This window comes from Brevundimonas sp. ALps5 (assembly GCF_058681645.1).
In genome coordinates this window covers 1916657-1973915 of record NZ_CM178744.1, presented here as the reverse complement: position 1 = coordinate 1973915, position 57259 = coordinate 1916657, and the positions used below count along the sequence as shown (strand labels likewise).

The following is a 57259-nucleotide window of genomic DNA, read 5'->3' as shown; positions in this document are numbered from 1 at the left end:
GAACTGGCCTTCACCTATCTGGGCGAGGGTCTGGAGCGCCGCGTGCGCCCGCTGGCCGAGAGCGTCGGCGCCAAGCTGCTGATCCAGGCCGACGTCACCGACGACGCCTCCATGGACGCCGCCTTCGCCGAGCTGGAGAAGGAGTTCGGCACGATCGACTTCGTCGTCCACTCGGTCGCCTTCGCCAACAAGGACGAGCTCAAGGGCTCCTTCATCGAGAACACCTCGCGCGACAGCTTCCTGCTGGCGATGAACATCTCCTGCTTCAGCTTCGTGGACGTGGCCAAACGCGCGTCGAAGCTGATGCCGAACGGCGGGTCGATGATCACCATGACCTACCTCGGCTCGGAACGGGCCATCCCCAACTACAACACCATGGGCGTCGCCAAGGCCGCGCTGGAAGCCGCGACCCGCTACATCGCCCGCGACCTGGGTCCCAAGGGCATCCGCGTCAACGCCATCTCGGCCGGCGCCATGCGCACCCTGTCGCTGGCCGGCATCTCGGGCGGCCGCGGCATGATCGCCCAAGGCCGCGCCATGTCGGCGATGAAGGAGGACACCTCCATGGAGGGCGTCGCCGGCGCCGCCCTGTGGCTCTGCTCGGACCTCGGCTTCTCGACCACCGGCGAAGTCATCCACGTCGACGCCGGCTTCCACATGATGGGCCTGGCGGGCGACGAGGAGGGCTGAGGCCCTTCCCGCTTCCCCGGTCGCAAGCGAGACGGTAAGCCTCTCGCATGACCTCGCGCCTGCCCGTCTCCGCCTTCACGGCCGCCGCCGTCGGGACCATCATCGGTTTCGGCGGCACGGTGGCCCTCGTGGTTCAGGCCGGGCAGACGATGGGCGCCTCGCCCGTCCAGATCGTTTCCATGGTGACCGCGCTCTGCATCGGTATCGGCCTGCCGGGCCTGTTGCTGAGCTGGCGGCTGAAGATCCCGGTCATCCTCGCCTGGTCGACGCCGGGCGCGGCCCTGCTGGCGGCCTCGGCGCTGGGGCATAGCTGGCCCACGGCGGTCGGCGCCTTCGTCATCGCGGGGCTGATGATGGTCGTCGTCGGCCTGATTCCGGCGCTGGGCCGGCTGGCGGCGAAGATCCCCGCGGCGGTGGCCTCGGCCATGCTGGCGGGGGTGCTGCTGCCCTTCGTCATCAAGCTGTTCCTCGTCTTCCCGACCGATCTGGCGCTGGCGGCGGGTCTGGTCGCGGTCTTCCTGATCGCGCGGCGGCTGGCCCCGACCTGGGCCCTGCCTCTGGTGCTGGTTGGCGCCTTCACGGCCCTCGCGGTCAGAGGCCAGATCGCCCTGCCGCCCGGGACCGGCCTGTTCGGGACCCTGTCGCCGGTCGCGCCCCACTTCGATCTGAAGGCGGCGGTCAGCCTCGCCCTGCCCCTGTTCATGGTGACCCTGGTGTCCCAGAACCTGCCCGGACTGGTGGTGCTGAGGACCGCCGGATACACCCCGCCCGCCGGACCGCTGCTGCTGTCGACCGGCGCCGCGACCGCCCTGCTGGCGCCGTTCGGGGCCTATGGGGTCAATATGGCGGCCATCGTCGCGGCCATCTGCACCGGCCCCGACGCCCATCCCGACCCGCAACGCCGCTGGATCGTCGGCGTAATCTACGGCGGCCTCTATCTGATCGTCGCCCTGTTCGCCGCGCCTTTGGCGGGGCTGTTCATCGCCATGCCGCATGGAACCCTGGCCCTGATCACGGGACTGGCGCTGGTCGGTCCGTTGATGGGCGCCCTGGGCGGCATGCTGGGCGAGCCGACGGATCGCGAGGCGGCGGTCCTGACCTTCGCCGCCACGGCCTCGGGTCTGGCCCTGTTCGGCATCGGCTCGGCCTTCTGGGGGCTGGTCGTGGGCTTCGTCGCCCTGGCGGCGGGTCGCTGGATCAAGCCTCCCAGGCCCTGAGTGCGGCCCGCGCCTTAAATCCAGCGCGATCTGTGGTATAAGGCGGGCTCCCTTCGATCAGGATACCGACCTTGAGCATCACGCTCGACCTCTCGCGCGCCTCCGCCTCTCCGGCTGCCCCGACCACGCCCGCCCTCGTCAACCTGTCCGGTCTGACGCGCGACGGTCTGCGCGAAGCCCTGATCGCGGCGGGCGTCTGCGCGCCCGAAAAGGCGAAGATGCGCAGCGTTCAGGTCTGGCGCTGGATCCACCACCACGGCGTCACCGACTTCGCGGCGATGACCAATATCGACAAGGAGACGCGGGCCCGGCTCGAGGCCGCCTGCACCCTGGCCCGGCCCGAGATCGTCGAGCGCCAGATCTCCAAGGACGGCACCCGCAAATACCTGATCCGCACCGCCCCGGGCATCGAGATCGAGGCGGTCTACATCCCAGACGTCGGCCGCGCCGGCGCCCTGTGCGTGTCCTCGCAGGTCGGCTGCACCCTGAACTGCACCTTCTGCCACACCGGCACCCAGAAGCTGGTCCGCAACCTGACCGCAGCCGAGATCGTGGCCCAGGTCCAGGTCTGCCGCGATGATCTGGAGGAATGGCCCTCACCCAAGGAGGACCGCCGCCTCTCGAACATCGTCTTCATGGGCATGGGCGAGCCGCTCTACAATCTGGACGCGGTGTCGGACGCCATCGACATCATCTCGGACAACGAAGGCATCGGCCTGTCGCGCCGCCGGATCACCGTCTCGACCTCGGGCGTCGTGCCCCAGCTCCAGGCGCTGGGCGAGCGCACCCAGGCCATGCTGGCGATCAGCCTGCACGCCACCAACGACCCGCTGCGCGACGTCCTGGTGCCGCTCAACAAGAAATACGACCTCGAACAGCTGATGGCCGGCATCCGCGCCTATCCGGGCCTGGCCAACACCCGCCGGGTGACGTTCGAATACGTCATGCTGAAGGGCGTCAACGACAGCCCGGCCGAGGCCCGCGCCCTGGTCAAGCTGATCGAGGGCATCCCGGCCAAGGTGAACCTGATCCCGTTCAACCCCTGGCCCGGCACCGACTATGAATGCTCGGACTGGAAGACCATCGAGGTCTTCGCCGCCATCCTGAACAAGGCCGGCTTCGCCAGCCCCATCCGCACCCCCCGCGGCCGCGACATCCTCGCCGCCTGCGGCCAGCTGAAGTCCGAGAGCGAGAAGCGCCGGGCGAGCGCGATCAGGAAGGCCGAACAGGCCGAGGACGCGGCGGCCTGAGGGCCCTCACAGGAACTGCGGCACGCGCGCCTTGAGCAGCCGGACCAGATCCGGGTCCATGAATTCGTAGTCGTCGGGGATGCCCAGGCAAATGACCCGCGCCCGCCTCAGGCTGGCCTTGAACCGCTTCTGAAGCTTGCTGCGGTGGGCCTTCTCCATGACGAAGATGACGTCGGCCCATTCGACCAGTTCGGTCGTGACCACTTCCTCGGCGTCCTGATTGAGGCCCGCCGAGGCGGTCTCCAGCCCCGACCAGTCGGCGAAGACCTGTTCGGCCGTCGGGGACCGCAGTTTGTTCTGCGAGCAGACGAAGAGGACGTTCTGATGCGCCCGCGTCAGCTGCGCCCCCTCAACTCCGGTAGTCCCCGTTGATCTCGATGTAGCCCTTGGTCAGGTCGCAGGTCCAGACGGTCGCCGAGGCTCTGCCGGAGCCCACGTCGACGGTGATGTCGATCTCGGGGTTCTTCATATAGGCCGTCATCTTCGCCTCGTCGTAGTGGGGCGAGGGGGCGCCGTCGATGGCCGCCTGATGCGGGCCGAACCTGATCGCGAGGGTGTCGCGGTTGACCGGCTCCTCGGTCTTGCCCACGGCCATGACGATACGGCCCCAGTTGGCGTCCTGACCGGCGATGGCGGTCTTGACCAGGGGGCTGTCGGCGATCGACTTGGCCAGTTTGCGGGCCGAGGCCGGGCTGGCGGCGCCGTCGACCGTCACCTTGACGAACTTGGTCGCGCCCTCGCCGTCGCGGACCAGCTGATGGGCCAGATCCAGCATGACGCGGTCGAGCGCGGCCGAGAACTCCTTCAGCCGCCGGTCGCCGACCCGGCCGATGCGCGGCGCGGTCGAGGTGCCGGTGGCGAACATCAAACAGGTGTCGTTGGTCGAGGTGTCGCCGTCGACCGTCACCGAGTTGAAGGTGGTGCGGACGTGCAGACCCAGCAGGGCCTGCAGCACGCTGGGGTGGATGTTGGCGTCGGTGACAATGAAGGCCAGCATGGTCGCCATGTCCGGGGCGATCATGCCCGAGCCCTTGGCGATGCCGGCGATGCGGACCTTCTCGCCCTCGATGGTCGCCTCGGCGTAGGAGCCCTTGGGGAAGGTGTCCGTGGTCATGATGCCGCGCGCGGCCTGGGCCCAGGCGTCGGCGTCCAGACGGCTTTCGACCGTCGGCAGCTGGGCGGCGATCTTGTGATCGTCCAGCACCACCCCGATGACCCCGGTCGAGGCCAGCATGACGTCGCGCTGGCGACAGCCGAAGCGTTTGGCGACCTCGGAGGCGGTGCGGCGCGCGGCGTCGGCCCCGGCCTTGCCGGTGAAGGCGTTGGCGCAGCCGGCGTTGACCACCAGGGCCCGCACATCCTTGCCGCCGTCGTCGTTGCCCAGATGCCGCTTGCACCAGTCGACGGGCGCCGAGCCCACCTTGTGCCGGGTGAAGACCCCGGCGCAGGTCGTGCCGCGCGCGAAGCGGAACACCACCAGATCGTCGCGCTCGTGCTTGTAGAAGCCGGCTCGGGCGGTCGCGATCTCGACCCCGCCGATGGGCGGAATGGTCGGGAAGGGCACGGCCAGGGGCGAGACCTTCAGGCCCGGCTTGCCGGGGGCGGGCGCCGTGGGCGCGGGCGTCGCCGCCGGTGTGGTGGCGCGCTTCAGGGCCGAGGCGAGCGGGTCCAGCGCCTTTTCGATGGCATGCTCGATCTTCTGACCGGTGGACGCCTTCGCCGGGGCCTTGGGTGGAACGGGCGGCTTGCTCATGATTTCGGCGCTCCGGGGGTCTGGGGCGTCGACTGCGCGGTCGGAGGCGCCGTCGGGGAAGAAGGATTGGCCGAAGGAGCGGGCGCCGAGGCCGGCTCCTCCGCCCCATTGGACGCGGGTTCGTCGGCCAGCAGGATGTTCACCTTCGCCTTGCCGCGCAACTGCTCCAGCAGCCTGCGCACGCCCTCATAGGTCAGATAGCGCACGATCTGGGGCCGGGCCTGCTCCAGGGTCGGCGGGCTTTCCTTGCGCCGGTCCTCGACCCGCAGCACGGCCCAGCCGCCGTCGGTCTGGAACGGACCCACGGTCGAACCCGCCGGGGCGTCGCGCAGGGCGTTGGCATAGGCCTGGGGCATGACGTCGACCGTCGAATAACCGAGGTCGCCGCCCGAGAACCGGGTCGCCTCGTCGACCGACCGCTCCTGGGCCACCGCCGAGAAGGCCGCGCCCTGGGCCAGGATGCCGATCACCGCATCGGCCTCCGGCTTTGTCCGCGACAGGATCAGCCGCACGCGGATCTCCTCCGACGTCTTCGCCAGCCGCAGCTGCTCCTGATACAGGGTCTGGACGGCCTGATCGTTGATGCGGCCGTTGACCTCGTTCTCGACCAGCATGTCGCCGAGAATCCGCTCCTGGGTCGCCTTCAGCCGGCGCTGGGCCAGGACCGAGTTGTCGAGACCGCGACGTTCGGCCTCGCGCGCCAGCAGCTTTTGATCGATGACCTCGTCCAGCACGCGACGGAACAGGTCCGAGGTGACGTCCAGCGGCTCGCCCTCCCCGACCAGCCCTTGCGCCACCGCCTCCCGTTTGACGTCGGACGCCCAGATGGTCTGGTCCAGCACCTTGGCCACGGCCCGGTCGCCGGGTTCCGGCGGACGATCGGAATCGTCGCCGCGCCCGCAGGCCGCGACCGTCAGCAGGGCCGCGAAGGCGAAGACCGTCAGAGGGTTGCGCGAAAGACGCCGTGCACGAAAAACGGACAAAGGAGGCTGCTCCGTCCCGGACTGGAATGCCCCTCGCGTTGACAGGGGTTAGGCCGGTGCTTAAGTCCCGGCTGCGCCCAAGTCGAGGGGTTTTCGACCGTTCGCGCGGCCCTCGCGCGCGCCTTGTCCGGGCGCACCGGGCCGCCGTCGGATCGGGCCCCTCTCGCGACGTCGCCGCCGCCCGTCCGGAACCTCTCCGGACCCTGTATCAGAGCCTTCAGACGCTCGACGCCTTCGGATCGCTTATGCTCGGCTTCGCCAAGAAAATTTTCGGCTCTTCCAACGACCGCAAGGTCAAGGATTTCCTCGCGCGGGTCGAGAAGATCAACGCCCTGGAACCCAAGTTCGCCGCCCTGAGCGACGACGAACTGCGGATGATGACCCAGACCTTCCAGGATCGTCTGGCCGGTGGCGAAAGCCAGGACAAGATCCTCAACGAGGCCTTCGCCGTCGCGCGTGAAGCCTCCAAGCGGGTCCTGGGTCAGCGCCAGTACGACGTCCAGCTGGCCGGCGGCATGATCCTGAACGAGGGCGGCATCGCCGAGATGCGCACCGGCGAGGGCAAGACCCTCGTCGCCATCGCCCCCGCCTATCTGAACGCGCTGGGCGGCAAGGGCGTCCACGTCATCACCGTCAACGACTATCTGGCCCGCCGCGACGCGGAATGGATGGGCCGGGTCTATCGCTTCCTCGGCATGGAAGTGGGCGTCATCGTCAACGGCCTGTCGTCCGGCCAGCGCCAGGCGGCCTATGCGGCCGACATCACCTACGGCACCAACAACGAGTTCGGCTTCGATTATCTGCGCGACAACCTGGTCTATGACCGGGCCGAGATGGTGCAGCGTCCGCACCACTTCGCCATCGTCGATGAAGTCGACTCCATCCTGATCGACGAGGCGCGCACGCCCCTGATCATCTCGGGTCCGACCGAGGACCGTTCGGACCTCTACAAGATCCTCGATGGCGTGGTGAAGACGCTGATCCAGGACAAGGCCACTTACGACCTCGACGAGAAGCAGAAGCAGGCCCTGCTGACCGAGGAAGGCTCCGAAAAGATCGAGCAGATCCTCGAGGAGGCCGGTCTCTTCGCCGAGGACACCACCGGCCTCTATGACGCCGCCAACGTCAGCCTGGTGCACCACATCAACCAGGCCCTTCGCGCCAACACCCTGTACGCCCGCGACAAGGACTACATCATCAAGGCCGGCGAGATCGTCCTGATCGACGAGTTCACGGGCCGGATGATGACGGGCCGCCGTCTGTCCGAGGGCCTGCACCAGGCCATCGAGGCCAAGGAGGGCGTGCAGATCATGCCCGAGAACCAGACCCTGGCCTCGGTCACGATCCAGAACTACTTCCGCCTCTATGAAAAGCTGTCCGGCATGACCGGCACGGCCGCCACCGAGGCCCAGGAGTTCGGCGACATCTACAAGATGGACGTGCTGGAGGTTCCGACCCACCGTCCGATCCAGCGCATCGACTACGACGACGAGGTCTATCGCACCGAGCGCGAGAAGAACCAGGCCATCGCCCGCCAGATCGCCGAATGCCACGTCAAGGGTCAGCCGATCCTCGTCGGCACCGTCTCGATCGAGAAGTCGGAGCAGTTGTCCGAACTGCTCAACTCCTATGAGTACAAGACCGAGGTCTCCCGTTCGCTGAAACCCGAGTTCGCGGGCAAGGCCAAGGAAGCCGAGAAGCTGGGCGACGCCGCGTACGACATCGTCTGGAAGACCGAGTTCAAGGGCATCCCCCACTCGGTTCTGAACGCCCGTCAGCACGAGCAGGAAGCCTTCATCGTCGCCGACGCAGGCCTGCCGGGCGCGGTGACCATCGCCACCAACATGGCCGGCCGCGGCACCGACATCCAGCTGGGCGGCAACCTCGAGATGCGTCTCGACAAATGGCGCCTCGACCAGCGCAACATGGGCGTCATGGTCTCGCCGGAAGACGAGAAGACCGAAGAGGCCCGCCTCAAGGCCGAGATCGCCGTGCACAAGGCCGCGGCCCTGGAAGCCGGCGGCCTGTTCGTGCTCGGCACCGAGCGCCACGAGAGCCGCCGGATCGACAACCAGCTGCGCGGCCGGACGGGCCGTCAGGGCGACCCCGGCACCTCGAAATTCTTCCTCTGCTGCGAGGACGACCTGCTGCGCATCTTCGCCGGCGACCGTCTGGACTCGATCATGCGCTCCTTCGGCGTCGCCGAGGGTGAGGCGATTTCGCATCCTTGGCTGAACCGCGCCGTCGAGACCGCCCAGAAGCGCGTCGAGACCCGCAACTACGACATCCGCAAGAACCTGCTGAAGTACGACGACGTCGTGAACGACCAGCGCAAGGCGGTGTTCGAACAGCGCCAGGAGTTCATGGACTCCACCGACCTTTCGGAACTGGTCGGCGAGTTCCGCGCCGATGTGATCACCGACCTGGTCGACCGCTACATGCCGCCCAAGGCCTATGCCGAGCAGTGGGACATCGACGGCCTGGACGAGAAGGTCCGCACGACCCTTGGCCTCGAACTGCCGATTCACGACTGGGCCGCCGAGGAAGGCGTGTCCAACGAGGAGGTCGAGGAGCGGCTGCAGGCCGCCGCCGCCGCCCGCGCCGCCGAGCGTCTGGAGCTGGTCGGCGAAGGCCAGACCCGCGGCATCGAGAAGCAGTTCCTGATGCAGCAGATCGACATGTCGTGGCGCGAGCACCTGGTCCATCTAGACCATCTGCGCGGCGTCATCGGCCTGCGCGGCTATGGCCAGCGCGATCCGCTGAACGAGTACAAGACCGAAGCCTTCTCCCTGTTCGAGAACCTGTTGCACGAGCTGCGTCACAATGTGACCCGCTGGCTGATGACCGTGGAGTTCCGCTTCGAGGCTCCGCCGGCGATGGAGATGCCCGAGTTCCGGGAAATCCACCTGAACCCCGGCACCGGCGAGAACGAGATGGGCAACCCCTACGCCCAGAACCCGGAACAGCAGTTCACCGGCGACGACCGTTCGCGCCTGCCGGTCGAGCTTCTGCCGGTCGGCTGGGAGCGCACCTCGCGCAACGCCGACTGCCCCTGCGGCTCGGGCCGCAAGTTCAAGCACTGCCACGGCAGCCTGATCTGACCTGATGGCCGCCCAGCCGTTCGATACGGGCTACTGGAAGTCCACGGGTTCGAACGCCTGGGTGACGCTGCAACCGTTGCTCGACCGGCTGTATCAGCCGATCAGCGAGGCCATTCTGGCCCAGGTTCCCGTGGCGTCGGACGCCCGGGTTCTGGACATCGGCTGCGGCCCCGGCGCGACCACCGTACAGATGGCCCGCCGCCTGACGGACGGCCTGTGTCTGGGCGTCGATGTGTCCGAACCGCTGCTGGCGCTGGCGCGCGAGCGGGCGGAGACGGAGGGCCTGACCAGCGCGGACTTTCTGCTGGCCGACGCCCAGACCGCCGCCTTCGACGCGCCCTTCGACGCCCTGATCTCACGGTTCGGGGTCATGTTCTTCCCCGATCCCCGGGCCGCCTTCGCCAATCTGCGGGACGCGCTGAAGTCCGGCGGCCGTCTGAGCTTCGCCTGCTGGCGGGGACCTGAGGACAACCCGCTGGCCGGTCTTCCCGATACGATCGCCCGCCCCCTGATCCCGGACCTGTCGGCGCCGCCGACCAGCGGTCCGGGGCGGTTCGCTTTCGCCGATCCGGACAAGGTCCGTGACATTCTGGATGGCGCGGGCTGGAGCCATATCGAGATCACCCCCCTGGATGCTCCGACCCCGCTTTCGGTTTCCGAACTGGTCGAGATGGGCCTGAGGCTGGGGCCGGTGGGCGCCGCCATGCCCCGGCTCGATGAACCCCTTCAAAAGCAACTCCATGACGCCATGACCCGGCGTGTGGAGCAGGAGGCCCGCGACGGCGTCGTACCGATGACAGCCGCCTGCTGGCTGGTGAACGCGACCGCATGAGCTTCAAGCCCCTCTTCTCGCGCGCCCTCTCCCTCGATCCCGAGCGGCTGCATTTCGCGGCCCACAGCCACCACCTCTGGCCCGACGCCTCGTTCGAGGGGCAGGTGCAGGCCTGGGAGGAGGCGAACCGGTTCGCGGACCGGAAGTGGGATCTGGTGTTCGGCGAAGTCGTGCCGGAGGCCCAGAAGCACATCGCGGCCGAGCTGAATCTGCCGTCCCCCGACACTGTGGTCTTCGCCCCCAACACCCATGATTTCCTGATCCGCATCCTGTCCGGGTTTGAGCGCAAGCCCGTCCGCATCCTGACCAGCGACGGCGAGTTCCATTCCTTCCGCCGCCAGTCGGAGCGCTGGGAGGAGGCCGGAGAGGCCGTCGTCACCCGCATCCCTCTCCTGCCGTATGAGACCTTCGACGACCGCTTCGTGGAGGCCGCGCGGGCGGGCGGGCACGACCTGATCCTGGTCAGCCAGGTCTTCTTCAAGACCGGCCTCGCCTTCAACCGCATCGCCGATCTGGCGGCCCTGGCCGATCCGGCCGGGCCCTGGGTGGTCATCGACGGTTACCACGGCTTCATGGCGACCCCGACCGATCTGTCAGCCGTGGCCGACCGCGTCTTCTACGTCGCCGGGGGCTATAAATACGCCATGAGCGGCGAGGGCGCGGGCTTCCTGCACGCGCCCGACGGCTATTGCCCCCGACCTGTCATCACCGGCTGGTTCGCCGAGTTCGGCGAGCTGATGGGCCGCCCTGACGAGGTAAAATACCGCGCCGACGCAGGCCGCTTCTGGGGAGCGACCATCGACTGTACGCCCCTCTATCGCTTCAACGGCGTGCGACGGATGCTGGAGGGGGCGGGCCTGACCACCGCCGACATCTCGGCCCATGCCGGGACACTTCAGGCGCGGTTCGCGCAGGCGTTGGCGTCAGGAGAATGCGGCGCGCTCGACGAGGCAGAGGCGCTCAATCCGGTGATCGGCGATGACCCCCGGTCGCGCTTTATCGCCCTGAAGCACCCGCAGGCCCAGACCTGGCGCGCGGCCCTGCTGGCGGCCAATGTGGTCACCGATGTGCGCGACGACACCATCCGCTTCGGCTTCGGCCTGTATCAGGACATCGAGGACGTCGAGCGGCTGATCGCGACCTGCAAGCGGCTTTTCTGACCGCCATCCCTTACCGGGATCAATAGAACTGAGTGTCTTCCTGCGCCGGCGGCCGGTTCTGGCGCGGACTGTTCTGACGCGGCGCGGGGCGCGGCGTCGTCTGGGGCGCCGGACGGCTGGTCGCGGTATTGGACGGCGCGGGTCGCGCGGGCGCGGCCGAGGGCGCCGGGGTCTGGGCCGGAGCGGCGGGCGGCGGAACGGGTGTCGGCGCGGGCTGGCCGTTGACCGGCGGAATCGGCGGCAGGTTCGGATAGGGCAAACCCTGAACCTGTGGCTGAACCGTTGGCGCCGGCGTCATGGGAACCTCGGGCGCGGGGGCAGGCGAGGCCTCGATCGCATCGGGCGCATCCAGATCATCGCGGATGAAGGCCCAGGAGCGGCTGTCGGCGCAGGCGCAGGCCTTGAGGAAACCCTCGCGATCGCGCCAGATCACCAGGGGGAAGGTCGGCTTGACCCCGGCGTCGCGCATCAGGGCATCGAGGCGCGACATGAACTGCCGCCCGGCCTCGACCACGGCGCTGCGGGCCAGATTGCCGTCGGCCAGAGGAATACCCGCCGCCGTCCAGTCCCTCGACGGGGTCGCGGTCCAGCGCTGATAGAGGGCCCAGTCCCGCGTCAGCCACAGCTCGGCCAGGGTGGCGCGCTCGGCGGGGGTGGACTGCGGCGCGCCCTCCTTGTCCGGACGGGCGAAGAGGATGACGCGGACGTCGACGCCCCCCGCCCTCAGCTTGTCGGCCTCCTGCTGCTCGTAGGCCCGGGTCGGGGCGCTGTCGCGATAGCCGATGATGTAGAGGGGCTGGTCGCCGCCGCCGCCCGGCGAAACCCACGAGCTCTCGTCCAGCAGCCGCTGGATCTCGCCCTGGTTCCGCGTGATCGTGACCGGCTGGAAGCGGGCGTAGAAATGATCGTAGGCAAGGTAACCGCCGATGGCCAGGACGAGGCCAATCACGACCGCCAGGCCAGACCAGATCAGAAAGCGACGCATGCGGCAGGGGGCTCCAGCTTGAGCATTCGGCTCAGGGTAACGCTTAACACTGATTTGCGTCGCATCCGAACACCGGGTGGGCGAACTCGTGCAACAGTCGCTGTTGCGGGCTCTCCAGCCCACCCCATATCCCCGCCATGACCAAGCTCTCCATCCTCGACCTCGCCCCGGTGCCGCAGGGCTCCGACGTGTCACAGGCCCTGGCCAACAGCATCGATCTGGCGAAGACCGCCGAGCGGCTGGGCTATCACCGCTACTGGCTGGCCGAGCACCACAACATGGCGGGCATCGCCTCGGCGGCGACCTCGGTGGTGATCGGGGCGGTGGCGGCGGCGACAAAGACGATCCGCGTCGGGGCCGGCGGGGTCATGCTGCCCAACCATGCGCCTCTCGTGATCGCCGAGCAGTTCGGCACCCTGAACGCCCTCTATCCGGGCCGGATCGATCTGGGTCTGGGTCGTGCGCCCGGATCGGATCAGGCCACGGCCCGGGCCCTGCGCCGCACGCTTCAGGGCGACGTCGACGCCTTCCCCCAGGACGTGATGGAGCTGCTGCACTGGTTCAGGCCGGCGGAAGAGCATCAGGCCATTCGCGCCAACCCCGGCGAGGGTCAGGCCGTGCCCGTCTGGATCCTCGGTTCCTCCACCTATGGCGCCCAGCTGGCGGCCCATCTGGGTCTGCCCTACGCCTTCGCCAGCCATTTCGCGCCCGGCGACCTGATGAACGCCATCCGCATCTATCGCGAGACCTTCCGGCCGTCGGAATATCTGTCCGAGCCCTATGTGATGGCCGGCTTCAACGTCTTCGCCGCCCAGACCGACGAGGAGGCGAAGCTGCTGTTCAGCTCGATGCAGCAGGCCTTCGTCAATCTGCGCTCGGGCCGCCCGGGCAAGCTGCCGCCCCCGGTCGAGAACTATGAGGCGGGGCTGGATGCGGGCGCGCGCGGCATGATCGCCAACGCCCTGTCCTGTTCCGCCGTCGGTTCGCCCGAAACCGTGCGGCAGGGACTGGAGGCCTTCATCGCCCGGACCGGCGCCGACGAGCTGATGATCACCAGCCAGATCTGGTCCCACGCCGACCGCGTCCGCTCGCTGGAAATCCTGGCGGGAGTCGGGACGAGCCTGGCGAAGGCGGCGTGATCAGGCCCCGGCGGGCTTGAGCCCCAGCGTTCGGGCGACCTCGGCGAAATGGTCGTCCCAGGTCGGGGCGCGATAGGCGGGAGCCTCGGGCTTCTTCAACGTGGCCCGCTCGAGCGCCGCCAGCCAGCCGAGGCCGTCCAACGGATCGATCAGCTCGGCCTGGGGCACCAGTTCGCGATGCGCCGGAATGTCCGAGGCGATCAGGGGCACGCCCAGGGCGCAGGCCTCGACCGCGGGCAGGTCGAAGCCCTCGACCGAGGACGGCGCCACCACCGCCTGGGCGTTGGACACCAGGGTCGCCAGCGCGCTGTCGGGCAGGTTGGAGGCCTGATGCACCAGCCCGCGCAGATTGGGCGAGCGTTCCAGATGGTCGAGCACCGCCTCATTCTCCCAGCCGTAACGACCGACCAGGACCAGACGCGGCGCCTTGTCGCCCATCATCTCCTCCAACCGCCGCCAGATGGTCAGGAGGAAGGCCAGGTTCTTTCGCGCCTCGATGGTGCCGACGTGAACGAAATAGGGGCGCGGCGTCGGGGTCGCGGCCGGTCTGGCGACCAGACCCGTCTCCAGTCCCAGGTGAATGGCGTCGATCGGCGGCGCCTCTAGCCCCTCCTGATCCGCGAACCGCATCAGCTCATGGGCCGTATAGCGGGAGTTCACCAGAATGCGCGAAGCGTACTTCAGCGCCGTCAGAACCCTGACCCTGTGCTTGTCGCCATCGCCGGGGCGGCAGAACTCCGGATGGGTGATCGGGATCAGATCGTGCAGCAGCACCACCGTGTCCACACCGTGGGCCCTCAGCGAGGCCAGGATGTCAGGGGTGTTCAGGCTGGTGTGACCGACATTGAAATAGTGACGCCCGGCAGGGAGCTCCGACAGGCGGCTGGAGCGGAAGAACTGTTTCCACACGCGCAGCCGCCGACCGGCGTTGCGATCGCCGACATCGGGCGCCGGGGCCGGGCTCAGCACCGAACGGGCGACCGGACCGCCGTCGTTCAGGGCGTCCAGAAGCCGCGACGCCGCCTCCGGCATGGGCTGGGTCACTGCGCCGCTCCAGCGTGAGCGGAGTTGTCGGACGCTGTCGCGGAACCACACCGGATCCACGGCGACCAGACGGTCATGCTTGCTGCGCACCGGGATCATGCGCACGTCGGGCCGGTCCAGCAGCCATTCGGCATAGGCCAGGCACACGCGGTCCACCCCCGTCGGCGAACTGCGCTCGGTCCGGCTGACAAGCCGGCTGGCGTCGAACAGAATGTCTTCCGTCATGGCGTGATCATCGCGCCCACCCGGCGCGCCCCCGACACGTCCCGCTTACGAAACATACCCCGCCTGCATCAGTTCGGCGATATGGACGATGGCCACGGGACGATCATTCTCGACGACGAACAAGGTGGCGATCTTGTTGGCCGACAGAAGGTCGACGACATCGCTCATCCTCTGGTCGGGACTGACGATCTTGGGATTGCGGCTCATGATGTCGGCGGCCGTGATGGCGCTGATGTCGTTGGAAAAGGCGCGGCGGACGTCGCCGTCAGTGATGATCCCCGCCAGGGTTCCATCGGCATTCAGCACGGCGACCGCGCCCTTGCGGCCCGCGGTGATGGCCGAGACCACCTCGGTGAAGTCGGCGTCCAGGTCCACGCTGGCCGGCGGGGCGTGGTTGTCGCCCATCCACTCGCGCACGCTCTGCAGGCTCATGCCCAGCGATCCGCCGGGGTGATGCAGGCCGAAATCGGTGGCGGTGAACTGACGCCGGTCCATCAGCACCATGGCCAGGGCGTCGCCGAGCGCGAGCGTCATCAGGGTCGAGGTGGTCGGGGCCAGGCCGTTGGGACAGGCCTCGGCGACCTGGGGCATGATCAGGGGCACGGCCGACATCCGGGCCAGGAAGCTGGATCCGCGCTGGGTCATGCCGATGACCGGGATGTTGTTGCGCTGGCAGAAGATCAGCGGGTCACGCAACTCGCGGCTCTCGCCGGAGGCCGAGATGGCCAGAAGGGTGCAGTCCTCGCGCAACATGCCCAGGTCGCCGTGGCTCATTTCCGCGGGATGGACGAAGAAGGCGTTGGTCCCGGTCGAGGCCAGGGTCGCGGCGATCTTGCCGCCGATATGGCCCGACTTGCCCATGCCCGTGACGACCACGTAGCCGGGCCGCGACAGAATGACGTCGCAGGCGCGCGCCACCGAGGTGTCGACGGTGCGCTCAAGCGCCTGCAGGGCTTCGATATTGAGCTGGATCACCTCGCGCGCGCGGTCCGTCATGGAAGCGATCTGGTCGGGCGTCGAAGGCGAATGGTCGGCGGTCATACTCTAATCCTTGCAAGGGTCGCCGCGCCGCCGGAACGGTCGCCACGCCTCGCTGCTTTGGGCGCGAATTGCCCCAATATGGGGTTGGGCACAATGCTACGGAAAGGCGTAGCTTGCCCCGATGTTCGGCCAACTGCGCCAGGACGGCCTCCCGGAAGGCTGGCCCGGCGGTGGAATTTCGACAAACCCCCGGATGTTCGCCAACCTTTGCCGTCGTGGCGCGTTATCGCCCCCAAGGGGCTGCCAGACAGATCGAGAACCCATGACGTCCAACGCCGGAAACGCGTCCCGAATCCTTTCTGCCCCGCCGCTGGATATCCAGCGGCTGGCCCTGTTCCTGGACATGGACGGCGTGCTGGCCCCCCTGGCGCCGACGCCGGACGAGGTGGTCGCCGACCCGCGCCGGACCGCGATCCTGCGCCGGCTGGTGAAGGCGCTCGACGGCCGTCTGGCGATCATCAGCGGGCGCACCCTGTCCGAGATCGACCGGATCACCGAGAGCGCCTCGCCCGTAGCGTCCGGGGTGCACGGCCTGACGATCCGTCGCGCTGACGGCGCGGTCGCAACCCGACCGGCGGACCCGGCGGTGCGGTCCGTGGTCGCTGCCTTCCACGCCTTCGCCGCCGAAAGGCCCGGGGTGATCGTCGAGGACAAGGCCGTCTCGGCCGGTCTCCACTATCGCGGGGCGCCCGACGCCGCCGCCGACGCCGAACACCTGGCCCGCCGTCTGGCGGAAGAGACGGGTCTGGCCGTACAGCCGGGCGAACTCGTCTTCGAGGTCAAGACGCCGGGAACCGACAAGGGCACGGCCCTGACCGCCTTCATGGCGGAGCCGCCCTTCGCGGGCGGGACTCCGGTGATGTTCGGCGACGACCTGACCGACGAGCACGCCTTCCGCGCCGCCGAGGCCCTGGGCGGCTTCGGCGTCCTTGTCGGACCGATACGCGAGACCGCCGCCCGCTATCGGCTGGATGGGGTGCCCGAGGTGCTGGATTGGCTGGAGGCCGCGGCCGATCGCCATGCTCCGGCGCGCGAAGAGGTCGAGGCATGACCGACCTGCCGCCGCTCAAGCCCTCCGTCGACCTCGCCCCCATCGGCAACTGCTCAATCAGCGCCCTGATCGATCGCAGGGGCCGATATGTCTGGGCCTGCGCCCCGCGCATCGACGGCGACCCCGTTTTTTCGGCCCTGATGAACGGCGAGACGCCCGACCATGGCTTCTGGTCGGTCGAGCTGGAGGGGCTGAAGCACGTCTCGCAGGACTATATCCGCAACACGCCCGTGTTGCGGACGGTCCTGACCGCCGAGGACGGCGCCTCGGTCGAGATCATCGACTTCGCCCCCCGCCACCCCAAGCATTCGCGCACCTACCGCCCCCTCGCCTTCGGGCGCATCGTCCGCCCGCTCGGCGGATCGCCCCGGATCACGGTCCGGCTCAGGCCCTCGGCCGACTGGGGCGCGCGCCGGGCGGAGACCACCCACGGCTCGAACCATATCCGCTATCTGTGCGCCGACGTCACCCTGAGGCTGACCACCGACTGCCCGGTGTCCCACATCCTCGACGAACGGACCTTCCGTCTCGAACGTCCCCTGACCTTCTTCCTCGGCCCGGACGAGGGCTATGATCAGGAGGTCGGCCCCGGCGTCTCGGCGACCCTGGACCGGACCATCGCCTATTGGAAGAACTGGGTCCGCACCCTCTACATCCCGCTCGACTATCAGGACGCGGTGATCCGCTCGGCCATCACGCTCAAGCTCTGCGCCTTCGAGGAAACGGGCGCGATCGTCGCGGCCATGACCACCTCCGTGCCGGAGTTCCCCGAGAGCGGCCGCAACTGGGACTACCGGTATTGCTGGGTCCGCGACGCCTATTACACGGTGCGGGCGCTGAACCGTCTGGGCGCGGTGGACATCCTCGAGAACTACCTCGTCTATCTGCGTAACCTCGTCGACCAGTCGGCGGGCGGCCATGTCCAGCCGGTCTATGGCGTCGGGCTGGAGGAGGATATCGACGAGCGGATCGTCACCTCCGTCGCGGGCTATCGCGGCATGGAGCCGGTCCGCGTCGGCAACCAGGCGCGCGAGCACCTCCAGCATGACGTCTACGGGCAGATCGTCCTGCCTCTGGTTCAGAGCTTCTACGACACCCGCCTGCTGCGGCCCGGCACGATCGACGACTTCTATGCGCTGGAGAAGGTCGGCGAGCGCGCCTTCGCCATGCACGACCAGGTCGACGCCGGCCTGTGGGAGTTCCGCACCATCGCCCGCGTCCACACCTATTCCTCGGTGATGTGCTGGGCCGCCTGCGACCGTCTGGCCAAGGCCGCGCATCACCTGCATCTGGAGGATCGGGCCAACACCTGGACCCAACGCGCGGCGATCATCCGTGAACGGATCGAACGTGAGACCTACATTCCCGAGGAGGGCCGGTTCGGCGCCAGTTTCGGCGGCGACGAGCTGGACGCCAGCCTGCTCCAGTTGGTCGATCTCGGCTTCCTGGACGCCATGGACCCGCGTCAGGTCGCGACCTTCAACGCCATCGAACGCGACCTGAAGAAGGGTCCCTACCTCTTCCGCTATGTCATTCCCGACGACTTCGGCGAGCCGGAGACGGCGTTCAACTTCTGCACCTTCTGGTTCATCGAGGCCCTGCACCAGAACGGCCGCGACGCGGAGGCGCGCGAAATCTTCGAACAGATGCTGTCGCGACGCACCCATGCTGGCCTGCTCAGCGAGGACATCTCGCTGGGCGACGACGAGCTGTGGGGCAACTATCCGCAGACCTATTCCCTGGTCGGGATCATCAATTGCGCCATCCTGCTCAGCCGGTCGTGGACCGACGTACGTTAGGGATCGAGACGCTAACCCGCGAGTGAACAAGGCGAAATCGCGTCAACCCCCGAACGGTCACAAACAGCCCCGCTTGGCTTCACGATGTTGCGTTGCATCCAAAGCGGAACCGCAGCGTTCCGTCGGCCATGTCACGTCTAATCGTTGTGTCCAACCGGGTCTCGGCTCCCTCCGACCCGGCCGCGGGCTCGGCCGGCGGTCTCGCCATGGCCCTTTCCGCCGCGCTCAGAAAATATGACGGCCTATGGTTCGGCTGGTCCGGGGAAACCGTCGACCAGTTCACAGGCGAACTGAAGATGGAGGATCGGGCCGGCGTCACCGTCGCCCTGGTCGACCTGGAAGCCCAGGACGTCGACGAATATTATAACGGCTACGCCAACAAGACCCTGTGGCCCCTGTTCCACCACAGGGTCGATCTGACGGCCTATGAGCGGACGTATGGCGAGGGTTATGAGCGGGTGAACCGGCGCTTCGCCGAGGTGCTGGCGCCCCTGATCCAGCCCGAGGACGTCATCTGGATCCACGACTACCACCTGATCCCGATCGCGCGGGATCTGCGCCGTCTGGGGATCACCAACCGGATCGGCTTCTTCCTGCATACCCCCTGGCCGGTGCGTCAGCTGCTGGTGACCCTGCCCCACCACCGCAGGCTGGTGGAATCGCTCTTCGCCTATGACCTGATCGGCTTCCAGACCGAGGAGTGGCTGGATCTGTTCCGCGATTACGTCGTGTCCGAGGCGCGCGGCGAACTGGTCGGCGACGGCGGGCTGGAATGTTTCGGCCGCACGGTCCAGGCGGGCGTCTTCCCGATCGGCATCGACGTCGATGGCTTCATCGCCGCCCGTGATTCCGCCCAGGGCAATCGCACCTATGACCGGATGGCGGCCTCGGCGGCCTTCCGGTCGATGATCGTGGGTGTCGACCGGCTCGACTATTCGAAGGGGCTGGAGGAACGGATGCTCGGCTATGAGCAGTTCCTGCACGACAACCCCGCCACCCGCGGCGACGTCTTCCTCGTCCAGGTCACCCCGATCTCACGTGACGATGTCGATACCTATCAGGACATCCGCGCCCGGCTCGACGCCCTGGCCGGGCGGATCAACGGCGAATACGCCGACATGGACTGGCAGCCGATCCGCTATCTGAACCGGGGCTATCGCCGCGACCAGCTGGCCGGCATCTATCGCGCCGCCCGGGTCGGTCTGGTGACTCCCTTGCGCGACGGGATGAACCTGGTGGCCAAGGAATATGTCGCGGCCCAGAACCCCGAGGATCCCGGCGTCCTGATCCTGTCGCGCTTCGCCGGCGCCGCCGAACAGATGGGCGAGGCCCTGCTGGTCAATCCGTTCAGCCGCGAGGAACTGTCGGACGCGATCAAGAAGGCCCTGACCATGCCGATCGAGGAGCGGATCCGCAAATGGACCGCCCTGATGAAGGTGGTGCGCGACACCGACGTCTCGATCTGGCGCGACGACTACGTCCAGTGCCTGACGTCGATCCCGATCGACGGCAACGGCGACGCGCCCTTTCATCAGGAACAGCACGCCGCCTGAAGAAGCCTAGGCGGCGCGATTCGAGGTCATGGCGGCCATATCCCCGTCCCTTGCCATGGCCCGCAGCCGCGCCGGCCGGTTCTCGATTCTGGCGATATAGGCATCCAGCGTCGGGCTTTCCGGCAGATGAGCGCGGGCCCACATCAGGGTCGAGCCGATCATGACGTCGGCGGCCGAGAACCGGTCGCCCATCAGGTAAGGCGCGCTCCACAGCCGATCCAGCAGACGGTCGACCATATCCTCATAGCGGCGCACCGAATACGGATCTGTCGGGATATGGCCGCCGAGCCTCGGGCCCAGAACCGGCTCCATCTCGCCCGCGCCCCAGGCCAGCCAGGTCAGGAACTCGCCGCGGTCGCGATGACCGACGGGCGCACCCATTTCCGCCTCCGGAAACAGGTCGATCAGGTAGAGAGCCACGGCGGCACATTCGGTGATCAGGGCGCCGTCGTGGATCAGGGCCGGAACCTTGCCGTCCGGGTGCGGATTGGCGGGATCGCGGCCGCCCGAACCGTCCATCCGGCGGATGTCGCAGTAGCGGATGTCAGCGTCGGCCCCCAGTTCCTCGATCAGCCAGACGAGGCGCGAGGACCGGGACATCGGGGCGTGGAACAGCGTCAGCATCTGTGTGTCTCCTCCAACTGCGCTGCTTCAGCGCGGTGAAACTTGACTACTGCCACCCTGCTGCCAGCATGCTGTCAGCAGCGAGGGTTCAGAAGCGCCCTCAAGCAGCGAGCCCCGGCGGGGCGAGCGTTAGGGCCCAACAATGAGACGCGCCGACCGCCTGTTCCAGATCGTGCAGATGCTGCGCCGCTCGTCCCAGCCGGTGACGGCGGATACGATCGCGATCGAGCTCGAGACGTCCAAGCGCAGCGTCTATCGCGACATCGCCGCCCTGATGGGGCAGCGGGTGCCGATCCGGGGCGAGGCGGGCATCGGCTATGTGCTGGACAGCGGCTTCGACATGCCGCCCCTGATGCTGACGTCCGACGAGATCGAGGCGGCGGTTCTGGGCGCCCAGTGGGTGGCGTCGCGCGGCGATCCGGCCCTGGCCCGCGCCGCCCGTGACCTGGTCGCCAAGATCGCCGCCAGCGTGCCCGAACGGCTGCGCCCCGTGGTGCTGGAACCTTCGGTCACCTCCGGACCGACCTGGGCGGGGGCCAAGGAGGATCGGCTGGACATGGCCCAAGTCCGCACTTGGATCCGCTCGGGCCGCAAGCTGACGCTGGACTATCGCGACGAGCAGGACCGGGCCTCATTACGCACCGTCTGGCCCTTCCTGATCGGCTATCGCGAGACGGTGCGGCTGCTCATTGCCTGGTGCGAGACGCGTCAGGACTTCCGCACCTTCCGCACCGACCGGGTGGTCGAGGCGACCTTCCTCGACGACCGCTATCCCGAACGCCCGGCCCGCCTGCGCACCCGCTGGCAGGCCAAGATGGACGAGGAGCACCGGCGGTACCTCGAAAGCAAAAGCCCTCTCCCATAGGGAGAGGGCTCCTAAATCCTCCGGATGGGGAAGGGTTTGCTCAATAAATCTCGAACAGACCCGCCGCGCCCTGACCGCCGCCGATGCACATGGTCACCACGCCGTACTTCGCGCCGCGACGCTTGCCCTCGATCAGGACGTGACCGGTCATCCGGGCCCCGGACATGCCGTAGGGGTGGCCGATGGAGATGGCGCCGCCCGAGACGTTCAGGCGATCCATCGGGATGCCCAGGGTGTCCGCGCAGTACAGCACCTGCACGGCGAAGGCCTCGTTCAGCTCCCAGATGCCGATGTCGTCCATGGTCAGGCCGTGACGCTTGAGCAGCTTGGGCACGGCGTAGATCGGGCCGATGCCCATCTCGTCGGGCTCGCAACCGGCGACCACCATACCGCGATAGGCGCCGAGCGGCTGCAGGCCGTGACGGACGGCCTCGCCGGCCTCCATGATCACCGAGGCCGAGGCGCCGTCCGACAGCTGCGACGCATTGCCGGCGGTGATGAACTCGCCCTGCTGGATTTCCTCGCCGCCGCCGAAGACCGGCTTGAGCGACTGCAGCCCTTCCAGGGTGGTGTCGGCGCGGTTGCCCTCGTCCTTGGACAGGGTGACTTCCTTCGACGACGTCTGCCCCGTGGCCTTGTCCATGACCAGCATGGTCGAGGTCATCGGCACGATCTCGGCGTCGAAGCGCCCGGCTTCCTGGGCGGCGGCGGTGCGCTGCTGCGACTGCAGGGCGTATTCGTCCTGGCGGTCGCGGCTGATGCCGTAGCGGCGAGCGACCACCTCGGCGGTCTCCAGCATCGACATATAGATGTGCGGCGAGAGCTTGAGCAGCGCCTCGTCCTTCATCTTGTATAGGTTCATGTGCTGGTTCTGGACCAGCGAGATCGACTCCAGACCGCCGCCGACCGCGACCTTCTGCTGATCGACGACCACCTGTTTGGCCGCCGTGGCGATGCCCATCAGGCCCGAGGCGCATTGGCGGTCGATGGTCATGCCGGGCACGCTGGACGGCAGGCCGGCGGCCAGGGCGATCTGGCGCGCCACATTGGTGCCGGTCGAGCCCTGCTGCAGGGCCGCCCCCATGACCACGTCCTCGACCTCAGCCGGGTCGATGCCGGCGCGGGCCACGGCGTGCTTCACGGCGTGGGCGCCGAGCTGCTGGCCCTGGGTGTCGTTGAATGCGCCGCGATAGGCGCGCCCGATGGGGGTCCGGGCGGTCGAGACGATGACGGCTTCACGCATGATGTTCTCCTGTGCGCTACCGCAGGCGACGCGGTCGCCTGCTGCTTGAGCGCGGGTTCCTCTGGTGTCGCCCCCGGCTTCTGCGGCCGGTTCGGCGATCGATGAAATTCTCTAGCGGCCTGCCGTCACGTCAACGCAAGGCGTGACGCTCAGGAATGGTGTTTCTGCGCCTTGGTCAATTCGATCATGCCCTGGGCGCCGCCCATTTCCGGGACGATTTCGCCGGTGCGGTCCGAGATGGCGTCGAAGCGGGCGGCGACCTGTTCCAGGGCGTCGGGGCCGACGGCGAAGTCGCCCTGGGTGATCGTCACATAGGCGCGTTCGAAGCCGCCGGCGCCGGCGCCGAGGATGACCCGGGTCGGGGCCTCTTCAGACACGAGATACAGCAGGCCCGGCGAGACAAGCTCCGGCCCCAGGGCCTCCAGCGGCAGGGCGGCGCCCAGGTCCTCGGTCATTCGGGTGTGGGCGGTCGGGGCCAGGCAGTTGACCTTGATGTTGTTCTTGGCGCCCTCGATCGACAGGGTCTGCATGAAGCCGACCAAGGCCATCTTGGCCGCGCCGTAGTTGGCCTGGCCGAAATTGCCGTAGAGGCCCGAGGACGAGGTCGTCATCACGATCCGGCCGTAATTGCGCTCGCGCATGCCGTCCCACACCGCCTTGGTGCAGTTGACCGCCCCCATCAGGTGGACGTCGACGACGAAGCGGAAGTCTTCCAGCGTCATCTTGGCGAAGGACTTGTCGCGCAGGACGCCGGCGTTGTTGATCAGGATATCGACCGAGCCCCATTTGGCGACGGCCGCGTCGACCATGGCCTGGACCGCTTCGGCGTCGGTGACCGAAGCGCCGTTGGCCATGGCTTCGCCGCCCGCGGCGATGATCTCTGCCACCACGGACTCCGCCGCCGCCGAGGAACCGCCCGATCCGTCGCGCGCCGCGCCCAGATCGTTGACGACCACCCTGGCCCCGCGCGCGGCCAGCGCCAGGGCGTGCTCGCGGCCCAGACCACCGCCGGCCCCCGTCACGATCGCCACCTTGCCGTCGAACCGGATCGCCATAGTCATTCTCCCGTGAATTTTCCGCCCATCTACGCCGGCGCCGCGACGTAAGCCAAGAGCCTCCTCGATTGGCGCAGCGGGACTCTGTGTTGAAACGGCGCCACACCCGCCACATTCCCGAACGATTGTGGGGAACCATCAAAGGTTGGTTTGGTTTGGGTCCTCGAGCGCCGCGCGGAAGCGTCGGCTTTCGGCAATTCATTGAGAACGAGGGTCCCAGAAACATGAAGTTGAAACTTCTCGCCGGCGTCGCGGTGGCAGGGCTGTTCGCAGCCGGCGCCGCCTCGGCCGAGCCCGACGGCTGGTACGGTGCGATCGACGCCGGCTACCACCACATGGAAGACGGCATCAACGCCGAATCCCAAACCACCGGCAACAACTTCAATTTTGAAGTCAACGACGGCTGGGCCGCGTTCGCCCGTCTGGGCTACCGCTTCAACCCCAACTGGCGGGTTGAACTCGAAGGCGGCTACCGCTCGGGCGACGTCGGCACCGTCCGCGCCGCCTCCGGAACCAACGGCGTGTGCAACATCACGCCCGCGACCGGTCCCTGCTATTCGCCGGAAGGCGATATCGAATCCACCACCCTGATGGCCAATGTCATCTATGACTTCGGCTGGTCGGGTTGGGGCATTCGTCCCTTCGTCGGCATCGGCGCCGGCGTGAACCACGTCAACACCGACGTCGTCGGTCGCCTGCGCAACAACCGTGCCGTCGGCTTCTCGGCCGATGACAGCTCGACCAAGTTCGCCGCGCAAGCCATCGCCGGTCTGGCCTGGGCCATCTCGGACCGCGCCAACATCGACCTGACCTACCGCTACCTGACCGGCGACGCCGAGTTCGCCTCGACCACCTCGGTCGCGGCCTACAACCAGGGCACCTTCGCGGGCGACTACGACAACAGCCACACCGTGACCCTGGGTCTGCGGTACGCCTTCGGCGCCGAGCCGGCCCCGCCGCCGCCTCCCCCGCCGCCCCCGCCGCCCCCGCCGGTCGTGGCTCCGCCGCCTCCGCCCCCGCCGCCCCCGCCGCCGGTCCAACGTCCGACCCCGCGCCAGTTCGTCGTCTACTTCGACTGGGATCGTTCGGACCTGACCCCGCAAGCCCGCGACGTGATCACCGCCGCCGCCAGCTACGCCAAGTCGGGTAACCCGACCCGTATCCTGGTCGTCGGTCACGCCGACACCTCGGGTTCGGCCGCCTACAACATCGGCCTGTCGAACCGCCGCGCCCGCACCACGGCTGACGCCCTGGTCGCTCAAGGCGTCGCCGGCGGCGTGATCTCGCTGGACGGCAAGGGCGAAACCCAGCTGGCCCGCGCCACCGCCGACGGTGTCCGCGAGCCGCTGAACCGCCGCGCCACCATCGACATCAACTTCTAAGTCCCGAGGGGCCTGCTCCCGCAGGCCCCGACGGTCTTCGGATGTCGAAGACTTCGAAACGCCGGCCCCGCGACAGCGTGGCCGGCGTTTCTGCGTTCGGCGCTAGCCCAGGGTGACCCGGATGACGGCGCAGACGCGGTCGATCTCCGCATCGGTCAGGCCGCTGCCCGACGGCAGGCACAGGCCCCGGTCATAGATCCGCTCGGCGACCGCCCCGCCGATCATCGGCGTATCGGAGAAGACCGGCTGCAGATGCATGGGCTTCCAGGCCGGGCGGCTTTCGATAATGGCCGCCTCCAGGGCCTTCATCAGGTCGCGTGGCCGGGCCTTCGCCGTCGCGGGATCCAGCTGGATCACCGTCAGCCAGCGGCTGTGCCGGCGGCCCGGCGCCTCGGGCGCGAAGCCCAGACCCGGCAGATCGCCCAGAGCCGCGACATAGCGATCGAAGATGGCCCGACGCCGCGCCACCCGCGCCTCCAGCGAGCCCAGCTGGGCCACCCCCACCGCCGCTGACAGGCTGGACAGGCGATAGTTGAAGCCCACCTCGGTGTGTTCGTAGTGGACCGCCGGCTGGCGCGCCGCCGTGGCCAGATAGCGGGCCCGGGCGATCAGGGCCGCATCGTCGGAAGCCAGCATCCCGCCGCCGCCCGTGGTGATGATCTTGTTGCCGTTGAAGGAATAGGCCGCGGCCAGCGCCCCCTGCCCGGCGGGCCTCCCGTTCAGGGTCGCCCCCACGGCCTCGGCGGAATCCAGAATGACCGGCACGCCCCGGGCGTCGGCGACGCCGCGGATGGCGTCGATGTCGCAGCACTGGCCATAGAGGTCGGCGGGGACGATGGCGCGCACGGTCAGACCTTGCGCCTCGGCGCGGACGAAGGCGTCGTCCAGCAGACGCGGGTCCAGGTTCCAGCTGTCGGCCTCGACATCGACGAAGATCGGCGTGGCGCCCGCATGCAGGATCGGGGCGACGCCGCCGATGAAGGTCAGGCTGGGGGCGATCACCGCATCGCCGGGTTTGAGGTCCAGCATGGCCAGGGCCAGGTGCAGGGCCGCCGTGCCCGAGGCGACCGCCGTGGCGTGGGCCAGACCCACCGAGGCGGCGAACTCCCGCTCGAACCGCTCGACCACCGGTCCGACCGAGGACACCCAGCCGGCGTCATAGGTCTCCAGCAACAGCCGGCGCTCGGCCTCGCCCATGTCGGGCGCGGAGAGGGGGATCCGTTCGCTCATGATCTCGCCGTCACCCGGGCCGGGGCGCCCGTCACCGTCTCGCCCTCGCCGACCGGACGGGTGACGACCGCTCCCGCCCCGACCACAGCGCCCACGCCGATATGCAGACCCGGCAGGATGACGGCGCCCGCCCCGATCAGGGCCGCTTCGCCCACGACGACATCCCCGGCCAGAACGGCGCCCGGCGCCACATGGGCGAAATCGCCGATACGGTTGTCGTGCTCGACCACGGCGCCGGTGTTGATGATGGCGTGGCGGCCGATGCGGGCGCCGGTCTGGATCAGGGCGCCCATGCCGATCAGCGCGCCCTCGCCGACCTCGACCCCGGGCGCCAGGCGCGCGTCCGGATGGACCAGGCTCAGCCAGATGGCGCCCGGCCGCGACGCCGCGATCCGGCGCCGCGCCGCGTTCGATCCGATGGCGATGTGCAGGGGGATGTCCGTCCGACCGGCGTCGGCGGCGATCGCGACACCGCCCAGCAGAGCCCCGGCCCGGGCCGGATCGGCGTCGAACACCGCCTCCAGCGACAGGCCCAGCCGCGCCAGGGTCGCGGCGACGACGCGCGCATGGCCGCCCGCGCCGATCAGGGCGCAGCCTCGGACGGAGGGGATGGGTTGGACGCTCACCGGGGCATCTGGCCCCCAGACCCTGATTCCCGCAAGCGGATCGGAACTCAGCCGGCCGTGCGGACCAGCGCCGCCTGTTCGGAAGGCGCGGAAACGGACGTCACGACGGCGTCGGTGGAAGAGGCGTATCGGGCGATCCAGAGGTGACCTGCGCCGATCACGGCGGTGGCGGTGATCACGGCGGAAACGACGGCGACCGCGACCAGTCGCAGTCCGTGCGCCATTTCTTCCAGATCAGACGGCATCGCGCTCCCCCGAGTCGATCGACACGGTTAATGATCACGGGCGTCTGAATCGTTCAAGTCACGGAACGGTGTGAGGAATCAAAAAAGGCGACGCCGAAGCGTCGCCCTTTCGATCAGGTCGTCGACCGCCGCGTCAGCCGCGGAACGGGCGGATCAGGATCTCGACCCGACGGTTCTGGGCGCGGCCCTCCGGCGTGTCGTTCGAAGCCACCGGCGTACGCGAGCTGTTGCCGGCGACATAGAGCCGTTCACGCTGGACGCCGTTGCGGATCAGGGCGTCGGCGACCGAGACGGCGCGGCGCTCGCTGAGCGGCTGGTTGATGGCGTCTCCGCCGCTCGAGTCGGTGTGGCCCACGATGTCGACCAGCGACTGGTCATAGCGTTGCAGCACCGCCGCGACGTCGGCCAGGGTGGCGTCGAAGCGCGGGTTGATGTTCGACTGATTGGTGGCGAAGGTCACGTCCGACGGCATGCGCAGGACCAGATTGTCGCCCTGACGAGCCACCCCGACGCCCGAGCCCGACAGCTGGCCTTCCAGTTCGCGCTGCTGACGGTCCATGTACTGACCCACGGCCGCGCCGCCCAGGGCGCCGATGCCCGCGCCGATCAGGGCGTTCTTGCGGCCCTGTTCGCCGTTGGAGGTGTTGGTCAGATAGCCGAGCACCGCCCCGCCCAGAGCGCCTGCGATGACGCCCGTGCCCGTGTTGTTGCGGCGAGGCGTCGAGCTGTAAGGATCGGTGGTGGTGCAGGCGGTGGCGCCCAGCATGGCCAGAACGCCGACGCCGGCGACGATGAAATTGGTGCGCATGATCTGAAATCCTTCTTGTCGTGCAGTCCCCATAGACCCGGGGAACGTGATCTTACTGTGAAGGTTCCCGCCTGACCCGGAGATGAACGGACCGGCTTTGGGCGCCGCTCTGCCAATTTCGGGCGTTAGGGCGTATGGAACCGTCCGTATTTCGATCTGAAGGCCCGCCCGTGAGCTCCACACCCCAGACTTCCGACACCGAAGCCACCTCGACGCTCGGCGCCATACAGCCCGTGTCGATGTCGCGCTATGACACCGACTTCCAGGGCTTCAGCGACGACCTGGGGAACTCCTTCAAGCGCTACGGCTTCGCGGTCATCGCCGACCATGGCCTTGACGAGGACGTGATCCAGGCGGCCATCGCCGACGCCAAGGCCTTCTTCGCCCTGCCGGAGGAGGTCAAGCGCGCCTACCACATGCCGGGCACCGGCGGCGCGCGCGGTCTGACCCCCTTCGGCGTCGAGGCGGCCAAGGACGCCAAGACCGTCGACCTCAAGGAGTTCTGGCACACCGGCCGCGAACTGCCGGCCGGCCACGCCTACGGCAAATATATGCGCGCCAACCTGTGGCCGACCGAGGTCGAGGGCTTCCGCGACCACCTGTACGGCATGTTCGAGGCGCTCGACGCGCTCGGTCGCAAGCTCCTCAAGGCCATCGCCCACTATCTGGAGCTCGGCGACGACTTCTTCGAGGACAAGGTCGAGATGGGCAACAGCGTTCTGCGCATGCTCCACTATCCGCCCGTGCCGCTGGACGCGCCCGGCGTCCGCGCCGGCGCCCATGAGGACATCAATGTCATCACCCTGCTGCTCGGCGCCGAGGAGGCCGGGCTGCAGCTCAAGGACGCCGACGGCCATTGGCTGGCCATCGCCCCGCCGCCGGGCGCCCTGGTCGTCAACATCGGCGACATGCTGCAGCGGCTGACCAACCACGTCCTGCCCTCGACGACCCACCGGGTGGTCAATCCGGCCCCGGAACGTCGCGGCTTCGCCCGCTATTCGACGCCCTTCTTCCTGCATTTCAACCCGGACTATGTGATCGAGACCCTGCCCTCGACCATCACGCCGGAGAACCCGGACCGCTACGCCGGCAAGTCCATCATGGCCGAGGACTTCCTGATGGAGCGCCTGAAGGAAATCAGGTTGATCTGAGTCCGGAGGATCTTCTGGAATGCAAAACGGCGCGTCCCGAAGGACGCGCCGTTTCTTTTTGATGCGTGAGAATTCTGGCGCTCAAGCAGTGAGCGACCGCGTCGCGAACGTAGCGCCGCGCGAAGCGCCCCTCGAAGAAGCGGCTCTTCGCCGCTACTTGGAGATTCTCAATCGGGTGATGTCGCGGCCGATGGCGGCGAAGTCGTCTGTCAGGTCGGCGCCCGAGGCCGGCAGGAAGGCGTAGTCGGGGCTGGTGGCGCAGTCCTTCAGAATTTCGGCCGCCTGGCTGCCGGCGGTCACGCTGAAGCCAACCGTATAGACCACGATGTTCTGGGCCTTGATCGCGTCGCAGAGGTTGGCCGCCTGGGTGAAGGGGTCGCCGTTGGTGGCGTTGCAGTTGATGTGGTCCGAGCTGCTGCCCGAACCCGAGCCCGCGTCGCCGGCCAGGACTCCCGTGCAGTAGGGGGAGTTGAAGTCGCCGTCGGTCATCAGGATGACGGCCTTCAGGGTGTCGCGCGGCACATTGGCCCCGGCCGGGTTGCCGGACCACAGGGTGTTGAAGTTCGGCGACACCGTATACCAGCCCCAGGCCAGACCGATCTGGCCCGCCGTCGACCCGGTGACCGTCAGGCCGCTGATCAGATTCTTCAGCGTGGTCTTGTTGTCCGTCAGCGGCTGGATAGTCGCCGAGGGGCAGGGATTGTTGGTCGAGGCGTAGTTGCGGCCGACCTTGTAGCTCGCCGGGCTGGCGTCGGTGTAGCGCTGGCTGCCGACCCGTTCCGACACACAGGTGCTCGTCTGGAAGGAGGTCAGGGTTCCGCCGTTGTCGTTGCGGAAGACGCGATACTGACAACCGTCCATGCCGCACCAGGCCTTGCCGCCCGAGACGTAGGGGACGTATCCCGTACCGTTCACGCCGATGGAGAAGGTGTTGGTGGTGACGTTGCCAATCTCGAAGCCCTGATTATTGACCAGCGAACTGGTCCCCGAGGTCAGACCCGTGACGTCGGTCAGATAGACGGTCGTCGGGCGGGTATCGCCCGTGTCGGTCGTCGTCGCCTGCAGGCCGTGGTTCGCCGCCGTGACCACGATCGAGCAATCGGTGACCTGGCATTTGGTGACGACGCCGGCGGTGACGCTGACGAAGGTCCGGAAACCGCTGGTGTTGACGTTGGCGCCGGCCGCCGTCTTGATCGAGAAGCTGTTGGCGTCGATCTTCGTAACGACATAGGCGGCGTTGTTCAGCGTGGAATATTTGGTCCCGCTGTTGTTGCCGCTGTCCAGACCGGTGATCCAGACGGTGTCGCCGGTGCTGAAGCCATGGGCGACGGCCGTCACCACGGCCGGATTGGCCTTGCTGATGCCGGTGACGACCTTCGAGGTCCCGACACTCCAGGACGCGCCGGTGATGTTCACATAGGTCGCCGGCGTGCCGCGCGCGGCGTTGGCGTAGCTGCCGACGTTCACCCCGATCGAATAGGGCACGATGGCCATGCGGGTGTAGTAGGGCGTCTGCTGGGCCTGGACGACGATGTCGACCAGCTGGGCGGCGGCGGTCTTCAGGTCGGCGATGCGCTGGCCGGCCATGGAGCCGGTGATGTCGAGCACCAGCCCGACCTCGATGTTCTTGGACGACCGGTTAACCTCGGAATGGGCCCCGACCGGCAGGGTGTCGTCCAGCAGCTTGCCGTAGGGCGGCAGGACGATGTTGGCGACCAGGGTCTTCACATTGACCGTGGCGTTGGCGATGACGATCTGGTCCGCGCTCAGGGTGAAGGTCGCATTGGCCAGGTTGATGTCGGGATAGTTCTGCAGATTGGCCTTCAGGGCCTTGGTGCCGATCGTGGTCAGGTCCGCGTCCGTGGTCGCGGTCGAACGGGCGGCGGCCAGGGTCGCGGCGTCCAGCGCATCCTGCAGGTTCACCCGCACGGTGGCGGCGCGGTTGATGTCCACCCCGCCCATGGTGATCATCACCAGGATCGGCAGGCTGATGGCGAAGATCATCGCCACATTGCCGCGCGTGGAAGCGCCGAACCGACGGGCGAACGTCCGCGCGCCCAACGCCTGCCGCTTGATCCAGTTTCCGACGCCCATGGCCTTTTCGCACGTCCCCAAACGGGCGCACGGGCCCGCAATCGCGAAGCCATACCGTGAAGGCGGTTAAGGGAAGCCGTACCGCGCAGGGTTAACGCCGCCGGAATCGCGTTCCGGCGGCGTAACTTAGGTTACAGGCGGGAAGGCGAAACCAGGGCGCCTCAGGTCTCCGACCAGCCGCAGTCCTTGCCGCGGTTCTGCTCGGTCAGCCAGGCGTTCAGCGGGGCGAAATAGTCGATGATGGCCGTGGCGTCATTGCCGGTCTCGCCGGTGAACGCCTGCATGGCCTCCGGCCAAGGCTTCGACTGTCCCATCTCCAGCATGGCGTTGAAGCGCTGTCCCACCTCGGTGTTGCCATAGGTCGAGCAGCGGTGCAGCGGGCCGGTCCAGCCCTCCATCTTGCAGGCCGCGCGCTGGAACTGGAACTGATAGATCGCGGCCAGGAAGTAGCGGGTATAGGGCACCGCGGCCGGCACGTGATATTTGGCGCCCGGATCGAAGGCGTCGGCGGGACGTGGTCCCGGCGCGACAAGTCCCTGATATTTCAGCATGTCCGCGTTCCAGGCGGCGTTGTACTGATCGGGCGTCGTCTCGCCCGCGAACACGCCCCAGCGCCAGCGGTCGACCATCAGGCCGAACGGCAGGAAGGCGATCTTGTCCAGCGCCATCTTGAGCAGGAAGGGGATGTCCTCATCCGCGCCCGGCGTCGTCTTCAGAAGCCCGATCTGGTTCAGATAGGTCGGTGTCAGGGCCGACAGGCCGATGAAGTCGCCGATCGCCTCGTGGAAACCGTCGTTGGCCCCGTTGCGGAACAGCATGGGCTGATCCTTGTAGGCGCGCTGATAGTAGTTGTGCCCCAGCTCGTGGTGCACGGTGTAGAAGTCGTCGGCATTGACCTGGGTGCACATCTTGATGCGCACGTCCTCGAGGTTGTCGACGTCCCAGGCCGAGGCGTGGCAGACGACCTCGCGATCGCGGGGCCGCACGATCTGGGAGCGCTCCCAGAAGGTCTGGGGCAGGGGCGCGAGACCCAGAGACTTGTAGAAGCCCTCCCCCGTCTGAACCATCTTCGTCGCGTCATAGTCGGCGTCGGTCAGGAGCTTGGTCAGGTCGTAGCTGCTCTGACCACCGGTCGCCGGGGCGACCACGTCATAGATATTGCCCCACTGCTGCGACCACATATTGCCCAGGAGGTCGGCACGGATCGGGCCGGTCTTCGGCTGGACCGCATCACCGTATTTGGCGTTCAAACGCGCCCGGACATAGCAGTGCAGGTTCACATAGAAGGGCTTCACCTGTTCCCACAGGCGGTCCGTCTCCTTCGCAAAATCATCCGGCGGCATGTCATAGCCGGCGCGCCACATGGCCCCGGTGTCGGCGAAGCCCAGCTCGCGCGAACCTTCGTTGGCGATCTCGACCATCCGCGCATAGTCGGGTTTCATCACTGGCGAGATGGTGCGCCAGCCTTCATACAGGGCCTTGGTCTCGGCCGGATCGCGGCTTTCGGCGATCAGGACATTGGCGTCGTCGAGGGTGATTTCCTTGCCCTTGAACTCGAACTTGCCGGTCGAATAGGTCGAGTCCAGACGCGTCGTGATCTGGGCCAGCTCCGCCGCCGCGCCCGGACGGTTGGGCGCCGGCAGGACGATGCCGAGCCGCAGCAGGTTCAGCTTGCGGCGCACGTCGGCGGGGACCTCGACGTCGTTGAAGCGCGCGGCCTCATTGGCCAGCTGGACCTGCAGCTCGGTCACCTCGGCGTTGACCTTGGCCTCCAGCCACATGGTGTCGAAGGTGATGTTGGTCGCCCGGGTCCAGGCGACGCGCTGCTGGTATTCGCTGATCGTGGCCAGCTTCGTCTCGGCCTCGGCGATAAAGGCGGTCGCGCCCTCGGCGGTCACGGGCTGTTCGGCGACGGCGGGTGCGGCGGCTTCGCCGCCGGCGGCGGCGGCATCCGCAGCGGCCTCGTCGGCCAATGCCGCGGCGTCGGCGGCGCGGTCAGCGGTCGTGGCGCAGGCGGCCAGTCCAAGAGCGCAGGCGGCGACGGCGCCCAACAGATGCGTTTTCATGAGACCCTCTCCAGCAAGGCCGGCATCGGAGGCCTCGTCGCCGGTTCCGTCAACCCCGGCCGGCGACCGGGGCCTGATCAGCGAGGATAGACGCAGGTCCCCAGACCCTGAACCCGCACAGCCCGGGCCGCCGCCTGGATGCGCGCCGCGCGGCGACGGACATAGGGGCCGGGTTTGGCGGCGTCATAGCGACGCGGGCTGGGCAGGATGGCCGCCAGACGCGCCGCCTGCTGCGGCGTCAGATCGCGCGCGGACTTGCCGAACCAGTGCTGAGAGGCGGCTTCCGCGCCATAGACGCCCGGCGCCCATTCGGCGACGTTCAGATAGGTCTCCATGATCCGGCGCTTGCCCCAGACGCCTTCGATCAGGACGGTGTAGCCCGCCTCCAGACCCTTCCGGACCCAGTCACGCGACGGCCAGAGAAAGACGTTCTTGGCGGTCTGCTGGCTGATGGTCGAACCGCCGCGGATCTTGCCGCCCCCTCCAGAAGAATTGGCATCATTGTGGTCCAGCGCCTTCTGGATGGCCTTGAAGTCGAAGCCGCTGTGCGAACAGAAGCGCGCGTCCTCGGCGCCGATGGCCGAATAGACGAGGTTGGGCGAGATGTCGTTCAGGCCGCGCCAGCGGTAGTCCAGACCCTTTCCGCCGACCAGCTGCTGCAGCATCAGCACCGTCATCGGCGGCGGAAGAACCGCATGGACCAGCACCCCGCCGATCGGCAGCAGGCACAGCACCAGAAAGACGATCAGAAACGGACGGCTGCGCCGCCCCAGCTTTGGAACCCCGAACATGGCCCCATGTTCGCCATCCAGCCTGCAATGGCAAGGCTCAGTGCTGGTTCACGTCCCACAGGAAGACCACCGCCAGCCCCACGGCCAGCACCACCCCGATGATGGCCACGACCAGACAGCCGTAAGCGCCGACCGGCGTCGGCGCGGGCTTTCGCGACTGGGTTCGGGTTTTCGGCGGACGCTCGCCAAATCGGGGGTTCATGCGCGGACGATGCGGCCGAATCCCGTTCGGTGTCGAGCCGCCAGATCGAACTCTCAGGCCTCGGCGACCCCGGCGTTTCCGTCCTCGTCGGCCCAGGCGACCCGCTGGCCGTTCGGGCTCATGGCCAGGGCGCAGATGGCCGCGCCGCGTTCGGCCTTGAGGAACCGCAGTCCCTGCCCGGCCGGATCGGCCCACCAGACGCGGCCGTCGCTGAGCCCTGCGGCCATGACGCCGAGCTTCGGCTGACCCGCGACCAGGGTCACCAGACTGCCTTCGTCATAGCCGATCTCGGTCGCCTCCTTGCCCATCGGCCCATTGGCGCCGACGAAGGGCCAGAGCACCGCCCCTTGCGCGCCCGAGGTGGCCATCAGCCGGCCGTCCGACAGGAAGGCGACGCTGCGCACCTTGGACGGATAGCCGCCCATACGCATGTCCTTGGAATCCTTCAGCCGCCAGCCGTGCAACTGGGCGTCCTGCATGGTGGAGATGAGGAAGTTTCCGTCGGGCGAGAAGGCGATGCCAGTGTGCGACCCGGCCCATTTCAACAGGGTCGGCTTCTGCTGGGCGATCCGGGCGTACCACAGGGCCGCGCCGCCATAGGTCGATGTCGCGATGCGGCGGCCCTTGGGATCGAAGGCCACGCCCGAGACTGTGCGCTCATGCTCGAAGTCGCGACGGAAGCCCATGTCGGTCGCGTCGATCACCGACAGGGTCTTGCCCGAGGAGAAGGCGATCAGCTTCGTTTCCGCCGAGGCGTCGATGGCGTCGATCCACTGGCTCTTCGCGGAAGTGGCCAGGACCCCGGCCTCCTCCTTGCGGCTCCAGATCACCCGGCCGTCGTCGCCGCCGGTGACCACGCCCTCGCCGGAGGGGTGCAGGGCGGCGCACAAGACCGCCCCGTCATGGACCTCATTGTACGATCCATCCTCGAACCGCACCGACCCGTCGCCTAGGGCGAAAACGGCGCCGTCCTTGTCGAACAGGGCGGCGGTGATCTGGGCGTCGAAGGCGAAGTGAGTCATCGGCCGCTTTTGTCCGTTTGCGTCAGGCGGCGCAACTCTCGAACCCGGCGCGGATCGCGGCCTCGTCGAGGTCGCGGCCGATGAAGACGGCGCGAGACCAGCGACGCTCGTTGGCGCCCCATTCGCGCTGGAGGTCGCCTTCCAGGATCATGTGCACGGCCTGGAAGACCAGACGGCGCTCCTCGCCCTCGACATTGATGATGCCCTTGGCCCGCAGGATGTTCTGGCCCTGCTCGCCGAGCAGCCGGTCCAGCCAGGCCGTGAACTTCTGACCGTTCAGCGGGCCGTCGACCGAGACCGAGATGCCCTTGATGTCGTCCTCATGGGCGTGACCGCGCGCGCCATGCGAATGGTCGTGCCCATGGTCATGGTGGTCATGCCCGTGGTGATCGTGGTCATGACCGTCGTGGTCATGACCGTCGTGGTCGTGGTGATGGTGGTCGTGGCCGCAGTGTTCGTCGTGGACATGGCCCGCCTCGCCGTGGGCGGGGTTGGCGAACTCAGGGTTGATGTCGAGGATCCGCTCCAGATCGAAGCCGTGCAGGCCCAGCACCTGATCCAGCGGCACATTGGCCCGTTCGGCGCGGGTGATGGGGGCCAGGGGGTTGAGCTTCCTGAGGCGCTGCTCGACCGCCGTCAGCTCGGCCTCGGAGGCCAGATCGGTCTTGTTCAGGATGATGCGGTCGGCGAAGGCCACCTGCTCGCGCGCCTCCTTGGAGTCGTCCAGACGGGCCATGACGTGTTTGGCGTCGACCAGGGCGGTGACGCTGTCCAGCTGGGTCTTGGCCTTGACGTCCTCGTCGACGAAGAAGGTCTGGGCCACCGGCCCCGGATCGGCCAGGCCCGTGGTCTCCACGATGATGGCGTCGAAGGCCGACTTGCCGGGACGTTGGCGCTTCATCAGGCCCGCGACCACGCGGATCAAGTCGCCGCGCACCGTGCAGCAGACGCAGCCGTTGTTCATCTCGAACACGTCCTCGTCGGCGCCGACGACCAGATCGTTGTCGATGCCGATCTCGCCGAACTCATTGACGATGACGGCGTAACGCTTGCCGTGGTCCTCGGTCAGGATCCGGTTCAGCAGGGTCGTCTTGCCCGCCCCGAGATAGCCGGTCAGGACGGTGACGGGGATCTTGCCATTCGTGGCGGCGGAAGCGGGGGCGTCGAGGGTCGAGGTCATGCGCCGCTAGATGGCGGTTCGGACCCGCGAAGGGAAGAGGGGCCCCTTCCCTTCCTCAGTTCGTGGGCCGCGCCGAGGTCAGCGATCCATAGAGGTCCGTCCGCCGGTCGCGGAAGAAGCCCCAGGCCGCGCGATAGCGGTCCAGCTCGGCCAGATCGAAGGTATGGACCAGAGCGCCCTCATCTTCGGCGCCGAAGCTCTCGACCAGCTCGCCCTGCTGATCGGCGATGAAGGAATGGCCGTAGAAGGTCTGGCCTGCCGGCGTCACCGTCTCATGGCCGATCCGGTTGGCGCCGACCACGGGGATGGCATTCGACACCGCATGGCCCTGCATGGCCCGGCGCCAGGGTTGGGCCGTGTGCAGATCGCCGTCCTGCGGCTCGGTGCCGATGGCGGTCGGATACATCAGGACGTCGGCGCCCATCAGGGCCATGGCCCGCGCGGCCTCAGGGAACCACTGGTCCCAGCAGATGCCGACCCCGACCTTGCCGAAGCGGGTGTCCCAGACCTTGAAGCCCGTATCCCCCGGACGGAAATAGTATTTTTCCTGATAGCCGGGCCCGTCGGGGATGTGGCTCTTGCGATAGACGCCCAGCGGCGCGCCGTCGGCGTCCAGCATGACGATGGAGTTGTAGTAGTGCGGCCCCTCCTTCTCGAAGATCGAGACGGGGATGGCGACGCCCAGATCCTTCGCGACCTCCGCCATCGCGACCACGGCCGGATGCTCGCGCCAGGGATGGGCCGTCTCGAACCAGTGCTCCTCCTGCGAGACGCAGAAATACGGCCCCTGGAACAGTTCCGACGGCAGAATGACCTGTGCGCCCCTGGCCGCCGCCTGCTTCACCAGATCGACGGTCTTTTTGATGTTCGCGTCCGTGTCTTCGCCGTAGGACGTCTGTAGCCCGGCGACGGTGATGGTGCGGGTCATGAAAGCTCCTCCACGCGAACCCCGTCGCGATAGGTGGCGATGCGCCGGATGGGTCCGACGATCATGGCGTTGAAATCCTCGAGCTCCTCGGCCGGAACCCAGAGCTCTTCGTGCGCACGGCCGCCGGCGACCTGAACGGGCCAGCGGGTGATGACGTCCTGCGGCAGGTCGAAGGCCAGCACATGGCCGACGCCGCCCCAGCGCGGCTGGGAGTTCCAGTTCTGCGCGATCTGCTCGGCGTAGTCGAAATTCATCACCGGATAGAAGATCGGCTGCTCCGGCAGGCGCGGCGGAAAGGCGCGCCAGTTCGCACCGGCGATGAGCTTCAGCTCATTGTCGCCGGTCGGCCGGAACAGGGTGACGACGCTCACGCCGGCTCCTGCTGGGAGATGCAGTGGAAGGATCCGCCGCCGGTCAGGATGGTCTTCGACGGCAGGGGGATGATCTCGCGATCGGGGAAGACCGTCGCCAGAGCCTCGCACGCGAACCGCGCGGCCATGGCGTTGCCGTAGGTCGGGACGATCACGGCTCCGTTAGCGATGAGGAAATTCATGTGGCTGGCCGGGACCGGACGTTCGTCGGCGTCGACGACCATGCCCGGCGAGGGGATGCGCAGCACCGTCAGCGGCGTGCCCTCGGCGTCGGTCGAGGCGGCCAGGGTCGCGGCGCAGGCGTCATAGGCCTCGGCGTTCGGGTCGTTCAGGCCGAAGGCGATCGGACAGGCGACCACGCCCGGCGCGACAAAGCGGGCCAGGTTGTCGACGTGGCCGTCGGTGTGGTCGTTCAGCAGCCCGTCGCCCAGCCAGATGATCTTGCGCGCGCCCAGCGCCTCTTCCAGCGCGATGCCGGCGACATTCTCGTTCCAGCCGGTGTTCCGGTTCGGGTTCAGCAGGCACTGGCGGGTGGTCAGGATGGTGCCCAGACCGTCGTGGTCCAGAGATCCGCCCTCCAGAATGGCGCTGTGACGGATCAGCGGGACGCCCGAGTACTCGCCGATCTGCGCGGCGACCTCGGTGTCGTGCTCATAGATGTATTTCTCGCCCCAGCCGTTGAATTCGAAGGCGGCGGCCGTCTTCGAACCGGGGCCGAAGATCGGGCCGGTGTCGCGCAGCCAGATGTCGCCGAACAGGGCCGGGACTACGGTCACGCCTTCGACGCCTTCGAAGCGCGTCTGCGCCCCCTCCAGCGCCTCCTCGCTCCCGATCATCAGTTTGACCTGCTCGCGGCCGGGGCCGGCGAGGGCCAGGACCAGACCCTCGACCTCATCACGCGCCTGTTCGAGGTCGTCCCACAGCTCGGGATGGCTCGGCCAGCCGACCCACATGGCCCGGTGCGGGGCCCATTCGGCGGGGATGACCTGGGACATGGGCGACGAAATCCTGAGAGGCGAGGACAAGGCGGCGGGGAGGCCGGAAAGCGGGTCCAGATAGACACCCCACCCTGTCGTTTCAATGACAAGGGGGCTTCAGGGCGCTCTAGAGGAAGCTGTACGGATCCACGTCGACCGTCAGCCGCACCGAGGCCGGAACCTTCACGCGCGACAACCAGGCCCGCAGGAAGCCCTGCAGATCGACGTCGCGGTCGGCCCGGACCAGCAGCCGTTTCCTCCGCCGCCCCCGGATCAGGGCCAGCGGCGCGTCAGCGGGACCGTAGACCTCCAGCCGTTCGGCATTGGGAATGTTCTGGGCCAGGGCCTCGGCCGTCTTCTCCACCGCCATGGCGTTCTCCCCCGACAGGATCAGGGCCGCCAGTCGGCCAAATGGCGGCAGGGAGGCCATCTCCCGCTCGGCCATCTCGGCCTCAACGAAGCCGTCGCGGTCGCCGGCGGCGAGCGCCTGAAGCACCGGATGCTCGGGCGTCCAGGTCTGCAGCAGGGCCCGGCCCGGGATCTCGGCCCGCCCCGCCCGACCCGTCGCCTGGATCAAAAGCTGGAAGGTCCGCTCGGCTGCGCGCAGGTCGCCGCCCCTCAGGCCGAGGTCGGCGTCCACCACCCCGACCAGCGTCAGGCGCGGGAAGTTGTGCCCCTTGGCCGCCGCCTGGGTGGCGACGAGGATGTCGATCTCCCCGTCGACCATCGACTGGATCAGGGCCCGCGCCGCCTTCGCGTCCGGCACGGTGTCGGAGCTGAACACCGCCGTCCGCGCCTCGGGGAAGAGCGACTTCACCTCCTCCTCGACCCGTTCGACCCCCGGCCCGACTGGCACGAGGGAATCCGGCGCGCCGCAGGACGGGCAATTCTTGGGCTTCGCCATGGAAAAACCGGTCAAATGGCAGACCAGACGGCCGGTGTAGCGATGCTCGACCAGCCAGCTGTCGGTGTCCGGCGCGGTCAGCCGATGCCCGCAGGCGCGGCACAGGACCACGGGGGCATAGCCGCGCCGGTTGAGGAACAGCAGGGTCTGCTCCCCCTTCAGCAGGGTCTCGCCGATCGCCTCCCGCAAGGGCTGGGACAGCCAGGTCTGCGGATCGGGCGGGCTTTCGCGCAGGTCCAGCAGACGGATGTCGGGCAGGACCGCCGTCCCGTGCCGCGCGCCGAGCCTGAGCCAGCGATAGCGGCCCTGCCGCGCGTTGAAGAGGGTCTCCAGCGACGGCGTCGCCGAGGCCAGCACCACCGCCGCCCCCTCGATCCGCGCCCGCGCCACGGCCAGGTCGCGGCCGTGATAGACGAGCCCCTCCTCCTGTTTGAACGAGCTGTCGTGTTCCTCGTCGACGATGATCAGCTTCAGGTTCGGGAAGGGCAGGAACAGGGCCGACCGGGCCCCGACCACGATATTGCAGCGGCCGGCGACCACCGCCTCCCAGACCTGACGCCGGCGCGGCGGGGCGATGCCGGAATGCCATTCGGCCGGGTCGGCGCCGAAGCGATCGCCCAGACGCGCGATCAGGGCCTGGGTCAGGGCGATCTCGGGCAGAAGGATCAGGATCTGGGCCGTCGGATCGGCGCGAAGCGTCCGCGCCACGGCCTCCAGATAGGCCTCGGTCTTGCCCGAGCCCGTGACCCCGTCCAGCAGGAAGGGGGCGAAGCCGCCGGCCGTCGTCGCCTCCGCGATGGCCGCCGCCGAGGCCGCCTGGTCGCCGTTCAGGGTCGCGGGCGCGTGGTCGGGATCGGGCGAATCGAAGGCCGCGACCGCCTCGATCTCGATGACCTCCAGCACCCCCTCGTCGACCAGTCCCTTGACCACGCCCGACGACACCCCGGCCGCCCGCGCCAGATCGGGGCCGGGCATTCCAGTCTCGGGGGGCCGGCTCCCCAACGCCTCCAGCACCGCCGTGCGTGAGGCCGTGGGCCGCCCCGGCTCCCGCCCCTCGACCCGGCGCACCCGGCGCTCGGGCTTCGGACGGGGGGCGCGCAGTCCCTTCAGAGCGGTCGAGGCCATTTCCCCCGGCGCGCTCAGGGTCCAGCGCGCGGCCCATTCGACGAAGTCCACCGTGCCGGGCGGCAGGGGCGGGTCGTCCAGCACCATCTCCACGGCCTTCAGGCGCCGGTTCGAGCCCGTGGTCTCGCGCACCTCGGACACGATGCCGCGCATCAGTCGGGGGCCGAGCGGCACGGCGACCTGATCGCCGCGCACCACGTCCATCTCGGCCGCGACCTCATAGTCGAAGGCTTCCGGCACCGGCAGGGGAATGAGGACGGATGCGACTTTCAAGACCGGCCCGCCTCGGCTAGAACCCCGCCCATGAAACTCTTCCTCGACACCGCCGACGTCGCCGTCATCAAGGACATGCTGCCCACCGGGATGGTGGACGGCGTGACCACCAATCCTACGCTGATCGCCAAGTCGGGGAGGAACATCGCCGAGGTCATCGCTGAAATCTGCGCCCTGGTCGAGGGGCCGATCTCCGCCGAGGCCGTGGCGACCGATTTCGAGACCATGGTCAAGGAAGGCGACAAGCTCGCCGCCATCGCCCCGAACGTCGTGGTCAAGCTGCCTCTGACCTGGGACGGGCTGCGCGCCGCGCGCAACTTCTCGGACAAGGGCATCAAGACCAACGTCACCCTGTGCTTCTCCGCCGCCCAGGCCATGCTGGCCGCCAAGGCCGGCGCGACCTTCATCTCGCCCTTCGTCGGCCGTCTGGAAGATCACGGCGCCGACGGCATCGGCCTGCTGGAGGAAATCCGCGTCCTCTATGATCTGCATGGCTTCGAGACCCAGATTCTGGCCGCGTCCCTGCGCAACCCGGGTCACGTATCGGCCGCGGCTGTGGCGGGATCGGACGCAGCCACCCTTCCGGCCGACGTTTTCAAGGCCCTCGTCAAGCACCCCTTAACCGACAAGGGTCTTGATCAATTCCTCGCGGACTGGGGCAAGACCGGCCAGTCCATCCTGTAGCATCCGGCCCGGCGTTTCCGGGAGGAGACGACCGTTGAGCGGCACCAGAGACCTTTTCGCCGAGCTGGAAGCGCAAGCCGAGCCGCATTGGCCGGAGGTGCGCGTCTGGTTGCAGGCCAATCCCCAGATCCTGCTGGACGACCGCTCCCTTTTGGAAGAGATCGGGCTGAAGCCGCACGGCCGCAATGTCGTTGAGTTCGGCGCCGCCGCCCTGACCCGGCTGGAAGCCGTGGCCAACCGCGAATCGGACGCCCGCAAACAGATCGAGGCCGTCGCTCGCGCCAACTTCGCCGCCCAGACCCAGACCCATGTCGCGGCCCTGGACCTGCTGGAGGCCCGCAACCATTCCGATCTGGCCCGCCGCCTCGATGCGGCCGCGCAAGGACGGTTCGGCCTGACGGCGGCGGCGATCGCCCTTGAGAAGCCCGGCGGCGTCCCCTTCGGCTGGCGCGCGCTGGAGATCGGGGGCGTCGATTCCCTGCTCGGCGAGCACGGCCTGACCTGGCTGGGTCCGAACTTCGAAGGACTGGACCTGTTCGGCGCGGCCGATGAGCAGGTGAAGTCCGTCGCCCTGATCCGCATGGCCCCGGTGTTCGGCGGCGATCCGGCCGGCGACCTCGGCGGCGCCCGCCACGCCATCTGCGCCTTCGGCTCGCCCGAGGAGGAAGGCTTCACGCCCCAGATGGGCTGCGAACTGGTCGCCTTCATCGCCCGGGTCGTCGAGCGCACGGCCGAGCGTTGGCCGATCCTCAATTGAAGCCGTCCGGCGAGGTCCTGCTCGCCTGGCTCGAGCACCTGGCGCATGAGCGGCGGCTCTCGCCCCGCACGCTGGAGGCCTATGGCCATATCGGGCGGCACTACCTCGGCTTCCTCGAACGCCATCGCGGCGGAGCCCAGTCGCTGGCCGACCTCGGGACCGTCACCGCCGCCGATGTCCGCGCCCATCTGGCCGAGCGCCGCAGCGGCGACCATCCTCTGAACGCCAGGTCGCTGGGCCAGACCCTGGCGGCGATCCGGGGTTTCCACGACTTCCTCGACCGGCGCTGCGACACGCCCGCGCCCCAGCTGGCCCTCGTCCGGGGGCCGAAGATCAAGCCCTCCCTGCCCCGCCCCGTCAGCACCGATCAGGCCCGGGGCCTGATGCAGGAGCCCGAGGCCGATCCCGACGCCGAGCCGTGGGAGGCCGCGCGCGACCGGGCGGTCCTGACCCTGCTCTACGGCTGCGGCCTGCGGATCTCCGAGGCCCTGAGCCTGATACGGGCCGATGCGCCCCTCCCCGAGACGATCCGCATCGTCGGCAAGGGCTCCAAGACCCGCATCGTCCCCATTCTGCCCGCCGTGCGCGAGGCCGTGGACGCCTATCTGGACCTGCAGCCCTTCCCGCTGGAGCCGCGCGACGCCCTGTTCCGGGCGAAACGGGGCGGCCCCCTGAGCCCCCGTCACGTCCAGGCGACCGTGCAGAAGCTCCGGGGCCGACTGGGCCTGCCCGCCAGCGCCACGCCTCACGCCCTGCGCCACTCCTTCGCCACCCATCTGCTGGGCGCGGGGGCCGACCTCAGGTCGATCCAGGAGCTGCTGGGCCACGCCAGCCTGTCGACGACCCAGAAATACACCGCCGTCGACGCCGCCCGCCTGCTCGGCGCCTATGCCGCGGCCCACCCCCGGGCCTAGAAGGGGCGGATGTCCGACGCATCCCTCCCCGACATTCTCGTCCTACCCGGCCTGCCCGAGCTCGCCGCTGAACGGCTGGAAGCCGGCCCGTGGACGCTCCACGCGCCGCACGCCGACGGGTCGCCGCCCTCGGGCATTTCGATCACCGGCCTCGTCGCCTCGGGCGGGACGGCGGTTCCGAACGACCTGATCGACGCCCTGCCCGATCTGAAGATCATCGCCGTCCACGGGGTCGGCTATGACAAGGTCGATGTCGCCCATGCGCGGACGAAGGGGGTGGTGGTCACCAACACCCCCGACGTGCTCAGCGCCGACGTCGCCGACCTGGCGGTGGCCCTGACCCTGTCCACCCTGCGCCGTCTGCCCGCCGCCGAGCGCTGGCTGAGGACGGGTGACTGGGCCGCGGGCGGCAAATTCCCTCTGACCCGCAGCGCGACAGGGCTGCGCTACGGAATCCTCGGCCTCGGGCGGATCGGGCGCGAGATCGCCCGGCGGCTGGAACCCTTCGCGGGAGAGATCGCCTATCACAGCCGCAAGCCCGTCGAAGGCGTCGTCTGGCGCCACGCCCCCGATCCGGTCGCCCTCGCCGCCTCGGTCGACGTCCTGATCGTGGCGGTCCCGGGCGGTCCGGCGACGAAGGGGCTGGTCGACGCCCGGGTGCTTGAGGCGTTGGGGTCCCAGGGCCTCCTGATCAACATCGCACGGGGCGAGGTCGTCGACGAGGCGGCCCTGATCGCGGCCTTGGCCGAAAGCCGACTGGGCGGGGCGGGCCTGGACGTCTTCGCCCATGAGCCGCTGGTCCCCAAGGCCCTGCTGGAGAGCGACCGCTGCGTCCTCGCCCCCCACATCGGCTCGGCGACGCTGGAGGCGCGAGCGGCGATGGCCGAACTGGTGATCGCCAACCTCCGGGCCGTTCTGGCGGACGCACCACCTCCCACCCCCGTTCCCTGACACAGGTTCCATGACCCTCCGTACCCGGAGCTAGGCAGAGCCCGGGTTCAGGCCTAGACTGGCTGGAAATACCGCTGGGAGGCGGTCATGGGGTCCTCAGCCGAATACGGCGACGCCTTCAAAGCTCTGACGTCGCCCATCCCGTCGCGAAGGGGGGCCGTGGGCGGGCTGTTGACTGTCGCCCTGGGATCGCTGGCCGGTCCCGCCCTGGGCCAGAGCGTCCCGGAACAGATCCCCTCTCCCGACGCGCCGCCGAGCGAGGACGAGGCCCGGCTTTTGTCGAACCTCTTCACCCGGATGGCGGTGAAGACCGAGATCAACGGCCGCCCCGGCTTCGCCTTCGTCATGGACACCGGAGCCGGCCGGACGGCCATCGCCCGCGACGTGGCGGAGCGGCTCGGCCTGCCGCCGGGGCCGCCGATCCTGGTCCACGGCCTGACCTCCGCCGAGCTGACTCCGACGGTGAAGCTTGCCCGGCTGGCCTTCAACGGACGGCGCTTCAACGACGTCTACGCGGGGGTCTATCCGCGCGAGCTTCTGGCCGCCGACGGCCTGATGGGGCTGGACGTGCTGTCGCGGTTCGAACTGACCTTCGACCTGGTCAGACGCTCGATGAGCCTGACGCCGTCGGGGCCTGACCGTCTCGAAATCGGAACCGCCTTCCATACCCCCACCCGCCTGCCTCGCAACGACTGCGGGCGCATCCGGACCGGGCGTTTCGGCCAGCTGATCCTGCTCAACGCCCGGGTCGACGGGATTCAGGTCGACTGTTTCGTCGACAGCGGCGCCCAGTATTCGATCGGCAACCTCGCCCTGTTCCAGGCGCTGGGCCCCGGCGTCGTCCGCGCCACCCAGCGCCCGCTGATCCCCGTCTATGGGGTCACGGGCCAGACGATCCTCGCCGAACATGAAAACGTCGCCCAGTTGATCATCGGCAGCCGGCGTCTGGGGCCGACCTCCCTGCTGTTCGCGGACCTCCACGCCTTCGATGTCCTGGGCCTGATCGATCGCCCCGCCCTTTTGCTCGGCGCCGACGTGCTTCAGCGCTTCCAGCGGGTGTCGCTGGATTTCGGCCGGTCGCGCATGGAGTTCGGACCGTTGCGGCGCACGATCGAGACGCGGACCCGAAGCTAGGGTCGCATCGCCTTTGGCATGGCGCCCTGAAAACGGGGCGCCAAACCGTGCCAAACCGTGCCAAACCTGCCAATGGAATCCGAGTTGATTCAGTACGTTATCTGAATCCGGCTGAGTCCGCCTGCCAGATTATGCGAAATTGCGGGATTTTCGGACATGGAAGCCGGCTGCCCTGTCCGCGATGTCAAAGACCGTCAGCGCGACATGGCGAGGACGAGGGTTCGCCACAAGGGCGTTGCAGGAATAAATTCCTTATTCTGTCTTTCAGATCGCCCGCACCGAACCGCCGTCCAGCCGCACCAGAGAGCCGGTGACATAGGCGGCGAGCGGACTGGCGAGGAAGGCGGCGACGGCGCCGAACTCCTCCGTCGTGCCGATGCGGCCCACCGGGATGGAGGTCACGGACGCCGCGCGCGCCTGTTCGGGCGTCTGACCCGTCTGTTCGGCCCGCGCCTTGTCGAGGCGTTCGATGCGCGGGGTGTCGATACGGCCGGGCAGCAGGGTGTTGACGGTGATCCCGTCGACGGCGACCTCGTTCGACAGGGTCTTGGCCCAGGCGGCGATGGAGGCGCGCAGCGTATTGGAGACGCCCAGCGTCCCGATCGGCTCGATCAGGGAGACCGAGGCGACGTTCAGGATCCGGCCCCAGCCCGCGGCCCGCATGGCCGGCAGGACCCGGTCGGTCAGGCGGAAGACCGACAGCACCATCATCTCGAACTGGGCCCGCCACAGCTCGGGATCGAGACCGACCACGCCCGAGGGCGGCGGCCCGCCGGTGTTGTTGAGCAGGATCTCGATCGGCCCGCCCAGCGCGGCCTCGGCGACATCGACGGCGGCCAGCAGGGCGGAATGGTCGGCCAGATCGGCGGGAGCGATCACCGCCCTGCCCGGCCCCATGGCGTTCAGGTCATCGGCGGCCGCCTGAAGCTTCACAGCATCCCGCGACAGCAGGGCGACATGGGCGCCCTCCTTCACCAGCGCCGTCGCCACCGCCAGCCCGAGACCACTGGACCCGCCGCAGACCAGGGCGCGCTTGCCGGCGATCTTCAGGTCCATCGGTCTTACGCCTGCATGATCCAGCCCTCGACGCCCATGGCCGCCTGTTTGACGGCTTCGGAGCGGGTCGGGTGGGCGTGGCAGGTGCGGGCGATGTCTTCCGAGGCGCCGCCGAAGGCCATGGTGATGCAGGCTTCCGCGATCATCTCGCCGGCCGAGGGACCGTAGATATGGACGCCCAGAACCTTGTCCGTGGTCGCATCGGCCAGGACCTTCACGAAGCCCTCGGTCTCATGGTTGATCTTGGCGCGCGAGTTGGCGGTGAAGGGGAATTTGCCCTTCTTGAACTCGACGCCCGCGGCCTTGAGCTGTTCCTCGGTCTTGCCGACCCAGGCCACTTCCGGGCCGGTGTAGATGACGCTGGGGACCAGGTCGTAGTCGACGTGGCCCGCCTTGCCCGCGATATATTCGATCACGGCGACGGCTTCTTCTTCCGCCTTGTGCGCCAGCATCGGGCCGTGGGTCACGTCGCCGATGACCCAAACGCCGGCCGCGCCGGTCTTCAGGTGGTCGTTGTTGAGGAAGCCGCGCTTGTCGGTCTCGATGCCGACGGTCTCAAGGCCGAGGCCGGCCGTATAGGGGCGGCGGCCGATGGCGACCAGCACCACGTCGCCGGTCAGGGTCTCGACCTCGCCGCCGGCGGCGGGCTCCAGGGTCAGGACGACGCCGTCCTTGGCGACCTTGGCCGAGGTGACCTTGGTGCCCATCTTGAAGGTCATGCCCTGCTTGGTCAGGCCGCGCTGGAAGGCGGTGGCGACCTCGGCGTCCATGCCGGCGCCGACCTTGTCGAGGAACTCGACCACGGTGACCTCGGCGCCCAGACGGCGCCAGACCGAGCCGAGCTCAAGGCCAATGACGCCCGCGCCGATGACGATCAGCTTCTTGGGAATGGCCGGCAGCGACAGGGCGCCGGTGGAATCGATGACCTTGCCCTCGACGAAGTCCACGCCCGGCAGGGGGGTGGGCTCCGAGCCCGTGGCGATGACGATGTCCTTGGCCGTCAGGGTGGTGACGGAACCGTCGGTGGCGGTGACTTCCACCTTGCCAGGCCCGGCGATCTTGCCCTTGCCCTTGATCCAGACGGCCTTGTTCTTCTTGAACAGGAATTCGATGCCCTTGGTCAGGGCCGTCACGCTGTCGGCCTTCTGCTTCATCATCTGCGGCAGATTGACCTTGGGAGTCCCGACGTCGATGCCGAGCGTCGGGAACTCCTTGTTGGCGGCCTCGAACAGCTCCGAAGCGTGCAACAGGGCCTTCGACGGCATGCAGCCGACGTTCAGGCACGTGCCGCCCAGGGTCTCGCCCTTTTCGACGCAGGCGACGCTCAGGCCCAGCTGACCGGCGCGGATCGCGGCGTTATAGCCGCCGGGACCGCCGCCGATGATGACGACGTCGTATTGGGCGGTGGCTTCGGCCATGGGATCCTCGGGGTCTATGTCGGGCGTGGGAGCGCGCCCGCCGTACCTAACGCCCGGTTCCGCCGGGTCAACCGCCGAACCGCCGTTTCTGCGTCAGATATGGTGTCGTTCGGTTACGCTTCCAATACCGGAAGGTCCGCGACCGTCGATCAGCCTTGGGTCTAGGCCGCCTCGGCCGGCAGGGTCACCGCGACCTCGGCGCCTTCGCCGGGGGCGCTGTCGATGGTCAGGGTCCCGCCCGACTGGCGGGCGAAGGCGCGGGCCTGGGCCAGGCCCAGACCGGCGGCGCCGGCCTTGGTGGTGAAGAAGGGCTCGCTGGCGCGGGCGATGACGTCGCGGTCCATGCCCGGGCCGGTGTCACGCACCGACAGGCGGGCGCCGCCCTCGGTCGTCTCCAGCCGCACGGCGACCGAACCCGATCCGTTCACGGCCTCGACGGCATTGGCCACCAGCGCCCGCACGGCGCCCTCGAAGGCCACGGGATCCATGCGGACGACGGCGGGGCCGGAGGGCCCCTCGATCATCAGGTCGACGCCGGGACCGGCCAGGGCGCGCAGACGGCTTTCCATGGCGCGCAGCAGGACGCCGGCGTCCAGGGTCTTCGGCGAGATGGCCTCATCGACCGACAGGGCCGACAGACGACGCGTCATCGACTCGCCGCGCTGGCCGGCGGCCAGTGCGGCCTGACCCAGACGGCGAACCCGGGCGGGGTCCTCGGCCTGCTTCAGCATCATGTCGAGCGCGCTGGTCATGACGCCCAGCAGGGCGTTGAAGTCCTGGGCCACGCCGCCGGTGATGCGGCCGATGCCTTCCAGACGGCGGATATTGTCTTCCTCGGCGCGGGCGCGGGCTTCGATACGGTCGGCCTCGGCCATGGCCGTCTCGGCCTCGGCCCGGGCGGCCTCGGCCTGACGCAGGGCGGCGTCGCGTTCCACCCGCAGGGCGTCCAGCTCGGCGGGATCGATGACCGGGACGGGGACCGGTTGATCCTCCTCGATCGCGTCCGGTCCCGGAACCACACCACCGAAGGGGGCTTCGGCCTCGACGGAGGCGCCTTCGGCGACCTCGGGGGCGGCGAAGTCCGGATGGACGTCGAAAGCGGGGGCTTCGACCTCGGGCTCAACCTCGACCTCCGGTTCAGCCTCAGGATCGGGCGCGAACTCGGGCTCGGGGAAGTGCTCGTCACCGGCCAGCAGCAGGGTGTCGACCACACCCTCGGAGGAGGTCAGGGGCAGGATGCGCCAGGCGATGGTCGTGCCGTCGGCCTGGGTTGCGAAGATGATGTCGGCGGCGCCGGCCGGGGCCTGAACCGCCGCGCGCAGGGTCTGGCGCGCTTCGACCCGTTCGCCGTCGGCCAGGAAGGTTTCGGCGAAGTCGGCGCCGATGACGCCCTCGCGGCGGCCCAGACGATCCAGAGCGACGGGATTGGCCTCACGCACCACGCCGTGGGTCGAGACCACGACCAGACCGCTGGTGGCGCTGTCGAACACCCGGCGGGTCAGATCGGCGTCGGGGTGGACAAAGGCGGGCTCGGGCGCGGGCGGCGCTTCGGGCGTGACCAGGCCTTCGCTCTCCACCACGGCGGCGGTCGAGCCGATGATCTGGCCGTATTCGTTCTCGATCGGCATGGCCGTGACCGAGACCAGCATCTTCCGCCGCGACGACGGATTGGCGAGAATGTGCTGGAAGCCGCGAACGGTCTGGCCCCTGAGCGCGCGGGCGCTGGGCAGCATGTCGGGCGGGATCGGACGGCCGTCCGGGAAGGTGATGCCCCAGGTCGCCGAGTGGAAGCGCAGGCCCAGCAGCTCGGCGTCGCGGCGGCCCATCAGCTGGTGCGCGGCCTTGTTGGCGAAGACGAACTTTCCTTGCGTGTCGGTCTGGACCAGGGCGACCGGGATGGCGTTCAGGGTCTCGAACAGCCGTTTGTCGGTCTCGGCGGCGACCTTCTGAACCTGGTTCAGCTCGCCCGAGGCGCTTTCGTGGCGGCCGCGATTGCGCACGGCGAACCAGATGGCGATCAGGGCGACGACATGCCCGGCGACGGCGAGCACGGCGAAGACCACCGTCCAATTGACCTCGCCCTCAAGCAGCATGAACTCAAACGTCCCAATCTGGCGCCCTGCACGCGCAAGGCCATTACGCCGCGCAAGGACCGCACCACTTTCCCCGACCGCGCGATCCGGGAGCCGCTTTCCTTCCCGTCGCACGGGACGGCGTCAAGCGAAGCGTTGAGCATTAACCATCCTCATGTGAACCGGGCGTGAAAAAGGGGCCGGACGTCGCCGCCCGGCCCCCATTCCTTTTGCACCGCCGCTCGCGACGCGGTCGCGAGCGGCTTGAGCGCACCTGATTGGCGCTAGCGCTCGCCACGCGGTGGCTCGCTGCTTGAGCGCGAAGCGCCTGCGCTCAAGTCGCGAGGGTCCGCGACCCGAGCATAGCGCCCCTGGGGGTCAGAACTTCACCCGCACGCCGCCGAAGACGTTGTAGCCGAACTTCTCGTACTCATAGGTCCGCTCGCGCGAGCCGTAGTAGCGGACGCCCGCCGAGTCGGTCAGGTTCTTGGCCTCGCCGAACACCTCGACGCCGTTGCCGAAGTCGTAGCTGGTGGTGAAGTCCAGCTGGCCACGGCCCTCGACATAGAGGTCCATGCCCGGACGGGTCGCGTCGATGGCTTCGAGGAAGTCGCTGCGGTGGGTGTACGAAATGCGGGCGCTGAAGCCGTACTTCTCGTAGAACAGGGCGGCGTTGTAGACCGTGTCCGACTGCCCCGGCAGGACGAAGGTGTTGCGCCCGGCGTAGCTGGCGGCGGTTTTGATCTCGGCGTCCGTCACCGTGTAGTTGGCGAAGACGCCGAAGCCCGAAGCCCAGCCCGGCAGGAAGTCGAAGGTCTGCTGCCAGTTGAACTCGACGCCGGCCAGGTGACCGTCCGGGGCGTTGACGGCCTCGGTGTAGATCGCGGTCGTGATGGCCGGAGTGGTCGGGTCGGCGAACGGCGTCTGGGTGTTCAGCGTGAACCGGTAGTCGGACAGGTCCTTGTAAAAGGCGTTGACCGAGATCACGCCCAGCGGACGCAGATAGTATTCCAGACCCGCGTCGATGTTGTTCGACAGGGCGGATTCGAGGTTCGGATTGCCGCGGGCGAAGGTGACCGTGCTGCCCTCGCTGGTCTCGACGACGCGGGGAACGATCTCTGAATATTCCGGACGCGAGATGGCGCGCGTCAGGGCGAAGCGGCCGATCAGGCTTTCGCTGAAGCTGTGACGCAGGGTCAGGTTGGGGAAGAAGTCCGTCCGGTCGTTGCTGACCGACGTCAGGGTCCCGGTCGTGGCGTTGCGGGGCACCACGATGGCGGAGCCGTCGAAGTTGGTCTGTTCGACACGCAGGCCGATCAGGACGTTGGTGGCGCCGAGGTCGAACCGGGCCTGGCCGTAGCCGGCGATGATGTCCTCATTGGCGGTGTAGTCGGCGCTGATCGACTGCGGCAGACGACGAGCAGCGGCGTTGGTCGAGGTGGCCCGGATTCCGTCGAGGTAGGCGGCGACCAGATCGTGGTCGAACTTGACCCCGAGGTTGTAGTCGTAGTTCTGCGACACCCGGTCGCTGAGCAGGGTCGCAAGAGCGCCCGGATTGACCGGCGCGGTGGTGGTGCGGTCGCGATAACGCTCTTCGTCCGCATAGACGTCGCGGGTCGAGTATTTGGCGCCGAACTTGAGCGTCACCTCATGGCCGCCGATGATGGTCGGCAGTTCGACGTTGGTCTTGAACGAGACGTCTTCCTGCTCGGTCGTGTTCGTCCGGTAGGTGTTTTCGCGGAAGGTGTAGTTCGTCGGCGTCAGATAGTAGGTCGAGGCGAACGGCGAATAGGTCGGTGCATAGTGGTCGGTGGTGTCGTAGCTCAGCGTCTGCGAGCCCGAGCGATAGACCAGCTCGTCGCGGTGCGGATAGCTCTGCTCGCTCCTGGCCCAGGCCAGGGTCGCATCCCAGACCGCGCCGTTGCTGAAATCATGTTCGCCGCCCAGGTTCAGGGTGGTGATCTGGTTGTTCTGGGTGCGGTGGCGCAGCGCCTTGTAGATACGGGCGCCCGTGAAGGTCGCCGAATGGTCGGTCGAGCCGGCCTGAAGCGTGCCGTCGGAGTAGGTGAAGCGCAGGCTGTCTCTATACTCGTCGTCTTCGAACTCGGCATACGATCCGCGCAGCCAGGCGCGGGTTTCTTCGGTCGGACGCCATTCCAGCGCGCCGGTCAGCGCCTGACGGGTGCGCTTGGTCTCGTAGTCCTTGAAGAGGGTTTCGTCGATCGTATAGCGGTTCGTCGTGGCGTTGTAGTTCCAGGCGTTCTCGACGTTGTCGGGACGGCGATTGGTCTCGGAGAAGCTGAGCGACAGCAGGGCGCCGAAGGTCTGGTTGGGACCGAAGACGTTCGAGATCGTCGCGCCAGCGCGGGTGTCGGAACCGCCGTAGTCGTTGTAGCTGCCGCCGCCATAACCGCTGAACGACAGACGGCGTTTGTCGAACGGCGAGCGGGTCTTGATGTTGACCGCACCGGCGATCGAGTCGGCGTCCTGGCTCGGCGACAGGGTCTTGGAGACCTCGACGGTCGAGACGATGTCCGACGGCAGGGTGTCCAGATCGACCGCGCGGGTCGTCGGCGACACGGCCGGAATGGCCACGCCGTCGACCGAAACGGCGGTGAAGGCCGACGGAGCGCCGCGGACGTTGATGTAGCGGCCTTCGCCCTGGTCGCGCTGGATGGCGATGCCCTGAACGCGTTGCAGCGATTCAGCGACATTGGGGTCGGGGTAGCGGCCGATGGCGTCCGAGGACAGGACGTTGACGGTGCCGTCGGCGTTGCGCTGCTGGTTCAGCGAGCGGGCGATGCCGTCGGTGATCACGCCGGTGACGACGACGTCCTCGACCGAGGTGGCCGAGGCGTCGGGCGAGGCGGCCAGGACGATGTCGACGCTGGTCGGGGCGCCGGCCAGGATGGTGACGGACTGGCTGGCGTCGGGCAGGCCGAGGTAGCGGATTTCCAGGGTCACGGCGCCCGGCTCAAGGCCGGCAAGGCTGAAGTTGCCCTGGGTGTCGGTGACGGCGCGGCGGCCGGTCTCGCGCACCACGACCTCGGCGCCCGGCAGGTTCGAGCCGTTGGCGCCGGCGACGTGGCCGTACAGGACTTCGCCCGCGGGCGCTTCGGCGGTGACGGGAGCGATGGCGGCGTCGGCGGCCTGAACGGCGCCTGCGAAGGCCAGCGGCGCGATGGCGGCGCCGAGCAGAAGAGTCAGTCTCATGATGTCATCCCCAACGGGCCGGGCGTTGCGCCTCTGGCCGGATTGGGGCCGGATAACGGCGGGCGTTGACGCGTCGGTGACGGCCAGATGACGGGAATCTTCGCAAATTTACTCGATTAAGTGACGGTTGTTCAGGATACAGACGGATTATCGCCGACCTCCGTTCGATGCGTCACATCGACACCGTTGACCGAACGGCGGCGCCCGTGGTCTTGCCGCCCCCCTGAATTTCACTTTCCCGGGACCGGAGACGACCCATGCGCCGCACCCTGACCACCCTTTTGACCGCCGCTTCGATGGGGGCCCTGGCCGCCTGCGCTACCCATGAGGTCGACTTCCAGGGCGAGGGCGCAGGGTTCATCGGCGAGGGGACGACGGTCCACGCCGTACTCGAAACCCCCTCGGTCGGCGCCCCCGGACAGGATGCGGCGGACGATCCCGCCGTCTTTGCCTCCGTCACGCCCATCGTGGTGGAAGGCCATTCCGTTCAAGGGTTTGTGGCGGGCACGGACAAGAAGTCGGGCCTCTACATCTACGGCCTCGAAGGTGAGATCCTGCAGTTCCTGCCCGAGGGCCTGCTCAACAACGTCGACCTGATCGACGGCCTGGTCGTCGACGGCCGACGCCAGATCGTTCTGGGAGCCAGCGACCGGACGCCGGGCAAGGTCGGGGTGACCCTGTATCTGTTCGACCCGGCCGGGACGGGCGCCAATGCCGTGCGCCTGTGGGGCCGGATTCCGACCGACGTGGTCGAGCCCTACGGCTTCTGCTTCGCCAAACGCGGCGAAGCGATTGACGCCATTCTGGTGGGCCACGAGGGCGAGATGCGACAATATGCCCTGACCGCCTCCGCCGACGGCCAGCCGGTCGCCCGGGAGCTTCGGCGGTTCGAGATCGGCTCCATCTCGGAAGGCTGCGCGGCCGATCCGCAGACCGACGCCCTTTATCTGAACGAGGAGAATGTCGGCCTGTGGCGCTATGGCCTGAACCCCGCCTCGGGCGCGGTCCGCACCCTGATCCAGCCGACAGCACCCGGCGTGCTGGTCGCCGACGCCGAAGGCCTGACGACCCTGGCCGATGGCGACAAGCGCTATCTGATCGCCTCCAGCCAGGGCGATTCGACCTTCCCCGTCTGGCGCATCGACGGCGCGGCGCCGGCCTATGTCGGCCGTATCGTGGTGCGTGACGGGGTGGTTGACGGCGTCACCGGCACCGACGGGGTCGCGGCCCTCGGAGGCCGGGTCGGCGACCGCTTCCCCGAAGGCGTCGTCGTGGTTCAGGACGACGTCAACGAAGGCGGCACCCAGAACTTCAAATACATCGACTGGCGCGACATCCGCACCGCCCTGGGTCTCTGACGGACCGCCTACTCCAGCGCGTCAGGACCGGCCTGTTTGCGCTTGCCGAACAGGCCGTGCCCGCTGTGGCGGCGTTGGAACAGGTTCATGAAGAACAGGCCCAGCGGGATCAGCCAGTAGGCGAAACCCGGCGCCCAGGGCGTGATGCGAAGCGGCAGAACCCAGGCCAGCAGGGCCGAGAACAGTCCGGCCAGGGTGATCAGCCCCCAGACGGCGCGCGATTCCCGCGCCTCCTCCCGGTCGGTTTCCTCCAGCCCGGCGACCGCGCCCCGCTTCAGGGCGTGGCCGTACAGCAGGAAGTAGAGCCAGCACAGAAGGGCGAAGCCGATCCCATAGACGGTGTAGACGTCGCGCAGCTGGGCCAGGGTCTGGATCAGACCTCGCCCCGGCAGGAAGCCGCCGGTGAAATAGGCCGCACCCGCCTCGGTCAGGAGCCGAAGGGGGAAGACGTAAATCAGGATCATGAAGACGATGGCCAGGCTCAGCGTCGCCGACCAGCTGTCGCGGATCGGGGCCAGCCGCCCGAAATTGCGGTGCGCCAGCCAGAACATGACCACCAGACCGAACCCCGCCGCAAAGGCCGGGATGCGTCCCAGCGCCCGCATCAGGTCGCCGAAGTCGTTGAGCGGCTCCGCGCCCGCGATGATCAGAAGAGTCACCGCAAAGGCGAAGGAGGCGTCGACGAAGGCGTCCAGCCGCGCCGTCTCCACCGGCCTGACCGAGGATCGTCTGCTCCCGTCCATCCTTCGCCCTCCCCTGAAAGGCGACGATGGCCCGCCCGACGCCTTTCGGCAACCGACGCTTTCTGACGGCCTTCCCCGAGCCTTTTCCCGGCGACCCGGCGTCCCGGGAAAGAGACATCTGCGACGAGAAGCCTCTGGCGAATGCGTCGCAGAACGAATAACGTCGTTTCGTCAGCTGTGTGACGTCCACGGCGACGGACGGCCCGCCCCGAACCTCGCTGGTTGAACCTCACGGTTCCAATATTGCCGGTTGAACCTCCGCTGGCTCCGGGACGGGCCGTCATCATTCCGTCGCAAGTCATAAGTGGACTGTATCCGCGCAGATCGTCTTTACCGACCATTGCAAAGACAGCCTCCAGACACCGCAGGTTCAATACTTGGGGCCGCATAAGCAGAACTTCTGAATTGTTGCGGACAATTCACTTGAGGCGAACGGCGATCGGTGGCGTTTGACCCACGGGCGACCTCTGTCCCCATTTGCCGTTCGGGGGAACGGCCGGTCTTTCGAGATCGGGAGGGCCTGGTGTTCCAGCACCGGGCCCTCCGTACCCACCCCGCCAAATCGCAACCTCCGGAATCATTGACGCCCGTCCCTTTCGGGCGCTCACTTCCGGAAGAACGGCGTTGTCAGCGCCGGTCGGGGGGCGGCTCATGATCTATGTGATGTATCTGGTGGTCGGCGTCGCCGTGGCAGGCCTGCTGTATCTCGTGATCCGCGACGCGCTGGACCGACGCCGCGTCGAGGTCAAACGCCGCCGGGACCGCTAGGATCTGAAGGCTGAGGCCTGAAAACAGAAAAGCCCGATCCTTGTGGATCGGGCCTTCGGTTCGACTGGAGCGGGCGAAGAGATTCGAACTCTCGACCCCAACCTTGGCAAACTCACGCCGCCCGGGGCGTAGACAGAAAAAGAGGCCTGAGCCTGAAAACAGAAAAGCCCGATCCTTGCGGATCGGGCCTTCGGTTCGACTGGAGCGGGCGAAGAGATTCGAACTCTCGACCCCAACCTTGGCAAACTCACGCCGCCCGGGGCGTAGACAGAAAATGAGGCCTGAGCCTGAAAACAGAAAAGCCCGATCCTTGCGGATCGGGCCTTCGGTTCGACTGGAGCGGGCGAAGAGATTCGAACTCTCGACCCCAACCTTGGCAATGTTGGGGATCAACATTTCCGGGCTTTTCAGGACGTTCCAAAAATCAGCTTTGCATATTGTTTTACATAGATTTTCTTGTTTATCCGGTTACGGAGCGTTTCGCCCGGTTTCACTTGAGTTGGTAGCGGAGTGGTAGCGGTGGCTCGGAAATGAGCGTATATTTCTATCACCATGACGAAGCAAAAACTCACCAAGCGCGTGGTTGAGAGCGCGCCCGTTCCGGAGACCGGCGAGGGTCGAATCTGGGACAGCGAGATCGCAGGCTTCTGCCTCCGGATCTATCCTGGGACCGAAACCGGACAGGGCCATGCCGCCAAGCCTGTCCGAAGGATGTTCGCCATCAAATATCGGGTCCGCGGGATCCAGCGCTGGCTGACGCTCGGCGAGCATGGGGATGGGCCGGACAAGCTCACGGCGGATCGGGCTCGCAAGGAGGCGGCGTCGGTGGTGGTCGATGCGCGGCGCGGCATCGATCCCGGCGAAGCCCGCAGGCGCATCGAGGGCCTCACCGTCAAAGGCCTGGTCGAGCTTTATCTGGAGAAGGGGCCGGACGACAAACCGACCAAACGGGATTCGTCATGGGCCATGGACCGGACGAACCTCGAGCGCCACGTCGTGCCCCTGCTTGGGAAGATGGCGCTTGATACGGTCACCCGCGACCACATCACCGGGATGATCCGATCGATCACGGCCGGGAAGACCGCCAAGGATGTGAAGACCAAACTCCGTGGTCGGTCCATCGTCAAGGGCGGGGCAGGCATCGCTGACCGCACCTATTCCACCCTGCGCGCGACCTTCAACTGGGCGATCGACAAGGGGCATTTC

Annotated in this window: 48 protein-coding genes (2 of these 48 cut by a window edge); 20 read left to right on the top strand and 28 right to left on the bottom strand. The window is 67.9% G+C overall.

Features of this window, described 5'->3' with window-relative positions:
* The 3 genes from ACW172_RS09540 to rlmN all read left to right on the top strand — a co-directional run.
* On the top strand, nt 1-690 hold the 3' portion of the coding sequence (locus ACW172_RS09540; RefSeq protein WP_492034965.1) for an enoyl-ACP reductase FabI. 108 nt of this gene lie to the left of the window's left edge; only the last 690 of its 798 coding nucleotides appear in the window; its start codon lies off the left edge, out of view; it ends in the stop codon at nt 688-690.
* Nucleotides 691-737: 47 nt separating this feature from the next.
* Entirely contained in the window at nt 738-1907 is a 1170-nt protein-coding gene (locus ACW172_RS09535; RefSeq protein WP_492034810.1) for a benzoate/H(+) symporter BenE family transporter, read from the top strand.
* Between the two features lie 71 nt (nt 1908-1978).
* Nucleotides 1979-3157 (top strand): dual-specificity RNA methyltransferase RlmN, encoded by a 1179-nt coding sequence (rlmN, locus tag ACW172_RS09530; RefSeq protein WP_492034809.1) that lies wholly within the window; start codon nt 1979-1981, stop codon nt 3155-3157.
* 6 nt (nt 3158-3163) lie between these two features.
* On the opposite strand, the gene ACW172_RS09525 is transcribed toward rlmN, so the two are convergent.
* The 3 genes from ACW172_RS09525 to ACW172_RS09515 all read right to left on the bottom strand — a co-directional run bounded on the left by ACW172_RS09525 (nt 3164) and on the right by ACW172_RS09515 (nt 5893).
* Complete coding sequence (locus tag ACW172_RS09525; protein WP_492034808.1) at nt 3164-3361, bottom strand: hypothetical protein; 198 nt, start codon at nt 3359-3361, stop codon at nt 3164-3166.
* A gap of 145 nt (nt 3362-3506) precedes the next feature.
* The gene (argJ, locus tag ACW172_RS09520) at nt 3507-4910 is read right to left on the bottom strand and encodes a bifunctional glutamate N-acetyltransferase/amino-acid acetyltransferase ArgJ (RefSeq protein ID WP_492034807.1); all 1404 of its coding nucleotides are present in this window, start codon (nt 4908-4910) and stop codon (nt 3507-3509) included.
* Complete coding sequence (locus ACW172_RS09515; RefSeq protein WP_492034806.1) at nt 4907-5893, bottom strand: peptidylprolyl isomerase; 987 nt, start codon at nt 5891-5893, stop codon at nt 4907-4909. The genes argJ and ACW172_RS09515 overlap by 4 nt, the downstream gene beginning before the upstream one ends.
* A 245-nt stretch (nt 5894-6138) precedes the next feature.
* Between ACW172_RS09515 and secA the strand changes: the two genes are divergently transcribed.
* Genes secA through ACW172_RS09500 form a run of 3 tightly spaced genes read left to right on the top strand, consistent with a single transcriptional unit; the run spans nt 6139 to nt 10986 of the window.
* Entirely contained in the window at nt 6139-8994 is a 2856-nt protein-coding gene (secA, locus tag ACW172_RS09510; protein WP_492034805.1) for a preprotein translocase subunit SecA, read from the top strand.
* Nucleotides 8995-8998: 4 nt separating this feature from the next.
* A complete protein-coding gene (locus ACW172_RS09505) occupies nt 8999-9826 on the top strand; it encodes a class I SAM-dependent methyltransferase (protein ID WP_492034804.1) in 828 nt (275 codons plus the stop codon).
* Entirely contained in the window at nt 9823-10986 is a 1164-nt protein-coding gene (locus tag ACW172_RS09500) for an aminotransferase class V-fold PLP-dependent enzyme (protein ID WP_492034803.1), read from the top strand. Before ACW172_RS09505 ends, ACW172_RS09500 begins: the two co-directional genes overlap by 4 nt.
* 19 nt (nt 10987-11005) lie before the next feature.
* On the opposite strand, the gene ACW172_RS09495 is transcribed toward ACW172_RS09500, so the two are convergent.
* The gene (locus ACW172_RS09495) at nt 11006-11971 is read right to left on the bottom strand and encodes a hypothetical protein (RefSeq protein WP_492034802.1); all 966 of its coding nucleotides are present in this window, start codon (nt 11969-11971) and stop codon (nt 11006-11008) included.
* Between the two features lie 137 nt (nt 11972-12108).
* On the opposite strand from ACW172_RS09495, the gene ACW172_RS09490 reads away from it, so the two are divergent.
* Complete coding sequence (locus tag ACW172_RS09490) at nt 12109-13110, top strand: LLM class flavin-dependent oxidoreductase (protein ID WP_492034801.1); 1002 nt, start codon at nt 12109-12111, stop codon at nt 13108-13110.
* Here ACW172_RS09490 and ACW172_RS09485 read toward each other — a convergent pair whose 3' ends face one another.
* Both ACW172_RS09485 and ACW172_RS09480 read right to left on the bottom strand, forming a co-directional pair.
* On the bottom strand, nt 13111-14379 hold the full coding sequence (locus tag ACW172_RS09485) for a glycosyltransferase family 4 protein (protein ID WP_492034800.1): 1269 nt from the start codon (nt 14377-14379) through the stop codon (nt 13111-13113).
* A gap of 45 nt (nt 14380-14424) precedes the next feature.
* A complete protein-coding gene (locus tag ACW172_RS09480) occupies nt 14425-15420 on the bottom strand; it encodes a KpsF/GutQ family sugar-phosphate isomerase (RefSeq protein WP_492034799.1) in 996 nt (331 codons plus the stop codon).
* A 262-nt stretch (nt 15421-15682) separates the two neighbouring features.
* Here ACW172_RS09480 and otsB point away from each other — a divergent pair, with 262 nt between their 5' ends.
* The 3 genes from otsB (at nt 15683) to ACW172_RS09465 (ending at nt 19823) form a co-directional block, all read left to right on the top strand.
* Nucleotides 15683-16471: a trehalose-phosphatase gene (otsB, locus tag ACW172_RS09475; RefSeq protein ID WP_492034798.1), complete on the top strand. Its 789-nt coding sequence runs from the start codon at nt 15683-15685 to the stop codon at nt 16469-16471.
* Nucleotides 16468-18270 (top strand): glycoside hydrolase family 15 protein, encoded by a 1803-nt coding sequence (locus tag ACW172_RS09470; RefSeq protein WP_492034797.1) that lies wholly within the window; start codon nt 16468-16470, stop codon nt 18268-18270. The genes otsB and ACW172_RS09470 overlap by 4 nt, the downstream gene beginning before the upstream one ends.
* Nucleotides 18271-18398: 128 nt before the next feature.
* Nucleotides 18399-19823 (top strand): alpha,alpha-trehalose-phosphate synthase (UDP-forming), encoded by a 1425-nt coding sequence (locus ACW172_RS09465; RefSeq protein ID WP_492034796.1) that lies wholly within the window; start codon nt 18399-18401, stop codon nt 19821-19823.
* Between the two features lie 6 nt (nt 19824-19829).
* Here the strand turns inward: ACW172_RS09465 and ACW172_RS09460 are convergent, their stop codons facing one another.
* On the bottom strand, nt 19830-20447 hold the full coding sequence (locus ACW172_RS09460) for a glutathione S-transferase family protein (protein WP_492034795.1): 618 nt from the start codon (nt 20445-20447) through the stop codon (nt 19830-19832).
* 142 nt (nt 20448-20589) lie between these two features.
* On the opposite strand from ACW172_RS09460, the gene ACW172_RS09455 reads away from it, so the two are divergent.
* The gene (locus ACW172_RS09455) at nt 20590-21312 is read left to right on the top strand and encodes a helix-turn-helix transcriptional regulator (protein WP_492034794.1); all 723 of its coding nucleotides are present in this window, start codon (nt 20590-20592) and stop codon (nt 21310-21312) included.
* A gap of 40 nt (nt 21313-21352) precedes the next feature.
* Here ACW172_RS09455 and ACW172_RS09450 read toward each other — a convergent pair whose 3' ends face one another.
* Together ACW172_RS09450 and ACW172_RS09445 are read right to left on the bottom strand one after the other, a co-directional pair.
* Entirely contained in the window at nt 21353-22555 is a 1203-nt protein-coding gene (locus tag ACW172_RS09450) for an acetyl-CoA C-acyltransferase (protein ID WP_492034793.1), read from the bottom strand.
* Nucleotides 22556-22704: 149 nt separating this feature from the next.
* Nucleotides 22705-23610, bottom strand: a complete 906-nt coding sequence (locus tag ACW172_RS09445; RefSeq protein ID WP_492034792.1) for an SDR family NAD(P)-dependent oxidoreductase — start codon at nt 23608-23610, stop codon at nt 22705-22707.
* 224 nt (nt 23611-23834) lie between these two features.
* Between ACW172_RS09445 and ACW172_RS09440 the strand changes: the two genes are divergently transcribed.
* Entirely contained in the window at nt 23835-24992 is a 1158-nt protein-coding gene (locus tag ACW172_RS09440; RefSeq protein WP_492034791.1) for an OmpA family protein, read from the top strand.
* A gap of 102 nt (nt 24993-25094) precedes the next feature.
* On the opposite strand, the gene ACW172_RS09435 is transcribed toward ACW172_RS09440, so the two are convergent.
* From ACW172_RS09435 to ACW172_RS09420, 4 genes are all read right to left on the bottom strand, one after another.
* Complete coding sequence (locus ACW172_RS09435) at nt 25095-26222, bottom strand: DegT/DnrJ/EryC1/StrS family aminotransferase (protein ID WP_492034790.1); 1128 nt, start codon at nt 26220-26222, stop codon at nt 25095-25097.
* The gene (locus ACW172_RS09430) at nt 26219-26848 is read right to left on the bottom strand and encodes a NeuD/PglB/VioB family sugar acetyltransferase (protein WP_492034789.1); all 630 of its coding nucleotides are present in this window, start codon (nt 26846-26848) and stop codon (nt 26219-26221) included. Before ACW172_RS09430 ends, ACW172_RS09435 begins: the two co-directional genes overlap by 4 nt.
* A 47-nt stretch (nt 26849-26895) precedes the next feature.
* Nucleotides 26896-27093: a hypothetical protein gene (locus tag ACW172_RS09425; protein ID WP_492034788.1), complete on the bottom strand. Its 198-nt coding sequence runs from the start codon at nt 27091-27093 to the stop codon at nt 26896-26898.
* Between the two features lie 133 nt (nt 27094-27226).
* Nucleotides 27227-27901: a YiaD family glycine zipper/OmpA-like lipoprotein gene (locus tag ACW172_RS09420; protein ID WP_492034787.1), complete on the bottom strand. Its 675-nt coding sequence runs from the start codon at nt 27899-27901 to the stop codon at nt 27227-27229.
* 239 nt (nt 27902-28140) lie between these two features.
* On the opposite strand from ACW172_RS09420, the gene ACW172_RS09415 reads away from it, so the two are divergent.
* Nucleotides 28141-29052: an isopenicillin N synthase family dioxygenase gene (locus ACW172_RS09415; protein WP_492034964.1), complete on the top strand. Its 912-nt coding sequence runs from the start codon at nt 28141-28143 to the stop codon at nt 29050-29052.
* 153 nt (nt 29053-29205) lie between these two features.
* Here the strand turns inward: ACW172_RS09415 and ACW172_RS09410 are convergent, their stop codons facing one another.
* The 10 genes from ACW172_RS09410 to ACW172_RS09365 all read right to left on the bottom strand — a co-directional run bounded on the left by ACW172_RS09410 (nt 29206) and on the right by ACW172_RS09365 (nt 40985).
* Complete coding sequence (locus ACW172_RS09410) at nt 29206-31146, bottom strand: TadE/TadG family type IV pilus assembly protein (RefSeq protein WP_492034786.1); 1941 nt, start codon at nt 31144-31146, stop codon at nt 29206-29208.
* Between the two features lie 161 nt (nt 31147-31307).
* Nucleotides 31308-33212, bottom strand: coding sequence for a M2 family metallopeptidase (locus tag ACW172_RS09405; protein WP_492034785.1), 1905 nt, complete (start codon nt 33210-33212; stop codon nt 31308-31310).
* A 77-nt stretch (nt 33213-33289) separates the two neighbouring features.
* Complete coding sequence (gene mtgA / locus ACW172_RS09400) at nt 33290-34003, bottom strand: monofunctional biosynthetic peptidoglycan transglycosylase (RefSeq protein ID WP_492034784.1); 714 nt, start codon at nt 34001-34003, stop codon at nt 33290-33292.
* A gap of 37 nt (nt 34004-34040) precedes the next feature.
* Nucleotides 34041-34205, bottom strand: coding sequence for a hypothetical protein (locus ACW172_RS09395; RefSeq protein WP_492034783.1), 165 nt, complete (start codon nt 34203-34205; stop codon nt 34041-34043).
* 53 nt (nt 34206-34258) lie between these two features.
* Complete coding sequence (locus ACW172_RS09390; protein WP_492034782.1) at nt 34259-35227, bottom strand: WD40 repeat domain-containing protein; 969 nt, start codon at nt 35225-35227, stop codon at nt 34259-34261.
* Between the two features lie 22 nt (nt 35228-35249).
* Entirely contained in the window at nt 35250-36407 is a 1158-nt protein-coding gene (locus ACW172_RS09385) for a CobW family GTP-binding protein (RefSeq protein ID WP_492034781.1), read from the bottom strand.
* A 55-nt stretch (nt 36408-36462) separates the two neighbouring features.
* Nucleotides 36463-37335, bottom strand: a complete 873-nt coding sequence (gene aguB / locus ACW172_RS09380; RefSeq protein WP_492034780.1) for an N-carbamoylputrescine amidase — start codon at nt 37333-37335, stop codon at nt 36463-36465.
* Complete coding sequence (locus tag ACW172_RS09375) at nt 37332-37706, bottom strand: hypothetical protein (RefSeq protein WP_492034779.1); 375 nt, start codon at nt 37704-37706, stop codon at nt 37332-37334. Before ACW172_RS09375 ends, aguB begins: the two co-directional genes overlap by 4 nt.
* Complete coding sequence (locus tag ACW172_RS09370) at nt 37703-38701, bottom strand: agmatine deiminase family protein (RefSeq protein ID WP_492034778.1); 999 nt, start codon at nt 38699-38701, stop codon at nt 37703-37705. The genes ACW172_RS09375 and ACW172_RS09370 overlap by 4 nt, the downstream gene beginning before the upstream one ends.
* Nucleotides 38702-38810: 109 nt before the next feature.
* Nucleotides 38811-40985 carry a primosomal protein N' gene (locus tag ACW172_RS09365; RefSeq protein ID WP_492034777.1) on the bottom strand — a complete coding sequence of 725 codons (2175 nt, stop codon included), beginning with the start codon at nt 40983-40985 and terminating at the stop codon, nt 38811-38813.
* A gap of 30 nt (nt 40986-41015) precedes the next feature.
* Here ACW172_RS09365 and fsa point away from each other — a divergent pair, with 30 nt between their 5' ends.
* The 5 genes from fsa to ACW172_RS09340 all read left to right on the top strand — a co-directional run bounded on the left by fsa (nt 41016) and on the right by ACW172_RS09340 (nt 45425).
* Nucleotides 41016-41669, top strand: a complete 654-nt coding sequence (gene fsa, locus ACW172_RS09360) for a fructose-6-phosphate aldolase (RefSeq protein ID WP_492034776.1) — start codon at nt 41016-41018, stop codon at nt 41667-41669.
* 34 nt (nt 41670-41703) lie between these two features.
* On the top strand, nt 41704-42426 hold the full coding sequence (locus ACW172_RS09355) for a DUF484 family protein (RefSeq protein ID WP_492034775.1): 723 nt from the start codon (nt 41704-41706) through the stop codon (nt 42424-42426).
* On the top strand, nt 42423-43340 hold the full coding sequence (locus ACW172_RS09350) for a tyrosine recombinase XerC (RefSeq protein WP_492034774.1): 918 nt from the start codon (nt 42423-42425) through the stop codon (nt 43338-43340). Before ACW172_RS09355 ends, ACW172_RS09350 begins: the two co-directional genes overlap by 4 nt.
* Before the next feature lie 9 nt (nt 43341-43349).
* Nucleotides 43350-44291, top strand: coding sequence for a 2-hydroxyacid dehydrogenase (locus ACW172_RS09345; protein ID WP_492034773.1), 942 nt, complete (start codon nt 43350-43352; stop codon nt 44289-44291).
* Nucleotides 44292-44378: 87 nt separating this feature from the next.
* Nucleotides 44379-45425, top strand: a complete 1047-nt coding sequence (locus ACW172_RS09340; protein ID WP_492034772.1) for an aspartyl protease family protein — start codon at nt 44379-44381, stop codon at nt 45423-45425.
* Nucleotides 45426-45689: 264 nt separating this feature from the next.
* Here the strand turns inward: ACW172_RS09340 and ACW172_RS09335 are convergent, their stop codons facing one another.
* The 4 genes from ACW172_RS09335 to ACW172_RS09320 form a co-directional block, all read right to left on the bottom strand.
* Complete coding sequence (locus ACW172_RS09335; protein ID WP_492034771.1) at nt 45690-46481, bottom strand: SDR family oxidoreductase; 792 nt, start codon at nt 46479-46481, stop codon at nt 45690-45692.
* 5 nt (nt 46482-46486) lie between these two features.
* Entirely contained in the window at nt 46487-47899 is a 1413-nt protein-coding gene (gene lpdA / locus ACW172_RS09330) for a dihydrolipoyl dehydrogenase (protein ID WP_492034770.1), read from the bottom strand.
* A gap of 161 nt (nt 47900-48060) precedes the next feature.
* Entirely contained in the window at nt 48061-49992 is a 1932-nt protein-coding gene (locus ACW172_RS09325) for a PAS domain-containing sensor histidine kinase (protein WP_492034769.1), read from the bottom strand.
* 357 nt (nt 49993-50349) lie between these two features.
* Entirely contained in the window at nt 50350-53184 is a 2835-nt protein-coding gene (locus ACW172_RS09320; protein ID WP_492034768.1) for a TonB-dependent receptor, read from the bottom strand.
* A gap of 257 nt (nt 53185-53441) precedes the next feature.
* Between ACW172_RS09320 and ACW172_RS09315 the strand changes: the two genes are divergently transcribed.
* Nucleotides 53442-54542, top strand: coding sequence for a phytase (locus tag ACW172_RS09315; RefSeq protein ID WP_492034767.1), 1101 nt, complete (start codon nt 53442-53444; stop codon nt 54540-54542).
* An 8-nt stretch (nt 54543-54550) separates the two neighbouring features.
* On the opposite strand, the gene ACW172_RS09310 is transcribed toward ACW172_RS09315, so the two are convergent.
* Nucleotides 54551-55285 (bottom strand): TMEM175 family protein, encoded by a 735-nt coding sequence (locus ACW172_RS09310; RefSeq protein WP_492034766.1) that lies wholly within the window; start codon nt 55283-55285, stop codon nt 54551-54553.
* 1320 nt (nt 55286-56605) lie between these two features.
* Here ACW172_RS09310 and ACW172_RS09305 point away from each other — a divergent pair.
* Nucleotides 56606-57259, top strand: the 5' portion of a protein-coding gene (locus ACW172_RS09305) for a tyrosine-type recombinase/integrase (protein ID WP_088582489.1). The gene runs 636 nt beyond the window's last position; the window shows 654 of its 1290 coding nt (coding positions 1-654); its start codon is at nt 56606-56608; its stop codon lies beyond the right edge, outside the window.

What these genes read in the sequence shown, in the direction of transcription:
- otsB (WP_492034798.1), top strand. Translation starts at nt 15,683, where the DNA reads ATGACGTCCAACGCCGGAAACGCGTCCCGAATCCTTTCTGCCCCGCCG.
- ACW172_RS09445 (WP_492034792.1), bottom strand. Translation starts at nt 23,610, where the DNA reads ATGGCGATCCGGTTCGACGGCAAGGTGGCGATCGTGACGGGGGCCGGC.
- ACW172_RS09415 (WP_492034964.1), top strand. Translation starts at nt 28,141, where the DNA reads ATGTCGCGCTATGACACCGACTTCCAGGGCTTCAGCGACGACCTGGGG.
- aguB (WP_492034780.1), bottom strand. Translation starts at nt 37,335, where the DNA reads ATGACCCGCACCATCACCGTCGCCGGGCTACAGACGTCCTACGGCGAA.
- fsa (WP_492034776.1), top strand. Translation starts at nt 41,016, where the DNA reads ATGAAACTCTTCCTCGACACCGCCGACGTCGCCGTCATCAAGGACATG.
- ACW172_RS09465 (WP_492034796.1), top strand. Translation starts at nt 18,399, where the DNA reads ATGTCACGTCTAATCGTTGTGTCCAACCGGGTCTCGGCTCCCTCCGAC.
- ACW172_RS09485 (WP_492034800.1), bottom strand. Translation starts at nt 14,379, where the DNA reads ATGACGGAAGACATTCTGTTCGACGCCAGCCGGCTTGTCAGCCGGACC.
- lpdA (WP_492034770.1), bottom strand. Translation starts at nt 47,899, where the DNA reads ATGGCCGAAGCCACCGCCCAATACGACGTCGTCATCATCGGCGGCGGT.
- ACW172_RS09425 (WP_492034788.1), bottom strand. Translation starts at nt 27,093, where the DNA reads ATGCCGTCTGATCTGGAAGAAATGGCGCACGGACTGCGACTGGTCGCG.
- argJ (WP_492034807.1), bottom strand. Translation starts at nt 4,910, where the DNA reads ATGAGCAAGCCGCCCGTTCCACCCAAGGCCCCGGCGAAGGCGTCCACC.
- ACW172_RS09455 (WP_492034794.1), top strand. Translation starts at nt 20,590, where the DNA reads ATGAGACGCGCCGACCGCCTGTTCCAGATCGTGCAGATGCTGCGCCGC.
- ACW172_RS09370 (WP_492034778.1), bottom strand. Translation starts at nt 38,701, where the DNA reads ATGTCCCAGGTCATCCCCGCCGAATGGGCCCCGCACCGGGCCATGTGG.
- ACW172_RS09390 (WP_492034782.1), bottom strand. Translation starts at nt 35,227, where the DNA reads ATGACTCACTTCGCCTTCGACGCCCAGATCACCGCCGCCCTGTTCGAC.
- ACW172_RS09500 (WP_492034803.1), top strand. Translation starts at nt 9,823, where the DNA reads ATGAGCTTCAAGCCCCTCTTCTCGCGCGCCCTCTCCCTCGATCCCGAG.
- ACW172_RS09535 (WP_492034810.1), top strand. Translation starts at nt 738, where the DNA reads ATGACCTCGCGCCTGCCCGTCTCCGCCTTCACGGCCGCCGCCGTCGGG.
- ACW172_RS09405 (WP_492034785.1), bottom strand. Translation starts at nt 33,212, where the DNA reads ATGAAAACGCATCTGTTGGGCGCCGTCGCCGCCTGCGCTCTTGGACTG.
- ACW172_RS09315 (WP_492034767.1), top strand. Translation starts at nt 53,442, where the DNA reads ATGCGCCGCACCCTGACCACCCTTTTGACCGCCGCTTCGATGGGGGCC.
- ACW172_RS09310 (WP_492034766.1), bottom strand. Translation starts at nt 55,285, where the DNA reads ATGGACGGGAGCAGACGATCCTCGGTCAGGCCGGTGGAGACGGCGCGG.
- mtgA (WP_492034784.1), bottom strand. Translation starts at nt 34,003, where the DNA reads ATGTTCGGGGTTCCAAAGCTGGGGCGGCGCAGCCGTCCGTTTCTGATC.
- ACW172_RS09325 (WP_492034769.1), bottom strand. Translation starts at nt 49,992, where the DNA reads ATGCTGCTTGAGGGCGAGGTCAATTGGACGGTGGTCTTCGCCGTGCTC.
- ACW172_RS09480 (WP_492034799.1), bottom strand. Translation starts at nt 15,420, where the DNA reads ATGACCGCCGACCATTCGCCTTCGACGCCCGACCAGATCGCTTCCATG.
- ACW172_RS09450 (WP_492034793.1), bottom strand. Translation starts at nt 22,555, where the DNA reads ATGCGTGAAGCCGTCATCGTCTCGACCGCCCGGACCCCCATCGGGCGC.
- ACW172_RS09345 (WP_492034773.1), top strand. Translation starts at nt 43,350, where the DNA reads ATGTCCGACGCATCCCTCCCCGACATTCTCGTCCTACCCGGCCTGCCC.
- ACW172_RS09410 (WP_492034786.1), bottom strand. Translation starts at nt 31,146, where the DNA reads ATGGGCGTCGGAAACTGGATCAAGCGGCAGGCGTTGGGCGCGCGGACG.
- ACW172_RS09490 (WP_492034801.1), top strand. Translation starts at nt 12,109, where the DNA reads ATGACCAAGCTCTCCATCCTCGACCTCGCCCCGGTGCCGCAGGGCTCC.
- ACW172_RS09460 (WP_492034795.1), bottom strand. Translation starts at nt 20,447, where the DNA reads ATGCTGACGCTGTTCCACGCCCCGATGTCCCGGTCCTCGCGCCTCGTC.
- ACW172_RS09420 (WP_492034787.1), bottom strand. Translation starts at nt 27,901, where the DNA reads ATGCGCACCAATTTCATCGTCGCCGGCGTCGGCGTTCTGGCCATGCTG.
- ACW172_RS09340 (WP_492034772.1), top strand. Translation starts at nt 44,379, where the DNA reads ATGGGGTCCTCAGCCGAATACGGCGACGCCTTCAAAGCTCTGACGTCG.
- ACW172_RS09470 (WP_492034797.1), top strand. Translation starts at nt 16,468, where the DNA reads ATGACCGACCTGCCGCCGCTCAAGCCCTCCGTCGACCTCGCCCCCATC.
- secA (WP_492034805.1), top strand. Translation starts at nt 6,139, where the DNA reads ATGCTCGGCTTCGCCAAGAAAATTTTCGGCTCTTCCAACGACCGCAAG.
- ACW172_RS09505 (WP_492034804.1), top strand. Translation starts at nt 8,999, where the DNA reads ATGGCCGCCCAGCCGTTCGATACGGGCTACTGGAAGTCCACGGGTTCG.
- ACW172_RS09335 (WP_492034771.1), bottom strand. Translation starts at nt 46,481, where the DNA reads ATGGACCTGAAGATCGCCGGCAAGCGCGCCCTGGTCTGCGGCGGGTCC.
- ACW172_RS09435 (WP_492034790.1), bottom strand. Translation starts at nt 26,222, where the DNA reads ATGAGCGAACGGATCCCCCTCTCCGCGCCCGACATGGGCGAGGCCGAG.
- ACW172_RS09440 (WP_492034791.1), top strand. Translation starts at nt 23,835, where the DNA reads ATGAAGTTGAAACTTCTCGCCGGCGTCGCGGTGGCAGGGCTGTTCGCA.
- ACW172_RS09495 (WP_492034802.1), bottom strand. Translation starts at nt 11,971, where the DNA reads ATGCGTCGCTTTCTGATCTGGTCTGGCCTGGCGGTCGTGATTGGCCTC.
- ACW172_RS09320 (WP_492034768.1), bottom strand. Translation starts at nt 53,184, where the DNA reads ATGAGACTGACTCTTCTGCTCGGCGCCGCCATCGCGCCGCTGGCCTTC.
- ACW172_RS09385 (WP_492034781.1), bottom strand. Translation starts at nt 36,407, where the DNA reads ATGACCTCGACCCTCGACGCCCCCGCTTCCGCCGCCACGAATGGCAAG.
- ACW172_RS09395 (WP_492034783.1), bottom strand. Translation starts at nt 34,205, where the DNA reads ATGAACCCCCGATTTGGCGAGCGTCCGCCGAAAACCCGAACCCAGTCG.